Source organism: Isoptericola cucumis (assembly GCF_014635665.1).
GTDB lineage: Bacteria > Actinomycetota > Actinomycetes > Actinomycetales > Cellulomonadaceae > Isoptericola > Isoptericola cucumis.
Map to the genome: position 1 here is coordinate 1 of NZ_BMDG01000002.1, position 55,982 is coordinate 55,982.

General features: G+C 74.3%; 54 protein-coding genes, 1 rRNA gene and 1 riboswitch (1 of these 56 running past the window's edge). Of the genes, 32 read left to right on the forward strand and 23 right to left on the reverse strand.

Going from position 1 to position 55,982, the window contains the following annotated elements:
- Positions 1–183: 183 nt before the first annotated feature.
- From rrf to IEW03_RS02150, 5 genes are all read left to right on the forward strand, one after another.
- Positions 184–300: ribosomal RNA gene (gene rrf / locus IEW03_RS02130) — 5S ribosomal RNA — on the forward strand.
- A 193-nt stretch (positions 301–493) separates the two neighbouring features.
- A complete protein-coding gene (locus IEW03_RS02135; RefSeq protein WP_188522022.1) occupies positions 494–1,762 on the forward strand; it encodes an AGE family epimerase/isomerase in 1,269 nt (422 codons plus the stop codon).
- Positions 1,759–2,217: an RrF2 family transcriptional regulator gene (locus IEW03_RS02140; RefSeq protein WP_188522023.1), complete on the forward strand. Its 459-nt coding sequence runs from the start codon at positions 1,759–1,761 to the stop codon at positions 2,215–2,217. The genes IEW03_RS02135 and IEW03_RS02140 overlap by 4 nt, the downstream gene beginning before the upstream one ends.
- Before the next feature lie 208 nt (positions 2,218–2,425).
- Positions 2,426–3,352, forward strand: a complete 927-nt coding sequence (locus IEW03_RS02145) for a sulfite exporter TauE/SafE family protein (RefSeq protein ID WP_188522024.1) — start codon at positions 2,426–2,428, stop codon at positions 3,350–3,352.
- A 197-nt stretch (positions 3,353–3,549) separates the two neighbouring features.
- Entirely contained in the window at positions 3,550–4,365 is an 816-nt protein-coding gene (locus tag IEW03_RS02150; protein WP_188522025.1) for a PAS domain-containing protein, read from the forward strand.
- Between the two features lie 6 nt (positions 4,366–4,371).
- On the opposite strand, the gene IEW03_RS02155 is transcribed toward IEW03_RS02150, so the two are convergent.
- Positions 4,372–4,632, reverse strand: coding sequence for a DUF4235 domain-containing protein (locus IEW03_RS02155; protein ID WP_188522026.1), 261 nt, complete (start codon positions 4,630–4,632; stop codon positions 4,372–4,374).
- A 119-nt stretch (positions 4,633–4,751) separates the two neighbouring features.
- Positions 4,752–4,856: riboswitch (TPP riboswitch) on the forward strand.
- 79 nt (positions 4,857–4,935) lie between these two features.
- On the opposite strand from IEW03_RS02155, the gene IEW03_RS02160 reads away from it, so the two are divergent.
- Genes IEW03_RS02160 through IEW03_RS02170 form a run of 3 tightly spaced genes read left to right on the forward strand, consistent with a single transcriptional unit; the run spans position 4,936 to position 8,854 of the window.
- Complete coding sequence (locus tag IEW03_RS02160; protein ID WP_188522027.1) at positions 4,936–6,015, forward strand: thiamine ABC transporter substrate-binding protein; 1,080 nt, start codon at positions 4,936–4,938, stop codon at positions 6,013–6,015.
- Positions 6,012–7,739 (forward strand): ABC transporter permease, encoded by a 1,728-nt coding sequence (locus tag IEW03_RS02165; protein ID WP_188522028.1) that lies wholly within the window; start codon positions 6,012–6,014, stop codon positions 7,737–7,739. The genes IEW03_RS02160 and IEW03_RS02165 overlap by 4 nt, the downstream gene beginning before the upstream one ends.
- Entirely contained in the window at positions 7,739–8,854 is a 1,116-nt protein-coding gene (locus IEW03_RS02170; protein WP_188522029.1) for an ABC transporter ATP-binding protein, read from the forward strand. Before IEW03_RS02165 ends, IEW03_RS02170 begins: the two co-directional genes overlap by 1 nt.
- A 22-nt stretch (positions 8,855–8,876) precedes the next feature.
- Here the strand turns inward: IEW03_RS02170 and IEW03_RS02175 are convergent, their stop codons facing one another.
- The gene (locus tag IEW03_RS02175; protein ID WP_188522030.1) at positions 8,877–9,578 is read right to left on the reverse strand and encodes a response regulator; all 702 of its coding nucleotides are present in this window, start codon (positions 9,576–9,578) and stop codon (positions 8,877–8,879) included.
- Positions 9,575–10,825: a sensor histidine kinase gene (locus IEW03_RS02180; protein WP_188522031.1), complete on the reverse strand. Its 1,251-nt coding sequence runs from the start codon at positions 10,823–10,825 to the stop codon at positions 9,575–9,577. Before IEW03_RS02180 ends, IEW03_RS02175 begins: the two co-directional genes overlap by 4 nt.
- A 166-nt stretch (positions 10,826–10,991) precedes the next feature.
- On the opposite strand from IEW03_RS02180, the gene IEW03_RS02185 reads away from it, so the two are divergent.
- Together IEW03_RS02185 and IEW03_RS02190 are read left to right on the forward strand one after the other, a co-directional pair.
- Positions 10,992–11,450: a DUF6069 family protein gene (locus IEW03_RS02185; protein WP_188522032.1), complete on the forward strand. Its 459-nt coding sequence runs from the start codon at positions 10,992–10,994 to the stop codon at positions 11,448–11,450.
- 107 nt (positions 11,451–11,557) lie between these two features.
- Entirely contained in the window at positions 11,558–12,172 is a 615-nt protein-coding gene (locus IEW03_RS02190) for a dihydrofolate reductase family protein (RefSeq protein WP_188522033.1), read from the forward strand.
- 36 nt (positions 12,173–12,208) lie between these two features.
- Here the strand turns inward: IEW03_RS02190 and pgi are convergent, their stop codons facing one another.
- Complete coding sequence (gene pgi / locus IEW03_RS02195; RefSeq protein WP_188522034.1) at positions 12,209–13,918, reverse strand: glucose-6-phosphate isomerase; 1,710 nt, start codon at positions 13,916–13,918, stop codon at positions 12,209–12,211.
- Positions 13,919–14,148: 230 nt separating this feature from the next.
- Between pgi and IEW03_RS02200 the strand changes: the two genes are divergently transcribed.
- Positions 14,149–14,634 (forward strand): DUF1269 domain-containing protein, encoded by a 486-nt coding sequence (locus tag IEW03_RS02200; RefSeq protein WP_188522035.1) that lies wholly within the window; start codon positions 14,149–14,151, stop codon positions 14,632–14,634.
- 74 nt (positions 14,635–14,708) lie between these two features.
- Here the strand turns inward: IEW03_RS02200 and IEW03_RS02205 are convergent, their stop codons facing one another.
- Complete coding sequence (locus tag IEW03_RS02205) at positions 14,709–14,996, reverse strand: hypothetical protein (RefSeq protein ID WP_188522036.1); 288 nt, start codon at positions 14,994–14,996, stop codon at positions 14,709–14,711.
- A gap of 178 nt (positions 14,997–15,174) precedes the next feature.
- Between IEW03_RS02205 and IEW03_RS02210 the strand changes: the two genes are divergently transcribed.
- Complete coding sequence (locus IEW03_RS02210) at positions 15,175–15,939, forward strand: copper homeostasis protein CutC (protein ID WP_229737370.1); 765 nt, start codon at positions 15,175–15,177, stop codon at positions 15,937–15,939.
- Positions 15,936–16,634 (forward strand): DedA family protein, encoded by a 699-nt coding sequence (locus tag IEW03_RS02215; protein WP_229737326.1) that lies wholly within the window; start codon positions 15,936–15,938, stop codon positions 16,632–16,634. The genes IEW03_RS02210 and IEW03_RS02215 overlap by 4 nt, the downstream gene beginning before the upstream one ends.
- 35 nt (positions 16,635–16,669) lie before the next feature.
- On the opposite strand, the gene IEW03_RS02220 is transcribed toward IEW03_RS02215, so the two are convergent.
- Positions 16,670–17,722 carry a LacI family DNA-binding transcriptional regulator gene (locus IEW03_RS02220; RefSeq protein ID WP_229737327.1) on the reverse strand — a complete coding sequence of 351 codons (1,053 nt, stop codon included), beginning with the start codon at positions 17,720–17,722 and terminating at the stop codon, positions 16,670–16,672.
- Positions 17,723–17,924: 202 nt separating this feature from the next.
- Between IEW03_RS02220 and IEW03_RS02225 the strand changes: the two genes are divergently transcribed.
- From IEW03_RS02225 to IEW03_RS02240, 4 genes are all read left to right on the forward strand, one after another.
- Entirely contained in the window at positions 17,925–19,238 is a 1,314-nt protein-coding gene (locus tag IEW03_RS02225; protein WP_188522038.1) for an ABC transporter substrate-binding protein, read from the forward strand.
- Positions 19,239–19,240: 2 nt separating this feature from the next.
- Entirely contained in the window at positions 19,241–20,308 is a 1,068-nt protein-coding gene (locus IEW03_RS02230; RefSeq protein ID WP_188522039.1) for a carbohydrate ABC transporter permease, read from the forward strand.
- Positions 20,305–21,189, forward strand: coding sequence for a carbohydrate ABC transporter permease (locus IEW03_RS02235; protein WP_188522040.1), 885 nt, complete (start codon positions 20,305–20,307; stop codon positions 21,187–21,189). The genes IEW03_RS02230 and IEW03_RS02235 overlap by 4 nt, the downstream gene beginning before the upstream one ends.
- A 69-nt stretch (positions 21,190–21,258) precedes the next feature.
- Positions 21,259–23,676: a beta-xylosidase/alpha-l-arabinosidase gene (locus IEW03_RS02240; RefSeq protein WP_229737328.1), complete on the forward strand. Its 2,418-nt coding sequence runs from the start codon at positions 21,259–21,261 to the stop codon at positions 23,674–23,676.
- Between the two features lie 29 nt (positions 23,677–23,705).
- Here IEW03_RS02240 and IEW03_RS02245 read toward each other — a convergent pair whose 3' ends face one another.
- From IEW03_RS02245 to IEW03_RS02255, 3 genes are read right to left on the reverse strand one after another with little or no spacing between them, the layout of a single operon-like run.
- Positions 23,706–25,013 (reverse strand): anaerobic C4-dicarboxylate transporter, encoded by a 1,308-nt coding sequence (locus IEW03_RS02245; RefSeq protein WP_188522041.1) that lies wholly within the window; start codon positions 25,011–25,013, stop codon positions 23,706–23,708.
- On the reverse strand, positions 25,010–26,620 hold the full coding sequence (gene aspA, locus IEW03_RS02250) for an aspartate ammonia-lyase (protein ID WP_188522042.1): 1,611 nt from the start codon (positions 26,618–26,620) through the stop codon (positions 25,010–25,012). The genes IEW03_RS02245 and aspA overlap by 4 nt, the downstream gene beginning before the upstream one ends.
- Before the next feature lie 10 nt (positions 26,621–26,630).
- A complete protein-coding gene (locus IEW03_RS02255) occupies positions 26,631–27,545 on the reverse strand; it encodes an alpha/beta hydrolase (RefSeq protein WP_188522043.1) in 915 nt (304 codons plus the stop codon).
- 118 nt (positions 27,546–27,663) lie between these two features.
- On the opposite strand from IEW03_RS02255, the gene IEW03_RS02260 reads away from it, so the two are divergent.
- From IEW03_RS02260 to IEW03_RS02270, 3 genes are read left to right on the forward strand one after another with little or no spacing between them, the layout of a single operon-like run.
- Positions 27,664–28,245 (forward strand): TetR/AcrR family transcriptional regulator, encoded by a 582-nt coding sequence (locus IEW03_RS02260; protein WP_188522044.1) that lies wholly within the window; start codon positions 27,664–27,666, stop codon positions 28,243–28,245.
- A gap of 4 nt (positions 28,246–28,249) precedes the next feature.
- Positions 28,250–28,606, forward strand: coding sequence for an RNA-binding S4 domain-containing protein (locus IEW03_RS02265; protein ID WP_188522045.1), 357 nt, complete (start codon positions 28,250–28,252; stop codon positions 28,604–28,606).
- A gap of 45 nt (positions 28,607–28,651) precedes the next feature.
- The gene (locus tag IEW03_RS02270) at positions 28,652–29,839 is read left to right on the forward strand and encodes a dipeptidase (RefSeq protein ID WP_188522046.1); all 1,188 of its coding nucleotides are present in this window, start codon (positions 28,652–28,654) and stop codon (positions 29,837–29,839) included.
- 33 nt (positions 29,840–29,872) lie between these two features.
- On the opposite strand, the gene IEW03_RS02275 is transcribed toward IEW03_RS02270, so the two are convergent.
- The 3 genes from IEW03_RS02275 to IEW03_RS02285 form a co-directional block, all read right to left on the reverse strand.
- Entirely contained in the window at positions 29,873–30,112 is a 240-nt protein-coding gene (locus IEW03_RS02275) for a hypothetical protein (protein WP_229737329.1), read from the reverse strand.
- Between the two features lie 256 nt (positions 30,113–30,368).
- A complete protein-coding gene (locus IEW03_RS02280) occupies positions 30,369–30,923 on the reverse strand; it encodes a GNAT family N-acetyltransferase (RefSeq protein ID WP_188522048.1) in 555 nt (184 codons plus the stop codon).
- A gap of 74 nt (positions 30,924–30,997) precedes the next feature.
- A complete protein-coding gene (locus IEW03_RS02285; protein WP_188522049.1) occupies positions 30,998–31,579 on the reverse strand; it encodes a 1-acyl-sn-glycerol-3-phosphate acyltransferase in 582 nt (193 codons plus the stop codon).
- 69 nt (positions 31,580–31,648) lie between these two features.
- Here IEW03_RS02285 and IEW03_RS02290 point away from each other — a divergent pair, with 69 nt between their 5' ends.
- The 3 genes from IEW03_RS02290 (at position 31,649) to IEW03_RS02300 (ending at position 33,671) form a co-directional block, all read left to right on the forward strand.
- The gene (locus IEW03_RS02290; RefSeq protein WP_188522050.1) at positions 31,649–32,029 is read left to right on the forward strand and encodes a VOC family protein; all 381 of its coding nucleotides are present in this window, start codon (positions 31,649–31,651) and stop codon (positions 32,027–32,029) included.
- Positions 32,030–32,125: 96 nt separating this feature from the next.
- Positions 32,126–32,710, forward strand: a complete 585-nt coding sequence (locus IEW03_RS02295; protein ID WP_188522051.1) for a hypothetical protein — start codon at positions 32,126–32,128, stop codon at positions 32,708–32,710.
- Between the two features lie 118 nt (positions 32,711–32,828).
- Positions 32,829–33,671 carry a ferritin-like domain-containing protein gene (locus tag IEW03_RS02300; RefSeq protein WP_188522052.1) on the forward strand — a complete coding sequence of 281 codons (843 nt, stop codon included), beginning with the start codon at positions 32,829–32,831 and terminating at the stop codon, positions 33,669–33,671.
- A 36-nt stretch (positions 33,672–33,707) separates the two neighbouring features.
- Here IEW03_RS02300 and IEW03_RS02305 read toward each other — a convergent pair whose 3' ends face one another.
- From IEW03_RS02305 to IEW03_RS02320, 4 genes are read right to left on the reverse strand one after another with little or no spacing between them, the layout of a single operon-like run.
- Positions 33,708–34,142, reverse strand: coding sequence for a universal stress protein (locus IEW03_RS02305; protein WP_229737330.1), 435 nt, complete (start codon positions 34,140–34,142; stop codon positions 33,708–33,710).
- Complete coding sequence (locus tag IEW03_RS02310) at positions 34,139–35,758, reverse strand: tripartite tricarboxylate transporter permease (protein WP_188522053.1); 1,620 nt, start codon at positions 35,756–35,758, stop codon at positions 34,139–34,141. Before IEW03_RS02310 ends, IEW03_RS02305 begins: the two co-directional genes overlap by 4 nt.
- Positions 35,759–35,771: 13 nt before the next feature.
- Positions 35,772–36,296, reverse strand: a complete 525-nt coding sequence (locus IEW03_RS02315) for a tripartite tricarboxylate transporter TctB family protein (protein WP_229737331.1) — start codon at positions 36,294–36,296, stop codon at positions 35,772–35,774.
- Positions 36,293–37,330 carry a Bug family tripartite tricarboxylate transporter substrate binding protein gene (locus IEW03_RS02320; protein WP_188522054.1) on the reverse strand — a complete coding sequence of 346 codons (1,038 nt, stop codon included), beginning with the start codon at positions 37,328–37,330 and terminating at the stop codon, positions 36,293–36,295. Before IEW03_RS02320 ends, IEW03_RS02315 begins: the two co-directional genes overlap by 4 nt.
- Before the next feature lie 122 nt (positions 37,331–37,452).
- Between IEW03_RS02320 and IEW03_RS02325 the strand changes: the two genes are divergently transcribed.
- Entirely contained in the window at positions 37,453–39,180 is a 1,728-nt protein-coding gene (locus IEW03_RS02325; RefSeq protein WP_229737332.1) for a sensor histidine kinase, read from the forward strand.
- Positions 39,177–39,872: a response regulator gene (locus IEW03_RS02330; RefSeq protein WP_229737333.1), complete on the forward strand. Its 696-nt coding sequence runs from the start codon at positions 39,177–39,179 to the stop codon at positions 39,870–39,872. Before IEW03_RS02325 ends, IEW03_RS02330 begins: the two co-directional genes overlap by 4 nt.
- A 13-nt stretch (positions 39,873–39,885) precedes the next feature.
- On the opposite strand, the gene IEW03_RS02335 is transcribed toward IEW03_RS02330, so the two are convergent.
- The gene (locus IEW03_RS02335) at positions 39,886–41,151 is read right to left on the reverse strand and encodes a hypothetical protein (RefSeq protein ID WP_188522056.1); all 1,266 of its coding nucleotides are present in this window, start codon (positions 41,149–41,151) and stop codon (positions 39,886–39,888) included.
- A gap of 67 nt (positions 41,152–41,218) precedes the next feature.
- On the opposite strand from IEW03_RS02335, the gene IEW03_RS02340 reads away from it, so the two are divergent.
- Positions 41,219–41,695 carry a GNAT family N-acetyltransferase gene (locus IEW03_RS02340; RefSeq protein ID WP_188522057.1) on the forward strand — a complete coding sequence of 159 codons (477 nt, stop codon included), beginning with the start codon at positions 41,219–41,221 and terminating at the stop codon, positions 41,693–41,695.
- Positions 41,696–41,707: 12 nt separating this feature from the next.
- Here the strand turns inward: IEW03_RS02340 and IEW03_RS02345 are convergent, their stop codons facing one another.
- Together IEW03_RS02345 and IEW03_RS02350 are read right to left on the reverse strand one after the other, a co-directional pair.
- Positions 41,708–42,370 (reverse strand): DUF6226 family protein, encoded by a 663-nt coding sequence (locus IEW03_RS02345; protein WP_188522058.1) that lies wholly within the window; start codon positions 42,368–42,370, stop codon positions 41,708–41,710.
- A gap of 28 nt (positions 42,371–42,398) precedes the next feature.
- Positions 42,399–43,274: an SDR family oxidoreductase gene (locus tag IEW03_RS02350; protein WP_229737334.1), complete on the reverse strand. Its 876-nt coding sequence runs from the start codon at positions 43,272–43,274 to the stop codon at positions 42,399–42,401.
- Between the two features lie 58 nt (positions 43,275–43,332).
- Between IEW03_RS02350 and IEW03_RS02355 the strand changes: the two genes are divergently transcribed.
- Complete coding sequence (locus IEW03_RS02355; RefSeq protein ID WP_188522060.1) at positions 43,333–43,995, forward strand: histidine phosphatase family protein; 663 nt, start codon at positions 43,333–43,335, stop codon at positions 43,993–43,995.
- A 57-nt stretch (positions 43,996–44,052) separates the two neighbouring features.
- Here the strand turns inward: IEW03_RS02355 and IEW03_RS02360 are convergent, their stop codons facing one another.
- Genes IEW03_RS02360 through IEW03_RS02370 form a run of 3 tightly spaced genes read right to left on the reverse strand, consistent with a single transcriptional unit; the run spans position 44,053 to position 49,093 of the window.
- The gene (locus IEW03_RS02360) at positions 44,053–45,699 is read right to left on the reverse strand and encodes a GMC family oxidoreductase (RefSeq protein WP_188522061.1); all 1,647 of its coding nucleotides are present in this window, start codon (positions 45,697–45,699) and stop codon (positions 44,053–44,055) included.
- The gene (locus tag IEW03_RS02365) at positions 45,696–47,288 is read right to left on the reverse strand and encodes an AMP-binding protein (protein WP_188522062.1); all 1,593 of its coding nucleotides are present in this window, start codon (positions 47,286–47,288) and stop codon (positions 45,696–45,698) included. Before IEW03_RS02365 ends, IEW03_RS02360 begins: the two co-directional genes overlap by 4 nt.
- 47 nt (positions 47,289–47,335) lie before the next feature.
- Positions 47,336–49,093, reverse strand: coding sequence for an aldehyde dehydrogenase family protein (locus tag IEW03_RS02370; protein ID WP_188522063.1), 1,758 nt, complete (start codon positions 49,091–49,093; stop codon positions 47,336–47,338).
- Between the two features lie 134 nt (positions 49,094–49,227).
- On the opposite strand from IEW03_RS02370, the gene IEW03_RS02375 reads away from it, so the two are divergent.
- Positions 49,228–50,469 (forward strand): PucR family transcriptional regulator, encoded by a 1,242-nt coding sequence (locus IEW03_RS02375; protein WP_188522064.1) that lies wholly within the window; start codon positions 49,228–49,230, stop codon positions 50,467–50,469.
- 128 nt (positions 50,470–50,597) lie between these two features.
- On the opposite strand, the gene IEW03_RS02380 is transcribed toward IEW03_RS02375, so the two are convergent.
- The gene (locus IEW03_RS02380) at positions 50,598–51,035 is read right to left on the reverse strand and encodes a hypothetical protein (protein ID WP_188522065.1); all 438 of its coding nucleotides are present in this window, start codon (positions 51,033–51,035) and stop codon (positions 50,598–50,600) included.
- Positions 51,036–51,283: 248 nt separating this feature from the next.
- On the opposite strand from IEW03_RS02380, the gene IEW03_RS02385 reads away from it, so the two are divergent.
- The 4 genes from IEW03_RS02385 to IEW03_RS02400 all read left to right on the forward strand — a co-directional run.
- On the forward strand, positions 51,284–52,213 hold the full coding sequence (locus IEW03_RS02385) for a cold-shock protein (protein WP_188522066.1): 930 nt from the start codon (positions 51,284–51,286) through the stop codon (positions 52,211–52,213).
- A gap of 197 nt (positions 52,214–52,410) precedes the next feature.
- Positions 52,411–54,288, forward strand: a complete 1,878-nt coding sequence (gene dnaK / locus IEW03_RS02390; protein ID WP_188522067.1) for a molecular chaperone DnaK — start codon at positions 52,411–52,413, stop codon at positions 54,286–54,288.
- On the forward strand, positions 54,285–54,911 hold the full coding sequence (grpE, locus tag IEW03_RS02395) for a nucleotide exchange factor GrpE (protein ID WP_188522068.1): 627 nt from the start codon (positions 54,285–54,287) through the stop codon (positions 54,909–54,911). The genes dnaK and grpE overlap by 4 nt, the downstream gene beginning before the upstream one ends.
- Before the next feature lie 147 nt (positions 54,912–55,058).
- A protein-coding gene (locus tag IEW03_RS02400) for a DnaJ C-terminal domain-containing protein (RefSeq protein WP_188522069.1) crosses the window boundary here: on the forward strand, positions 55,059–55,982 show its 5' portion. 81 nt of this gene lie beyond the right edge of the window; the window shows 924 of its 1,005 coding nt (coding positions 1–924); it begins with the start codon at positions 55,059–55,061; its stop codon lies beyond the right edge, outside the window.

Here is a 55,982-nt window from a genome sequence, read left to right on the forward strand (position 1 = left end):
AGGACGAAAGACTGTCGGAGCTGACCGGTACTAATAAGCCAACAACTTCACACACACCACAACCCTTACGGTTGTGCGAATAGCATGCACGCGTCCACTGTGCGGTTCCCGAGAAACGGGCACCACCCCCCCACCACACCCACAGGTGTGGACCCACGGGGGTGCCTGACAACTCGATAAAGTTACGGCGGTCATAGCGAAGGGGAAACGCCCGGTCCCATCCCGAACCCGGAAGCTCAGCCCTTCAGCGCCGATGGTACTGCCCTCGAGAGGGGGTGGGAGAGTAGGACGCCGCCGAACACCCATTCACGAAAGGCCCACCCCCGACCCGGGGGTGGGCCTTTCGCATACCCGCACCCGCGGTGGACCACCCGCGCGGTCGGAGCCGGCCGCGGACGTACGTGGCCGGTCCCGGCAGCGATCCCCTCAACCGCTTCATACTCGACGGCGGGCCGGTGTGGGGCATGGCGGCGTCGGTCGGTAGGCTGCCGTGGTGACTCATTCGCTCGCACCCGCTGGTCCGTCCTCGGCATGGCGCCGCCGCCATTTCACGGAGCTGTCGGCCATCGCGGTCGACTCCATCCGGGACGACGGAGCCGCGTGGTGGCTCGACGACGCGGGCCGCCCGGACAGGACGCGCGCCGCGGAGACCTGGATCACCTGCCGGATGGCGCACGTGCTGGCGCTCGGCGACCTGCTCGGTCTGCCCGAGGTGGGCGCCGCCGCCGGGCGCGCGATCGGCGGGCTGCGGGACGTGCTCGGCGACAGCGAGCACGGGGGCTGGCTGACGTCTGTCGGCCCGGCCGCGGGGGAGCTCGACGGGACCAAGGGCGCGTACCCGCACGCCTTCGTGGTGCTCGCGGGCGCCACGGGAACCATCGCCGGCACGCCCGGTGCGCCGGCGCTGCTCGAGGACGCCCTGCGCACGCTCGACGAGCGCTTCTGGGAGGCCCGGCACCGTCTGCACCTCGACACCCGGTCGCGCGACTGGCTCGAGGTCGACCCGTACCGGGGCGTGAACGCGAACATGCACTCGGTCGAGGCGCTGCTGGCCGCGCACGACGCGACGGGCGACGGCGAGTGGGCGGCACGGGCCGCCGCGATCGCCGACCGTGTGATCGGGTGGGCCGGGGCCAACGCGTGGCGTATCCCGGAGCACTTCGACGCGGAGTGGAACGTCCAGCTCGAGTACAACGCCGACCGTCCGCACGACCCGTTCAAGCCGTACGGGGCGACGCCCGGTCACGGGCTGGAGTGGGCGCGCCTGCTCCTGCAGGTGGACCTCGCGACCGGGACGGAGGGGCGCCGCACCGCCGCCGCGCAGTCGCTCTTCGACCGTGCGGTCGAGGACGGGTGGGACACCGAGCGGGGCGGATTCGTCTACACCACGGACTGGGACGGCCGACCGGTGGAGGCGCGACGGTTCCACTGGGTCGCGGCCGAGGCCGTCGCTGCCGCCGACGCGCTGGGCTCGGTCACGGGCGAGGAGCGGTACGCCGGTCTCGCCGAGGTGTGGTGGGACTGGATCGACCGCTACCTTCTCGACCACGAGGGCGGGTCGTGGTTCCACGAGCTCGACACGGACAACCGCCCGTCGGGACGGACCTGGGTGGGCAAGCCGGACGTGTACCACGCGGCCCAGGCGGTCATCCTGCCCGAGCTGCCCCTGAGCGGCTCCCTCGCGGGGTCGGCCCGCACGGCGGGGCCGCTCCTGGCGCTCGCGACGGACCCTGACCCGCACCCGCAGGGCGCCGACCGATGAGGATCTCGGCGAAGGCCGACTACGCCGTCCGGGCTTCGGCGGAGCTGGCGGCCGCGACCGGGGGGCACCCGGTGCCGGCGGAGGCGCTCGCCAAGGCGCAGCAGGTCCCGCACCGGTTCCTCGAGGCGATCCTCAGCGACCTGCGTCGCGAGGGCATCGTCGCGAGCCGGCGCGGGGCCGGTGGCGGATACGTGCTCGCGCGTCCGGCGGACCGGGTGACGGTGGCCGACGTCGTCCGGGCGGTCGACGGTCCGCTCGTCTTCGTGCGCGACGCGCGCCCCTCCGACCTCGAGTACGAGGGAGCGGCGGCGTCGCTGCTGCACGTGTGGGTGGCGCTGCGCGTCAACGTGCGTGCGGTGCTGGAGCAGGTCACGCTCGCGGACCTCGCCGCGGGCTCCGTGCCCGACGTCGTGCGGCAGCTCACCTCCGACGGCGCCGCCTGGGAGAACCCCTGACCCCGGGTCGTCCCTGAGGGGGTCACTGACCGGGCGCCCTGACGCCGCCCGGACCGACGACGGCGTCGGCCCGCGCCGGCAGCTCGAGGCCTCGCACCTTTCTCTCATGCGGCCGTGATGGCTCGTAACCCTTGAATCCGATCGGACCGATGGGTTAACTTGACTGCTGCGGCAGAAGGGCTGTCGCGACGACGAAGGGACACCGCCCGTGCGGACGCTCGTGCTTCTCGCTCTCGTGGGCCTCGGAGCCCAGCTCGTCGACGGCAGCCTCGGCATGGCCTACGGCGTCACGTCCACGACCCTGCTGCTCGCCATCGGCACGAACCCGGCCGCCGCCAGCGCCACCGTGCACCTCGCGGAGATCGGCACCACCCTGGCGTCTGGCGCGTCGCACTGGCGGTTCGGCAACGTCGACTGGAAGGTCGTGCTGCGGATCGGCGTCCCCGGCGCGATCGGGGCGTTCGCCGGCGCCACGTTCCTGTCGTGGCTCTCCACCGAGATCGCGCAGCCGCTCATGTCCGTCCTGCTGCTGGCGCTCGGGCTGTACGTGCTGCTGCGCTTCACGTTCCGCGGCCTGCGCACCGACCGCCTCGGCCAGCCGCTCCGCAAGCGGTTCCTCACGCCCCTCGGCCTCGTCGCAGGCTTCATGGACGCCACCGGCGGCGGCGGGTGGGGCCCCGTCGGCACCCCGGCCATCCTGGCGAGCGGGCGGATGGAGCCGCGCAAGGTGATCGGCTCGATCGACACGAGCGAGTTCTTCGTCGCCGTGGCCGCGAGCCTCGGGTTCCTCGTGGGCCTGGGCACCGCGGGCATCGACCCCATGTGGGCGCTCGCGCTGCTGGTGGGTGGTCTCATCGCGGCTCCGATCGCCGCGTGGCTCGTGCGGCTCGTCCCGCCGCGGGTGCTGGGCTCGGCCGTCGGAGGGGTCATCGTCCTCACCAACGCGCGGACCCTCATGGGCAGCGACTTCCTCTCGGTCTCCACCGGGGTCACGAACACCGTGTACGCGCTCATCGCCCTCGGGTGGGCGTACGCCGTCTGGTACTCCTTCCGTGAGCACCGCAAGGACCAGGCGCAGGCGGCCGCCGAGGCCCGTCGGGCCGACCGGGCCGCCGCCCAGGAGGCACCTGCCTGACCCGGCATCCGACCAGGCATCCGACCCGGCATCCGCCGTCGGGGGCCCGCGACCGGCCGAAAATCACCCGCGATGACGTCGCCACCGCGGCCCCGAGGCACGGGGCCGCGGTGGCGATGTGCCGCGCTCCCGGTAGCGTGGTGGTGACACCACGCTGAGTGGGCCCGACCCTGGTGCGAGGTGCTGGGAGGGATGCCATGTCCGCATCGACGTCGTCCATGCCCGGTGGCCCGGTGCGACGGGAGCTCGTCGCGCTCGCGGAGCTCCTCGGGGCCGGGGCGCAGCTCCTCGTGGGCCGCTACCGCGTGGACGTGGGCAGCGGTGCATGGTGGTGGTCCGACGAGGTCTACCTGATCTTCGGGCGGGAGCCGGGCGCGGTCGCGCCGGGCCCCGAGGTGCTGCGGGCCCACATGCATCCCGACGACCGGGAACGGCTCTCCCGGACCGCGACCGTCGCGCTCGGCGGCGGCCGCCCGTTCGCGGGCGCGCACCGCATCGTCGACGACCACGGGCGCACGCGGACCGTCGTCGTCACCGGCCAGGGACGGGGCGGCGACGACGGGCGCACGGCCCAGCTCGTCGGGTACGTCATCGACGCCAGCCCGGTGGCGCGCGAGGCGCTCGACCGGGAGGCGCAGCGCGCGGTCTCGCGGGCATTCGTGGCGGCGGCCGCGGCGGAACGGGCCAAGGGCGCCATCATGGCGGTGTGCGGCGTCGACGAGTCGGTCGCGTCCGAGGTCCTGGCCGACGCGGGGGCGCAGGTGGGCATCTCCGGTCAGACCGCGGGCGTGCAGATGATGCAGGCGCTCGCGCGCGGCGCACCGGAGCCGGAGGAGCACGACGGGGAGCAGGGCGACGGCGCGACCATCGCCCGCTCGGTCGTCGAGTCGGCGCTGCCGGCGACGGACGCCGCCGCTCGGCTCAGCCGCGCGCTCGCCACCGTCCACCCGGTCGAGCGCCCGCACGGGCACGACGCGCAGCTGGCGCGCCGCCGCCCCCACGCGGGCCGCTGACCGGGCTCAGGCGCGGAAGCGGGCCCCGGCGCGCACGGCGCCCTGGCGTGCCAGGCGCTTGGCGAGGACGGCGACGCCGCCCGAGACGGCCGCGAACGTCACGGCCTGCACGATCGACAGCTCGTCGTCGTCCACGTTGGTGGGGGCCACGCTGCCAGTGGCCTTCTCCCAGGCGAGGCCCACGAGCTTCTGCGCCACCCATCCTGCGGCGACCGTCAGGACGACGGTGCCCACCTTGACCGCGAGCGGCTGCTCGTCGTCTCCCACGTGGCCTCCTCGGTTCGGTACGTCCTACGACTGGCTCAGGTATCGGCGCACGTCAGCGAAGTCACACCGCGTGCGCCGAAGGGCACCACCGTAGCGCGGCACGAGTGTGTAGGCTCGTGGGGAAACGACAGGGGAGCGCCCCAGGGCGCTGAGAGTGCGGGCCACCGCAGACCCTCGAACCTGACCCGGCTAGCACCGGTGGAGGAAGTCGGGCATCTCGATCCCTGCGCGTCGTCCCGCGCGCCCTGGACGGGGATCGCGGACGTCGCGCAGGACCCCCTTCTCGACGGCTGAGGAGGAACAATGACCCATGGTGCTGCGCGCCGCCGACGTCTCGCGGGCGGGGCGGCCGTCGTCGCCCTGCTGCCGCTGCTCGCGGCCTGCGGACCGAGCGGCGACCCGGCGGGCGAGGGCTCGGCGTCGGGCGGCGTCGTCACGCTCGTCACGCACGACTCGTTCGCCGTCTCCGAGGAGGTGCTGGCGGACTTCGAGGCCAGCAGCGGGCTGACGGTCGAGCAGGTGGCCCCCGGTGACGCGGGCACGCTCGTCAACCAGCTCGTGCTGACCAAGGACGCGCCGCTCGGCGACGTCGTGTTCGGGGTGGACAACACGTACGCGACGCGGGCGGTGGACGCCGGCGTCTTCGAGCCGTACGAGCCCGCCGACCTCGACCCGCAGGTGGCGGAGCTCGCGCCGGAGCCTCTGGCGGGCACGCTCACCCCGGTCGACATGGGCGACGTGTGCATGAACCTCGACGACGGCTGGTTCGCCGAGCACGACCTGCCCGCCCCGGCCACCCTCGAGGACCTCACGAAGCCCCAGTACGCCGACCTGACGGTCGTCACCAACCCTGCGACGTCGTCGCCCGGCCTGGCGTTCCTGCTGGCGACGGTCGGGGCCTTCGGCACGGACGGCTGGCAGGGCTACTGGGAGGACCTGGCCGGCAACGGCGTCAAGGTGGCGGAGAGCTGGGAGGACGCGTACTACGTCGACTTCTCGGGGGCGGGTGAGGGCGGGCAGCGCCCGATCGCGCTGTCGTACGCGACGTCGCCGGCGTTCACGCTCACGGAGGACGGGACGTCGTCCACGACGAGCGCCATGCTGGACACCTGCTTCCGGCAGGTCGAGTACGCCGGCGTGCTCGCGGGGGCCGAGAACCCCGAGGGGGCCCGGCAGCTCGTCGACTTCCTGCTCTCGGAGGCGTTCCAGGCGGACGTCCCCGGCCAGATGTACATGTACCCCGCCGACCCGGAGGTGGAGCTGCCCGCCGACTGGCAGGAGTTCGCCCCGCTGGCGGACGAGCCGTTCGACGTGCCGCCGGCCGAGGTTGACGCGCACCGCGACGAGTGGATCGAGCAGTGGACGGCCACGGTCATCGGGTGAGGCGGAGGCGCAGCGCAGGGTGGGAGCGGCCCGGGCGGGCGTGGCCGGGGAGGCTCGGCTGGGCGGCGGCCGTCGCCGTCCCGCTCGCGTTCCTCGGCGTCTTCTTCGCCTGGCCGGTGGTGGCCCTGGTCGTCCAGGGCTTCTTCGCCGACGACGGCGCGGGCGGGCGGGTGCTCGACCTGTCGGGGTTCGCGGAGGTGCTGTCGCAGCCGCGCACGTGGCGGCTCGTCGGCCAGACGCTCGGGCAGGCGGCCGCCGGCACGGTGCTGTCCGTGCTGCTGGGGCTGCCGGGGGCGTACGTGCTGTACCGGTGCCGGTTTCCGGGCCGCACGCTGGTGCGCGGGCTCGTGACGGTGCCGTTCGTGCTGCCGACGGTCGTGGTGGGCGTCGCGTTCCGGGCCCTGTTCGTTCCGGGCGGCCTGCTCGGGTGGACGGGACTCGAGGAGACGTTCGCGGCGATCGTGGTCGCCCTGGTCTTCTTCAACTACGCCGTGGTGGTGCGCACGGTGGGCGGCCTGTGGGAGCGGCTCGACCCGCGGGCCGAGCAGGCCGCGCGCGCCCTGGGGGCGACGCCGTGGCGGGCGTTCCGCACGGTGACGCTGCTCGCGCTGGGACCGGCGATCGCGTCGGCGGCCGCCGTCGTGTTCCTGTTCTGCTCGACGGCGTTCGGGGTGGTGCTGGTCCTCGGTGGCGTCGGCTACGGCACCGTCGAGACGGAGATCTGGGTGCGCACCACGCAGTTCCTCGACCTGCGCTCGGCGGCCGTGCTGTCGGTGCTGCAGCTGGTCGTGGTCGGCGCCGCGCTGGCCGTGGGGGCGCGGGCGCGGGCGCGCCGGGAGCGGGCGCTGCACCTCACGAGCGACCGGACGTCGTCGCACCCGCTGCGGCTGCGGGCCGCGGCCGACCTGGTGCCCGCGGTGGTGACCGCCGTCGTCGTGGCCGGGCTGCTCGTGCTGCCGATGGCGGGCCTGGTGGCGCGCTCGTTCCGCGGGCCGGACGGGTCGTGGGGGCTGGACAACTACGTCGCGCTGGGCACGACCGGTGGTCGCAACACGCTGTCGGTGACGGTCTGGGAGGCGCTGGGCAACTCGCTGCGCACGGCGGCTCTGGCCGCGGCGATCGCCCTCCTGGTCGGGGGCCTGGTCGCGCTCGTGGTGTCCCGGCGGCCGCGCTCGCCGGGCGCCCGGCGAGCGGTCGGGGTGCTCGACGCCGCGTTCATGCTGCCGCTCGGGGTCTCCGCGGTGACCGTCGGGTTCGGGTTCCTCATCACGCTCGACCGGCCGCTGGGGCTCGACGTCGACCTGCGCACGTCGGGGCTGCTCGTGCCGATCGCGCAGGCGGTCGTCGCGATCCCGCTCGTCGTGCGGACGGTGCTGCCGGTGCTGCGGGCGATCGACCCGAGGCTGCGGGAGGCCGCCGCCGTGCTGGGCGCGCCGCCGGGCCGGGTGCTGCGCGACGTCGACGGCGCCCTGGCCGCCCGCTCGCTCGGGCTGGCGATCGGGTTCGCGTTCGCCGTCTCGCTGGGGGAGTTCGGGGCCACGTCGTTCCTGGCCCGGCCCGACGCCGCCACGCTGCCCGTCGTGATCTTCCGGCTCATCGGGCGGCCGGGGGCCGAGAACTACGGGATGGCGCTCGCGGCGGCGGTGGTGCTGGCGGTGCTGACCGCGACGGTGATGATGCTGGCGGAGAGGCTGCGCGGTGACGCGGCCGGTGGGGAGATCTGATGGGTGCGCGGGAGCCTTCGCCGCGGCCGGCACGAGACGCCGGGGGCGGGCTGGCGGTGCGGGACGTCGTCGTGCGCTATGGCGACGCGTCTCGGGCCGGGAAGCGCGGTGGCACGACGGCGGTCGACGGCGTGTCGCTCGACGTCGCCGACGGCGAGGTGCTGGCGCTGCTCGGGCCGAGCGGGTGCGGCAAGTCGTCGCTGCTGCGGGCGGTGGCCGGTCTCGAGCCCGTCGCGGCCGGGCGGGTGCTGCTCGACGGCGCCGACCTGGCCGGTGTGCCGGTGCACCGGCGCGGGTTCGGGCTGATGTTCCAGGAGGGACAGCTGTTCCCGCACCGCGACGTCGGGCGCAACGTCGCGTACGGGCTGCAGGCCGCGCGCGTGCCGCGGGCCGAGCAGGAGGAGCGCGTGCGCGAGCTGCTCGACGTCGTCGGCCTGGCCGGGTACGCGCGCCGGGCCGTGGTGACGCTCTCGGGCGGTGAGCGGCAGCGGGTCGCGCTCGCCCGGGCGCTGGCTCCGCGCCCCCGGCTGCTGCTGCTCGACGAGCCGCTCTCCGCCCTCGACCGCGGGCTGCGCGAGCGCCTCGCCGTCGACGTGCGCGACGTGCTGCACGAGACCGGCACCACCGCCGTCTTCGTCACCCACGACCACGACGAGGCGTTCACCGTCGCCGACCGGGTCGCGGTGATGTCCGCCGGCCGGCTGCTGCAGGTGGCGCCGCCCGAGGAGCTGTGGCGCTCGCCCGCGTCCCGGCAGGTCGCCGGGTTCCTGGGCTACCAGGCGTTCGTGCCCGCCGGGGCGTTCGTGCCCGCCGGGGCGGGCGGGGCCGACGGTGCGGGCGGCGCCGACGGCGGCGAGCTCCTCGCCGTGGGGCCGACCGGGCTGCGCGTCGTGACCGAGCCGGACGGCGCCGGGGAGGGGCACGGCACGCCGTTCCACGGCGTGGTCGTGGGGTCCGTGTTCCGCCGCGGCCGCGCCGAGGTCACGGTCGACGTCGACCTCGGCGCCGGCGAGCAGCGGCTCGTGGCGATCGCCGACGGCGTCGACGTGCCCGGGGAGGGCGACAAGGCGGTCCTCGCGCTGGACCCGCGCGGCTGCGCACGCGTGCCGGGCTGAGCCGCCGTCCCGCCGGACGTCGTCAGTCGTCGCCGGCCTCATGGACCAGCAGCGCCACCTGGGTCCTGTTCTCGACGCCGAGCTTGTCCAGGACGCTCGACACGTGCGCCTTGACGGTCGGCACGCTGAGGTAGAGGTCGGCCGCGATCTCCGCGTTGCTGGCCCCGCGGCCGAGGCGGGTGGCGACGTCGCGCTCGCGTCCAGTGAGGGCGCCCAGCGCCTCCCGGGCACGCTCACGGCCGCTGCCGGCCCCGGCGACGGCGTCCATCAGCCGGCGGGCCACGTCGGGCGCCAGGACCGGCTCGCCGGCGGCCGCCGCGCGCACCGCTGCGGCGATCCGGTCGGGCGCCATGTCCTTGAGGAGGTAGCCCGCAGCGCCCGCGCGCAGCGCCCCCGACACCTCCTCGGCGGTGTCGAACGTCGTGAGGACCACGACGGCGGGCGGCATGGGCCGGGCGCGCACGCGACGCGTGGCCGCGATCCCGTCCACGCCGGGCATCCGCAGGTCCATGAGCACGACGTCGGCCGGGTGCGCGTCCAGCACGCCGGGGACCTCCGCGCCGTCGGCGGCCTCCGCCACGACCCGGATCCCGTGGGCGCCGTCGAGCATGAGCCGCAGGCCGGCGCGGACCAGCGCGTCGTCGTCCACGAGCACGATGCGCACCGGGGCGGTGCGCGGGGAGCTCGGGTCGGAGGAGGGGCCGGGCTCGGGCGTCGTCGTCACGCGTCCCACGGTAGCCACGCCTCGACCGCGAACCCGCCCGACGCGTGGGGACCGGACGCGAGCGTGCCGCCCAGCAGCGTGACCCGCTCGCGCAGCCCGACCAGCCCCGTGCCGGTCCCCACGCCCTGCGGCGCGGCGGCGCCCTCGGCGGCGCCGTCGTCGACCACGCGCGCCCGCGTCTCGCCGGGCGAGGTCGTGACGGTCACGCGCACGGCCGCGCCCGGTGCGTGCCGGCGGGCGTTGGTGAGCCCCTCCTGCACGACGCGGAACACGGCCGTCGCGACCGCGGCGGGCAGGGCGGCGCCGTCGACGCCCGCGTGCTCGTACGAGACGTCGGCTCCGGCGGCACGGGAGTCGTCCACCAGCCGCCGCACGTCGTCCAGGCCCGGGACCGGGCCCAGGTCGTCGGGGCCGGCGCGCAGCAGGCGCACGACCTGGCGCAGGTCCTCGAGCGCGTCGCTCACGCCCGCGCGCACCCGGCCCGCTGCCGCCGCGAGCTGTGCCGGGTCGGCGTCGGGCCGGTACTCCATGGCCCCGGCGGTCGCGGCCAGGAGGGACAGCCGGTGCGCGAGGGTGTCGTGCATCTCGCGGGCGATGCGGGTGCGCTCGGCCGTCCGCGCCTCGGCGACGCGCCGCTCCTGCTGGGCCTCGGCGCGGCGGGCCCGGTCGCGCAACGACCACAGCACGAGGGCACGTTCGCGGCCGTACGCGCCCCAGCCGAGGAGCGCGGCGTGCACCGCGACGTCGCACAGGAGCCACCAGCCCAGCGGCAGGCTCTCCGGCCGCCACAGCGCCTGGACGGCGTGCCCCAGCACGCCGGCCCCCGCGACCCACACGGCCGTGCGGAACGGGTACCAGCGTGCGACCTGCAGCGTCCCCACGGTCGCCGCGGGGGTGGCCGCGCCCGAGACCGCCGCGAGGACCGCGAGGGCGACCGCCGCGGCGACGGCGCGGCGGGTGAAGAGCACCGGCACGAGCGCGACGGCCGCGACCGCCACCGCGACGTCGACGGCGGCCGGCACCTGCGGCGTCGTGCCGACGACCGGTCCCAGGCCCGGGGACGAGGTGACGACGGCGGCCGTGGCGGCGGCGGTCAGGGCGGCGACGAGCGCCCACGCGGTCGCGAGGACGCCGACCGGCACCGCGGGCGGGCCGTGGTCGGGCGGCGGCCACGGGGCGTCGTCGGGCCGGCCGCCGGGGCCGGGGCAGGGTGCCGCTGCGGTCGGGGTGGTGCCGGCGGTGGTCATGACGGGGACGCTACGGCGCGCCGGCGTCGACCGGCACCGACGAAAGTCGGGGGTCGGCCCGACCGACGGCGCCCTCACGACCGACCTCGGCAGGGCGCGCGGCGGCACGGGCCCGCGGGATGGTCGTCGTGCCGGCAGGGAGCCGGCTCGAGGAGGGGACGAGGACATGGACGCGACGGAGAGCTCGACCACCGGCGGGGCCGCCCCGGGCAGCACGGCGCGACGCCCGCGGTGGACCCGCACGAGGACGGTCGTGGTGGCGGCGGTGATCACCGGGCCGCTCGTCTACCTCGTCGGCACGCTGCTGGGCGTCGACCCGCAGGTGCGGTCCGGGACCGGCACGTTCGAGGTGCCGATCTCGTTCGTGATCGGCGCGAGCCTCACGGCCGCGCTGGGCGGCTGGGGCGTGCGTGCGCTGCTGCTCCGGACCAGGAGCGGGGGCCGTGCGGCGTGGTACCTGCTGTGCGCGGCGGTGCTCCTGGTGTCGCTGGCGGGGCCGCTGGGTGCCGCGAACCCGGGTGCCGTGGCGCTCCTGACGCTCGAGCACCTGGCCGTGGGCGGCGTCATCATGTTCGGTCTCGCCGGGGCGACCGCCGGCGGGGGCCGGGCCGCGCGGCGTCCCTGAGCGGGTGGGGCGGGCCTCGGCGAGAATGGGCGGCGGGTCGCCGTCGTCCCGGCCGCGACGCGGCGGGGGCGCGCGCCCTCGCCGACCAGCCCACGGAAGGACGCCTCATGGCCTCGGTCGTCTCCACCCTGTTCATCTCGCTCGACGGCGTGGCCGAGATCGACCCGGCCTGGCACTTCCCGTACTTCGACGACCACATGGCCGGCGCCGTCGACGACGACTACCGCGACACCGACGTCCTGCTGATCGGCCGCGTCACGTACGACAGCTTCGCCGGCGCGTGGCCCGAGCGGGAGGAGGCCGGCGAGGAGGACGCCGAGTTCGCCAGGCGGCTCGGGAACATGCGCAAGGTCGTGGCCACGCGGGGGAGCCAGGACCTCGGGTGGCGCCACGTCGAGCGCCTCGAGGGCGACCTGCCGGCCGCCGTCGCCGCCCTCAAGGGCGAGGACGGCGTCGAGAAGGTGCTGGTGCCCGGCTCGCTGTCCGTGGTGCGCCAGCTGCTCGCGGCCGGCCTGCTCGACGAGCTGCGGCTGCTGGTGCACCCGGTGGCGGCGCGGCACGGCGAGCGGCTGTTCGACGAGGGAGAGCCGATCTACCCCCTGACGCTGCTGCGGTCGGAGGCGTTCCCCACCGGCGTCGTGCGGCTGATCTACGCGCCGAGCGCGCTGCCGAACGCCGACGGCTACGAGGAGGTCAAGGGCAAGGTCCCCAGCGGGGAGTGAGCGGCCCGCCCGGCGGGCCGCTCGATCGACGCGGCGTCAGCCGCGGCGGTCCCGGTAGTAGCGGATCAGGGACTGCGTCGACGCGTCCTGGGCGTCGAGCGCGGCGTCGTCGCCCGAGACGGCGGGGGCGACCTCCAGGGCCAGCTTCTTGCCGAGCTCCACGCCCCACTGGTCGAACGAGTCGATGCCCCACACGACGCCCTGCGTGAACGTCACGTGCTCGTACAGGGCGACGAGCTGGCCCAGCACCGACGGCGTGAGCGCGGGCGCCATGATCGACGTCGTCGGACGGTTGCCCGAGAACGTGCGCGCGCTGACCAGGTCCTCGGCCGTGCCCTCGGCGCGCACCTCGTCCGCCGTCTTCCCGAACGCGAGGGCCTTCGTCTGGGCGAAGAAGTTCGCCAGGAACAGCTCGTGGACGTCGGCGCCGGCGGGCACGGTCTTGCCGTCGCCCTCGGTGTCCGTCAGCGGGTAGGCCGGGTTCGCGAAGGCGATGAAGTCGGCCGGGACCAGCTGCGTCCCCTGGTGGATGAGCTGGTAGAACGCGTGCTGGCCGTTGGTGCCGGGCTCGCCCCAGAAGACCTCGCCTGTCTGCGTGGTGACGTGCGAGCCGTCCCAGCGCACCGACTTGCCGTTCGACTCCATCGTGAGCTGCTGCAGGTACGCGGGGAAGCGGTGCAGCTGCTGCGCGTACGGCAGCACGGCGTGCGTGTGCCCGCCCAGGAAGTTGACGTACCAGACGTTGAGCAGCCCCATGAGCGCCGGCACGTTCCGCTCCAGCGGGGTGCTGCGGAAGTGCTCGTCGACGGCGCGGAAGCCCGCCAGCAGCTCGCGGAAGGCGTCCGGGCCGAACGCGATCGCCAGCGACGTGCCGATCGCGGAGTCCACCGAGTAGCGACCGCCCACCCAGTCCCAGAACCCGAACGCGTTCGCGGGGTCGATGCCGAACGCCTCGACCTTGTCCAGCGCCGTCGACACGGCGACGAAGTGGGCCCGCACGGCGGCCTGCTTCGCGTCGGCGTCGTCCTCGATGGCGCCCTGCGCGATGAGCTGCTCCCACAGCCACGCGCGGGCGAGCCGGGCGTTGGTGAGGGTCTCCAGGGTGCCGAACGTCTTGGACGCGACGATGAACAGCGTCGTCTCGGGGTCCAGGCCCGCCGTCTTCTGCGCCACGTCCGTCGGGTCGATGTTGGAGACGAACCGCACCTCCAGGCCGTGGAGCAGGTACGGCCGCAGCGCCTCGTAGGCCATGACCGGCCCGAGGTCGGAGCCGCCGATGCCGATGTTGACGACCGTGCGCACCGGCTTGCCCGTGATCCCCGTCCAGCCGCCGGAGCGCACGTCGTCGGCGAAGGCGGACACCTGGTCGAGCACGGCCGCGACGTCGGCGTCCACGTCCTGACCGTCGACGACGAGGGGCGGCTGCGTGCCGGGCGCGCGGCGCAGGGCCGTGTGCAGCACCGCGCGGTCCTCGGTGACGTTGATGTGCTCGCCGGTGAACATGGCCTCGATCCGCTCCGGCAGGTGCACCTCGCGGGCCAGCCGCACCAGCAGCTCGAGGGTCTCGTCGGTGGCGAGGTTCTTCGACAGGTCGACGAACAGGTCGCCCGCGGTGTGGCTCATCCGCTCGGCGCGGCCCGGGTCGTCCGCGAACCAGCCCCGCAGGTCCCCGCGGAACTCCTGGTAGTGGCCGTAGAGCTCGCCCCACGCCGGGGTCGTGGTCGGGTCGACGGGGGAGGTGCTCATGCCTGCTCTTCCTTCGTGCGGACGGGGCGTCCCCCGCGGGGGACGACGGCGGTCCTACGGTAACCAGCCCTGGGCCCGGTCGCTGGCGGACGGCCGGTGACGGACCGGGACGGGGCAGGGTCGGACGGGGTCGGACGGACCGGGCCGGCTCCCGCGGTGGCGGCCGCCGGGGCCCGGTGCCACGATGCCGAGCAGCCGGGAACCGGTCCCGGCCCGACGGGGAGGGACGCATGGCGCGATTCATGGTCTGGAAGTTCGACGACCCGGAGGCGGCGGGACGCGCCGTCCACGTGCTCAAGGACGCCGAGGCCGAGGGCCTCGTGAAGATCATCGACCACTCGGTGGTGAGCTGGCCCGAGGGGGCGAAGAAGCCCACCGCGCACGGCCAGAACGAGGACGCGGCGAAAGCCTCCGGGTGGGGCGCCTTCTGGGGCCTGCTGCTCGGCGCGCTGTTCTTCCTGCCCGTCATCGGCGCCGTCGCCGGCGCCGCGATCGGCGGCATCACGAAGGCGCTGTCCGAGGTCGGCATCTCCGGCAAGGACATCGACGCGATGAAGGAGCAGATCGTGCCCGGCACCTCGGCGCTGTTCCTCGTGACGGAGCAGATCGACCCCGACCGCCTGGCCGAGCGCTTCCACGGCGTGCAGGCGACGCTGGTGAGCACCAACCTCACGGACGCGGAGCGTCGCACGCTGCTGGACACGTTCGGGCAGTGACGTCCCGGCCGGGCCCGTCGGAGACCGGACGACGGGCCCGGCCGCGGATCAGGCCCCGAGGGGCAGGCCGAGGGTCAGGCCGCGTACCAGCGGTTGCCCCAGCGCCGGGTGAGCCGGCCGCCGAACGTGTCGGCCAGGGCGTCGACACGGTCCTGCACGGCGTCGGCGACCCGGTGCGCCGCCGCGTCGTCGTCCGCGAGGAAGCGGACGGTGATGCGGGCCCGGCCGCGCACCACGCCCACGTCGTACGACTCGACCGTGGTGAGCTCCCGTGCGGCGTCGGCCGCGGCGGGCAGGACGTCCGCGGGGTCCACCCCGGGCTGCAGGAGACCGACGGCGAGGCTCACGCGATAGGACGGCACCCGCCGATCCTGCCACCGCTCCCGCCGACCACGATGCCGTCACATCCCGCTCCCGTGACCTGCACCCCCGCCCCGTAGACTCGCCGCCGTGACTGCCGACCCGTCGCCCGCCGTCGAGCCCGACGCCACCCCCGACCCGCGCACGCCGTCCCGTCCCGGCCGGGGCGTCGCCCTCGAGATCGCCGTGCAGGACGTCGCCGGTGCGCGCGCCGCCGCGGCCGGCGGCGCCGACCGGGTCGAGCTCTGCGCCGCCCTCGCCGGCACCGGCGGGCTGACGCCCTCCGCCGGGATGGTCGCCGCGGTGGCCGACGCGCTGCGCGGCACCGGCGTCGGGGCCCACGTGCTCGTGCGCTCGCGCGCCGGCGGCTTCGTGCCCGCGCCCGACGAGGTGGACGTGCAGGTGCGCGACGTGCGCGCCGTGCTGGAGGCCGGGGCCGACGGCGTCGTCGTCGGTGCGCTGACCGCCGACGGCCGGGTCGACGCCGCGACCCTCGCCGCCCTCGTCGCCGCCGCCGACGGGGCGGAGGTCACCTTCCACCGCGCGATCGACCAGGTGGAGCGTCCGGTCGAGATCCTGGAGACGCTCGCCGCCGCGGGGGTGCGCCGCGTGCTCACCTCGGGCGGCGCCGCCCGTGCGGGCGACGGCCTGGACGTCCTCGCGGCGCTCGCGGACCGCGGACGTGAGCTGGGTGTCGAGATCATGGCGGGCGGTGGCGTGCGCACCGAGGACGTGGCCGCGCTCGTCGCCGCCGGCGTCGACGCCGTGCACCTGTCCGCGCGGCGCACCGTGTCCGCCGACGGCGGCCCGGGCGGCGGCGGCACCGGCGGGTACGACGTCACCGACCCGGCCGCCGTCGCCGCCGCGCGCGCGGCCCTCGACGCGGCCCTCGGCGCGACGCCCGGTGCTGCGGCCCGGTCCGGCGCGGGGCGGGTCGCCCCGTGAGCGGCCTGGCAGCGTCCGCGACCGACCCGTCGCAGGGCTACGACGGCTTCATCGGCTGGGTGCTGAGCCTCATGGAGACGCTCGGCGAGGTCGGCGTGGGTGCGGCGGTGCTGATCGAGACCTTCGTGCCGCCGATCCCGTCCGAGGCCGTGCTGCCCGCGGCCGGCTTCCTCGCCTACGACGGCCGGATGAACGCGTGGCTCGCGATCCTCGCGGCGACGCTCGGCGCCGTCGTCGGTGCGTGGCTCTGGTGGTACATCGGGCGGCTGCTGGGCCGCGAGCGCACCCGCGCCATCGTGGACCGGATCCCGCTCATGGACGGCACCGACTTCGACAAGGCGGAGACGTTCTTCGCGAGGTGGGGCCGCACCGCCGTGCTGGTGGGCCGCTGCGTGCCGCTGGTGCGCAGCTTCATCTCGATCCCCGCCGGGATCGAGCGCATGCCGTTCTGGTCGTTCACGCTGTACACGGCGATCGGGTCGGGCGTGTGGAACGCCATCTGGGTGGGCCTCGGCTACGCGTTCGGCCCGGCGATCGAGCCGGTGCTGGAGCAGTGGAGCGGCATCCTCTCGGACGCGGTCCTGGTCGTCATCGGCCTGCTGGTGCTGTGGTTCGTCGTGGTGCGCCTGCGTTCCCGCTACCGCGCGCGCCGCGGCCCGCAGGAGCCCGAGCGCCGTCACCAGCGCCCGCGCTGACGACCCGTCCCGACCGGCCGTCCTGACCGCTCGCCCTACCGCGGTGCGGGGGCGGTGCTGGACCGCACGACGAGCTCGGTCGGCAGCCGCCGGTGGCGCTCGCCGGGGGTGCCGGCGAGCAGGTCGAGCAGCATCCGCAGGGCCTCGGCGCCCATGTGGTGCAACGGCTGGGCCACGGTGGTCAGGGGCGGCGTGCAGCCCCAGGACTCGGGGACGTTGTCGAACCCCACGACCGACAGGTCCTCGGGCACCCGCAGACCCAGCTCGGCGGCCACCTCGAGGACGTGGATCGCGGACAGGTCGTTCGCGGCGAAGACGGCGGTGGGCCGCGGGCCGTCGGCCGGGTCCAGCAGCTCGTGGGTGGGCTCGTCGGCGAGGTCGGGCCGGTACCCGCCCACCCGCACCAGCGCCGGGTCGACGGCGATGCCGGCGGCCTCGAGCGCCTGCCGGTAGCCGACCTCGCGCAGTCGCGCGGACTCGAGGTCCGGCCGGCCGGCCAGGTGTGCGATGCGCCGGTGGCCGAGGTCGATGAGGTGCTGCACGGCCTGCCGCGCGCCGCCGGCGTTGTCGGTGTCGACCGTGGGGGTGCCCTCCGGCCCGGTGTGGGGGTCGACGGCGACCACGGGGATCGGCACGTCCGGCGCCATGACCACGGTGGGCGTGACGACGATGGCGGCGTCGACGAGGGTGCCGGCCAGCCGGGACAGGGAGCGTCGTTCCCACCCGCCGGCGGCGCCGCCGTCGGTGCGGCCGGCGTAGGCGAGGAGCTCGTACTCCGTGCCGTCGACCGCCGCGGAGATGCCCTTGAGGAGCTCGGTGGAGAAGGGCTCGAACTCGGCGACGAGCACGCCGATGACGCCTGTCCGGCCGCTCCGCAGGCTGCGCGCCACCAGGGAGGACTCGTAGCCGAGCTCCTCGACGACGGCGAGCACGCGGGCCGACGTCGACGGCGCGACCCCGTAGCGGTTGTTCACGACCTTCGACACGGTGGCGACGGAGACGCCGGCGACGCGCGCGACGTCGGAGATGGTGACCCGGCCGGGGGGCGCGGGGCGCCCGGTGGTCGGGGGATCGGCGGCGGTGCTCACGAGTCGACAGTATGCGCCATCCCGGAGCCGGGGGCCCGGCCGTCGCCGGCGGGGCGCAGACGCCTCCGTCCACGTGTCGAAATCGTTATCGAAAACGATTGACACTCGACGACGTCCGCTGCCAGTCTGCTCGGTGAGCACAGATGCCCCATCTCGCGGCAGCGACGCTGCCGTGCCCGTCGACGAGGACAAGGGATCGATGATGACGAGGACGAGGATCATGCGCGGCGCGACCGCGGTCGCGCTCGGGACGACCGTCGCGCTCCTGGCCGCCGCCTGCGCCGGCCAGGGCACCGCCAACCAGCCGGACAGCAGCGAGGACGCGGACGCCAGCACCATCACGTGGTGGCACAACTCCAACACCGGCGACGGGAAGAAGTACTACGAGGAGGTCGCCGCCGACTTCGAGGCCGAGCACGAGGGTGTGACGGTCGAGATCAGCGCGATGGACCACGAGGACATGCTGACCAAGCTCGACGCGGCCTTCCAGGCCGGCGACTCCCCGGACGTGTTCATGGAGCGCGGCGGCGGCGAGCTGGCCGACCACGTCGAGGCGGGCCTGCTCAAGGACATCTCCGAGCCGGCGGCCGACACGATCAGCACCCTCGACGCCTACATGCCCGGCTTCCAGGTGGACGGCGCGTCGTACGCGCTGCCCTTCTCCATCGGCGTCGTCGGCTTCTGGTACAACAAGGCGCTCTTCTCCGAGGCGGGGATCGAGAAGACCCCCACCACGATGGAGGACCTGTACGCCGCGTTCGACAAGCTCGACAAGGCGGGCATCGTGCCGGTCTCCGTGGGCGCCGGTGACAAGTGGCCGGCGGCGCACTACTGGTACTACAACGTGATCCGCGAGTGCTCGGCGGAGACGCTCGACGCCGCGATCGCCGACGTGGACTACTCCGACCCGTGCTTCGTCAAGGCGGGCGAGGACCTGGAGGAGCTCATCGCCACGGAGCCCTTCAACAAGGGCTTCCTCACCACCCCGTCCCAGTCCGGTGCGACGTCCGCGTCCGGCCTGCTCGCCACCGGCAAGGTGGCCATGGAGCTCGCCGGCCACTGGGAGCCCGGCGTCATGCAGGGCCTCACGGAGGACGGCTCGGGCCTCGGCGACGACACCGGCTGGTTCCCGTACCCCTCCATCCCCGGCCAGCAGGGCACCGAGTTCGCGCAGATGGGCGGCGGCGACGCCTGGGCCGTGTCGCAGGGCGCGCCCGACGTCGCGGTCGAGTTCGCCCAGTACCTGCTGAGCGACGAGGTCCAGAAGGGCTTCGCGGAGCTCGACATGGGCCTGCCCACCAACCCGACCGCGTCGAGCGCGGTCTCCGACCCCGCCCTGGCCGAGCTGCTCGAGGTGCGTGACGGCGCGCCGGAGATCCAGCTCTACCTCGACACGCTGCTCGGCACGTCCGTCGGCGGCGCGATGAACGACGAGATCGCCCTGCTGTTCGCCGGCGAGGCCACGCCGCAGGACGTCGTCGACGCGGTGCAGTCGGCAGCGGACGCGGAGCAGTGAGCGTGGCGGACGACGTGACCGCGCCCGCGGCCGCCTCGTCCGCGACGTCCACGGTCGCCCGGTCCGCCGGTCGTGCGAAGGCACGGCCGGCGGACCGGCGCCCGGGTGGGGGTCGGGACGAGCGGGGCGCGGCCCGTGGCAGGGCAGGCGTCTGGCGCAAGCGCGCCGAGATCGCCCTCTTCGTGACGCCGGCGCTCGCGCTGCTGGTCGCGTTCGTGGTGGTCCCGGTGGCCACCGCGGCGCAGATGTCGCTGTACCGGTGGAAGGGCTTCGGCCCCATGGTCGACTTCGTCGGCCTGCGCAACTACGTGTCGGTGCTGACGAACGAGGTGTTCACCGACGCCCTCGTGCACAACCTGATCATCGTGGTCGGCTCGATCCTGCTGCAGCTGCCGCTGGGCCTGGCGATCGCGCTGCTGCTCAACCGCCGCATGTGGGGCCAGGGGCTGCTGCGCACGATCATCTTCGTGCCGTACGTGCTCGCCGAGGTCATCGCCGGTGTCGTGTGGTTCCAGCTGCTGCAGCCGCAGTACGGCGTCATCGACACGATGCTCGAGGCGGTCGGGCTGCAGGGCCCGGACCAGGGCTTCCTCGGCACGCCCGAGTACGCCCTGTGGACCGTGCTCGTCGTGCTGACGTGGAAGTACCTGGGCCTGGCGGTCATCCTGTTCCTCGCCGGCCTGCAGGGCGTGCCCGAGGAGCTCTACGAGGCCGCGCAGCTCGACGGCGCGAGCTGGTGGCAGGTGCAGCGCCGGATCACCGTCCCCCTGCTGGGGCCGACCATGCGCACCTGGGGCTTCCTGTCGATGATCGGCTCGCTCCAGCTCTTCGACATGGTCTGGATCCTCACCGGCGGCGGGCCCGCCAACGCCACCACCACCATGGCCACGTTCCTGGTCAACGAGGGCACCAAGCGGCAGAACTTCGGCATCGCGGGCGCCGCGTCCGTCGTGCTGTTCGTCGTGGCCCTGATCCTCGCCGTCGCCTACCAGCAGTTCGTGCTGCGCCGCGACAACGACGACGCCCCCCGCCGCAGGGCGCGCCGGGCCCCGAAGGAGGTCGAGCGATGAGCGTCGCCACCACGTCAGCCCCCGCCCGCGGCACGGCGGCGCCCGCACGGCGCGGCCGCCGCACGTCGGGCAGCAACGTCCTCGTGTACGCGATCGCCCTCGTGGTGGTCGCCGTGACCCTCGGGCCCGTGCTGTACGGGGTGCTCGGCGGGTTCCGCACCAACGCGCAGATCGCGGAGGACCCGTCGGGCCTGCCGAGCCCGTGGGTGTTCAGCAACTACGCGAACGTCCTGTCCTTCGACTCGCCGTTCTGGGGCTACTTCCTCAACTCGACGGTCATCGCGGTGCTGACCACGGCCGTGGTCGTCGTCTTCGGCGTCATGGCCGCCTACCCGCTGGCCCGCTACCGGTTCCGCGGCCGCGAGGCGCTGTTCATGGTGTTCGTCATCGGCCTGCTGTTCCCGGCCACGGTCGCGATCATCCCGCTGTTCATCCTCATCACGCAGAACTACCAGCTGGGCAACACCTGGTGGGGCGTGGCGCTGCCGCAGGCGGCGTTCGCGCTGCCGATGACGGTCGTCATCCTGCGCCCGTTCCTCATGGCGCTGCCCACGGAGCTCGAGGAGGCGGCCCAGCTCGACGGCGCCAGCCGGATCGGGTTCTTCTGGCGGATCCTGCTGCCCCTGTCCGGTCCGGGCATGGTGACGGTCGGCGTGCTCGCGTTCGTCGGCTCGTGGAACGCCTACCTGCTGCCGCTGCTCCTGCTGCGGGGTGACATGCGCACCCTGCCGCTCGGCGTCGCGGACTTCTCCTCGGAGCACTCCGCGGACACCGCCGGCGTCTTCGCGTTCACGACGCTGGCGATGATCCCTGCGCTGGTGTTCTTCCTCGCCATGCAGAAGCGCATCGTCAACGGCCTGCAGGGCGCCGTGAAGGGCTGAGCCCTCGCCCCGCCCCTCCCGCCCGTCCACCCCGCTCGTCCCGTACGTCGCGTACGAAGGAGATCCACCGTGACGCAAGTCCCCCCTGCGGTGCCGCAGGTGTCCGAGCGCGTGGCCGCGCTGCACTCGGCGATGACGCTCGACGAGAAGCTCGCGCAGCTCGTCGGCTACTGGCTCGACAAGGGTGGCGAGGTCGTCGCGCCCATGCAGGGCGAGATGGCGACCGACGACGGCGGGCGCCTCGAGGAGGTCACCCGGCACGGGATCGGGCACTACACGCGGGTGTACGGCACACGCCCCGTGGACCCGGTCGACCGGGCCCGCTGGCTGTGGGACGAGCAGCGCCGCCTGCGGACGCAGACGCGCCTGGGCATCCCCGCGCTCGTGCACGAGGAGTGCCTCACCGGCCTGGCCGCCTGGAAGGCGGCGACGTTCCCGACGCCGCTCGCCTGGGGGGCGTCGTTCGACCCCGAGCTGGTGGCCGAGATGGGCCGGCTCATCGGCGGCTCGATGCGCGAGCTCGGCATCCACCAGGGCCTCGCGCCCGTGCTCGACGTGGTGCGCGACCCGCGCTGGGGCCGCGTCGACGAGTGCATCGCCGAGGACCCGTACCTGGTGGGGACCGTCGGCACCGCCTACGTGCGCGGGATGCAGGAGGCCGGGGTGCACGCCACCCTCAAGCACTTCGTGGGCTACTCCGCGTCGCGCGCCGGGCGCAACCACGCGCCCGTGTCCGCGGGGCCCCGGGAGATCGCCGACGTCTTCCTCCCGCCGTTCGAGATGGCGGTGCTCGACGGCGGCGCCCGGTCCGTCATGGCCACGTACGTGGACGTCGACGGGGTGCCGATGCATGCCAGCGGCGAGTACCTCACGGGTGTCCTGCGCGAGCAGTGGGGCTTCGACGGCACCGTCGTGGCGGACTACTTCGGCGTCGCGTTCCTCGAGGTCATGCACCGGGTGGCGGCCGACCGCCGGCAGGCGGCCGCCGCGGCGCTCGAGGCCGGCCTCGACGTCGAGCTGCCCAGCGGCGACGCGTTCCTCGAGCCGCTGGCCGCCGCCGTGCGGGCCGGGGACGTGGACGAGGCGCTGGTCGACCGGGCCGTGCTCCGCACGCTGGCGCAGAAGGAGCAGCTCGGGCTGCTCGACGAGGACGCCTTCGCGGGCGACGCCCCGGCGAGCGTCGACCTCGACCCGCCGGAGCACCGGGCCGTCGCGCGCCGGCTCGCGGAGGAGTCGGTCGTGCTGCTGACCAACGACGGCCTGCTGCCGCTGGCGGGCTGGTCCGCCACGCCGGCGCGCGTCGCGGTCGTGGGCCCGAACGCGCACCGCAGCGACGCGCTGATGGGGTGCTACTCGTTCGCCAACCACGTGCTCGCGCACCACCCCGACGTGCCCAAGGGCTTCGAGATCCCCACCGTCCTCGAGTCGCTGGGCGAGGCGTTCGAGCAGGCCGGCCTGGAGCGCCCGGAGCTCGTGCACGCCCCCGGCTGCGACGTCGAGGGGGAGGACACCTCCGGGTTCGCGGCCGCCGTCGAGGCGGCGTCCGGCGCCGACCTCGCGGTCGTCGTCGTCGGCGACCACGCGGGCCTGTTCGGCCGCGGGACCGTCGGGGAGGGCAACGACGCGGAGTCGCTGGAGCTGCCCGGCGTGCAGCGCGCGCTCGTCGAGGCGGTCGTGGCGACGGGGACCCCCGTGGCGATGGTCGTGGTCAGCGGCCGGCCGTACGCGATCGGCTGGGCGCTCGACGGCGACCGCGCGCCCGCGGCCGTGCTGCAGGCGTTCTTCCCGGGCGAGGAGGGCGGGCCGGCGCTCGCCGGCGTCCTCGCGGGGACGGTCAACCCCTCCGGCCGGCTGCCGGTCTCGCTGCCGCGGTCGGCGGGCGCCCAGCCCTACTCCTACCTGCACCCCGTGCTCGGCGGGCCGTCCGACGTGACGTCGACCGACTCCACGCCGCTGCGCCCTTTCGGGTTCGGCCTGTCGTACACGTCGTTCGCGTACACGGACCTGCAGGTGGACGACGACGTCGCCGCGGGCGGCACGTTCACGGCCGCCGTCCGGGTGACCAACGTCGGCACCCGCGCGGGCGCCGACGTCGTGCAGCTCTACGCCCGCGACCTGGTCGGCTCGCTGCCGCGCCCCGTGGTCCAGCTGCTCGCCTACCGGCGCGTTGAGCTCGCGGCGGGAGAGTCCGTCGTCGTGACCTTCCAGGTCCCGACCGCGCGGCTGGCGTTCACCGACCGCCGCATGGCGCGGGTCGTCGAGGCGGGGGACGTCGAGGTGTGGGCGGGCTCGCACGCCGCGGCCACCGCCGCCGTCGCCCCCGACGACGTCCAGGAGACCACCGGCGGGGCGATCACCAGCGCGCGGCCGGCGGAGAAGCGGCAGGTGCCGGGCACGGCGACCCCGCGGGCGACCCTCGTCGTCACGGGCGACACCTACGCGGTGACGCCCGCCGACCCGCGGGTCGTGGGGTCGACGGTCGGCTAGCGCCGGTCGCCCCGGACGGCCGCCGCCGCTCAGATCAGCAGCGGCGCCAGGCCGAACCCGATCGCGACGGCGGCGGCCACCGACACCAGCCCCGGGACCATGAACGAGTGGTTGAACACGTACTTGCCGATGCGCGTGGTGCCGGTGTCGTCGAGCTCGATCGCGGCGACGACGGTGGTGTACGTGGGCAGCAGGAAGAGCCCGGTGACGGCCGGGAACGAGGCGACGAGGGTGGTGGCGCCGACCCCCATCCCGGCGGCCACGGGCATCAGCGCGATGGTCGTGGCCGCCTGCGAGTACAGCAGCGCCGACGCGAGGAGCAGCACCACGGCGAGCATCCACGGGTAGTCGCGGATGATGTCGCCGCCGAGCCGCTCGATCGTGTCGGTGTGGCCCTGCACGAACGTGTTCCCGAGCCACGCGACGCCGATGATGCAGACCGCGGCGCTCATGCCGCTGCGGAACGTCTGCTGCGTGATGACGGTGCTCACGTCGATCTTGCACAGGACGGCGATGAGCAGCCCCGCCAGCAGCATGAACGTCATGATGGCGCCGCTGCGGGTGATCGTCGGGGCCTCGATGAGGGCCACGGAGTCGGAGACCGCGGTGGAGTAGAGCACGACGACGAGCAGCGCGACCGCGAAGACGACCAACGACAGCAGCGCCCGCGGGCGGGCGACGAACTCGGTGCGCTCGCGCCGTTTGACCAGGCCCTTGGCGAGCCGCTCCTGGTACACCGGGTCGTCCTGCAGCTCCACGCCCTGCCGGGACGCGACGACCGCGCCCAGCATGCAGCCCACGAGCGTCGAGACGCCCGCCACCGTGAGCATCGTGATGTAGTCGACGCCGAGCGGCTCCACGACCGCGGCCATCGCGACCACGGCCGCGGAGATGGGCGACGCCGCGATCGCCATCTGCGACGCCACCACCGCGATCGACAGCGGCCGCGACGGCCGGACGTTCGACTCCTTCGCCACCTCCGCGATCACCGGGAGGGTGGAGAAGGCGACCTGGCCGGTGCCCGCGAAGACCGTCATGAAGTAGGTGACGAGGGGTGCGAGGAAGGTGATGTTGCGCGGCCGCGCGCGCAGCAGCACCTCCGTCTTCGCCACGAGGTAGTCCAGACCGCCGGCGGCCTGCATCGCCGCGATCGCCGCGATGACGCACATGATGATGCCCAGCACGTCCCAGGGGACGCCCGTCGCCGGGTCGACCTCCAGGCCGAGCAGGCCGAGGACGATCACGCCGGCGCCGCCCGCCAGCCCGATCCCGATCCCGCCGAGCCGTGCCCCGATGAAGACGAAGACCAGGACGACGGCGAACTGGACGACGATCACCGCATCGTCCCGCCGGGCTCCTCACCGTGCTCGCCGGCCAGCGCCCGGTCGGGCGCCGGCGGCGGTACCTCCCCGGAGGGTTCGTCCGGTGCGGGGTCGGGCACCGACGGCGCACCGGTGGCGTCGTCGGACTCCACGACCCGGGTCGACTCGCCCTGCTCGTCCAGCGGCGGGATGCCGCGCTCGTCGGGCGCGTAGAAGCGCCCGGTGTAGCGCGGGTGCAGGAAGTTCTCGGTGGTGAGGATGGCGTCCACCTCGGCCTCGCTGAGCAGGCCGCGCGCCACGACGACGTCGCGCACGCCCCGTCCGGTGGCCGCGGCCTCCTTGCCGACCAGGTCGCCGTGGTGGTGCCCGATCACCTCGTTGAGGTAGGTGACGATCCCGATCGAGCCCAGCACGTGCGCGCGGGTCACGTCGGCGTTGGCGGTGATGCCGGCGACGCACTTGGTGCGCAGGGCGTCGCACGCGTTGGTCAGCAGCCGGATCGACTCGAACATGGACTGCGCCAGCACCGGCTCCATGACGTTGAGCTGGAGCTGGCCGGCCTCGGCGGCGTGCGTGATGGTCACGTCGTTGCCCATGACCTTGAAGCACACCTGGTTGACGACCTCGGGGATCACCGGGTTCACCTTGGCCGGCATGATCGACGAGCCCGCCTGCAGCTCGGGCAGGTTGATCTCGTTCAGGCCCGCGCGCGGCCCCGAGGACAGCAGGCGCAGGTCGTTGCAGATCTTCGAGAGCTTGGCCGCGAGCCGCTTCACCGCGGAGTGCACGGCGAGGTAGGCGCCGTTGTCGTACGTGGCCTCGACGAGGTTCTCGGCCGGCACGGTGGCCAGCCCGCTCACCTCGGCGAGCCGCCGGGCCGCGACCTTCGGGTAGCCGGGCGGGGTGTTGAGCCCCGTGCCGATGGCGGTGGCGCCGAGGTTGACCTCCAGGAGCAGCTCGGCGGCGACGCTCAGGCGCTTGACCTCCTCGGCGACGTTCACCGAGAAGCCCGCGAACTCCTGCCCCAGGCTCATGGGCACCGCGTCCTGCAGCTGCGTGCGCCCCATCTTCACGACGTCCGCGAACTCCGACGCCTTCTCGTCGAACGCCCGGGACAGGCGACGCACCGAGACGGTCAGCGCGTCGACGAGGGCGTACACCGCGAGGCGGAACCCGGTGGGGTAGGCGTCGTTGGTGGACTGCGACTTGTTGACGTGGTCGTTCGGGTTGATGACGTCGTACCGGCCGAGGGGGAACCCGGCCCGCTCGAGCGCGAGGTTCGCGATCACCTCGTTGGTGTTCATGTTGACGCTGGTGCCGGCGCCGCCCTGGAACACGTCGATCGGGAACTGGTCGAGGCACCGACCGTTCACGAGGATCTCGTCGCAGGCGTCCACGATGGCGTCCGCGACGTCGCGCTGCACGGCCCGCAGCTCGCGGTTCGCGAGCGCCGCCGCCTTCTTCACCATCACCATCCCGCGGATCATCTCGGGCACGTCGTTGACGGTGGTCCCGGAGATGGGGAAGTTCTCGACCGCCCGGACGGTGTGGATCCCGTAGTACGCCTCGGCGGGCACCTCACGGGTCCCCAGCAGGTCTTCTTCGACGCGTACCTCGCTCATGGGGCAGACGCTAGCAACCGGGACGGACCCCCGCCCGGAGGAGGAAGTCGGTCTGGTCCTGGAGCAGCCGGGCGCGGACCTCCGGTCGGTAGACGTCGAAGTGGGTGACCGGATAGGTGCGGAGGGTCCCGCGTGGTGCCGTGTCGGCGAGGTGCGCGTTGGTCGAGGCCCCGGTCTCGCGGTCGCCCTCCGCGAGGCAGACGAGCAGCGGGGCGCGGATCCGCCCGACGCCGTCCCCGGGGCGGTACCGCATCATGCTGAGCAGGCTGCGCGCCGCGACCTCGTTGCGCCAGGTGTGGCTCGTGAGGACCTCGATCGTCCGCTCCGCCTCGGGCGAGACCATGACGGCGAGCTCGTCGGGCCTGCCGACGGCCTTCGCGTAGACCGGGGGCCGGCCGAGCCTGCCCCGGGCCGCGTCGAGGAGGATGGCCCCGAGCAGGCGGGCGGTGTGCCGGGCCGACCGCCCCTCCACCCGCCGGGGGAACCCGTTGAACGGCACCTGCGCGACGACGGCGGCGACGCCCGGGTCCTCGGCCGCGATGGTCAGCACGTGGCCGCCGCCCAGCGAGCTGCCCCAGAGGGCGACCCGGTCGGCGGCGACGTCCGGCCGCGCGCGGACGTGGGCGACGACGGCGCGGATGTCCCGGAGCTGCCCGGGCACGGTCACCACCTGCCGGGGCGTGCCGCCGCTCGTGCCGAAGGAGCGGTAGTCGAAGGTCGTGGCCACGAAGCCCGCGCGCGCGAAGGCCTCGGCCGCCGCCACGATGGAGGGGGTGTCCTGCGTGCCGCTGAAGCCGGTGCAGAGCACGACAGCGGGTCGCGGCCCGGACCCGGGGTCGGGCGGGGTGGTGTACACGTGCCCCGTCACGGGGGTGTCGTCCACGGTGAGCTCGACGAGCTCGTCCGCGACCGCGATCTCGCGCATGGTTCCTCCTGGTGGCTCGGTGCCGGAGCACCGCCGTACTGACCTACCGGTAAGTAAACATTCGGCGTCGAGCGAGCGCAAGACTTACCGACCGGTAGGTCGACGCTAGGCTGCTCCCGTGCCGCGTACCCCAGCCAGCCACACCCGCGAGCGGATCCAGTCGGCAGCCCTCGAGCTCTTCGCCGCGCAGGGGCTCCAGCAGACGAGCATGCGCCAGATCGCCGACCGGCTCGGGCTGACCAAGCCCGCCCTCTACTACCACTTCGCCTCGCGCGAGGAGCTGGTCCGCAGCCTCGTCCAGCCGCTCGTCGACGACGTCGAGGAGCTCCTGGCCCGGGTCGAGGCCCAGGACGCCGACGACGCCGCAGGCCCCCGGCCGGTCCTGGAGGCGTTCTTCGACATCACGTACCGGCACCGCGCGATCAACCAGCTCGCGGTGCGGGAGCTCAGCGCGCTGGCCTACCTCGACCTCGGCACGCGCGTGGTCGGCTGGCGGCACCGGCTCACGACCCTCCTCGTCGGGGCCGACGCCGACCTCGCGGCCCGGACGCGCGCCGTCGTCGCGGCCGGAGGCCTCGCCGACTGCATCGTCATGTTCCCGGAGGTGTCGCTCGACGACCTGCGCACCCCCGCGATCGACGCCGCCTGCGCGGCTCTCGTCGGGGACCCGACACCTCCGCGAGACACCGTGAGAGGCTGACGGCGTGCGCGTGGACGTGTGGCTGTGGGCGGTCCGGCTCTTCAAGAGCCGGTCCGCGTCGGCCGCGCTGCTGCGCGCCGGCCGGGTCCGGGTGAACGACGTCGTGGCCAAGCCGTCGACGTCGGTCGCCGTCGGCGACACGATCACCTGGCGCGACCCGCTGCGCGACCGCAAGGTCGTCGTCGTGGAGCTGCTGCCCAAGCGGGTGGGCGCCCCGCTCGCCGTCAAGGCGTACCGCGACGAGAGCCCGCCCGTGCCGACGCGCGAGGAGCGTGCCGCCGTCGGCCTGCGCGACCGCGGTGCCGGCCGTCCGACCAAGCGCGAGCGCCGCGAGATCGACAGGCTGCGCGGGCGTCGCTGACCCCGTGCGGTCGCCGGGACGCCCGACGGCGGTAGCGTGCGGCCCATGAGCGCTACCGCCGACCGCATCGCCGCCCTCCTGCGTCAGCACCCCGTCTGGGACGGGCACAACGACCTGCCGTGGGAGGCGCGCGACCAGGTCGGGTACGACTGGGAGCGGCTCGACATCGGGGGCGACACGTCCGACCGCACCCACACCGACATCGCCCGGCTGCGCGCCGGGGGAGTGGGCGCCCAGTTCTGGTCCGTCTACGTGCCGTCGAACCTGCCCGGCAGCGCCGCCGTCACGGCCACGCTCGAGCAGGTGGACGCCGTGCGCCGCATGGTCGCGCGCTGGCCGGAGCACCTCGCGCTCGCCCTGACCGCCGACGACGTCGAGGACGCGTGGGCCCACGGCCGCATCGCCTCGCTCATGGGCGCCGAGGGCGGGCAGTCGATCGACTCGTCGATGGGCACGCTGCGCGCGCTCTACGAGCTGGGCGTGCGGTACATGACCCTCACGCACAACCACAACAACCCGTGGGCGGAGTCGGCCACCGACGCCCCCGCCCCGCACGGCGGGCTGTCCGCCTTCGGGCGCGAGGTCGTGCGCGAGATGAACCGGCTCGGCATGCTCGTGGACCTCTCGCACGTCTCGGCGGGCACGATGCGCGCGGCGCTCGACGTCTCCGAGGCGCCGGTCATCTTCTCGCACAGCTCCGCGCGGGCCGTGTGCGACGTGCCCCGCAACGTGCCCGACGACGTCCTCGCGCGCCTCGCCGACAACGGCGGCGTGTGCATGGTGACCTTCGTGCCCAGCTTCGTCACGCCCGCGATCGGCCAGTGGCGTGCCGCAGCCGGCGAGGCTGCCCGGGCCGCCGGCGTCGCGCCCAACGACGTCGCCGAGTTCGACCGGTTCGCGACCGCCTGGGGCGAGACGCACCCGAAGCCCGCCACGACGCTCGACGACGTCGTCGCGCACGTCGAGCACGTGCGCGAGGTCGCCGGCCCCCGGCACGTCGGCCTCGGCGGGGACTACGACGGCGCCGGAGGCTTCGCGGACGAGCTGCGCGACGTCACCGGCTACCCCCGCCTCCTCGCGGCGCTCGCCGACCGCGGCTGGTCGGACCCCGACCTCGCCGGGCTCGCCAGCGGCAACGTGCGGCGGGTGCTGCGGGACGCCGAGGGCGTCGCACAGCGGCTGCAGGGCGAGCGCGCCCCGAGCGTCGCGCGGATCGAGGACCTCGACGCCTGACCCGTCACGCCGGGGACGTGCCGCGGCGGAGGGTCAGGCGCTCAGGGTGCGCTGCGACCAGCTCGCGCCCAGCGTGCGCAGCACGTCCTGCGGGTCGCGCCGGGTCGCGTCGGAGTAGGCGTGCAACGACATCACCGACGCCGTGAGCATCGTCGTGATGACCTCGCGGGCCAGCCGGGGGTCGGTGCTGGCCTCGTCCAGGAGCTCCTGCACGACCCGCGCCCGGATGCCGAGCTCAGGCTCCGAGCAGGCCGTGAGCAGTGCGATCGTCATCGACCCCGCGTCAGCGTTCATGACTTCCCCCGTCCGCGTGCCGCCCCCCGATGGTCCTGGTCTATCGCACGTGGACCCGAGGCGCATGCGGAGCGGTGCCTAGCCTGGCCTGCACCTCCGCCTCAGTCGTGTCTTGTGACGCCTGCACCCTGCGCTGCACCTCCGCCTCAGTCGTGTCTTGTGACGCCTGAGTCTGCGGCTCCGCTGCGGGCGGGTGCCTCGTCCCTCGGCCCCCACCCTCCGCTGCACCTCCGCCTCAGTCGTGCAGGATGCGCTGGTAGAGCGCGTGGTCCTGCCACCGCCCGGCGATCTGCAGGTAGCGCGGAGCCGTGCCGATCCGTTCGAAGCCGGTGCGCGTGAGCACCTGCTGCGACGCGCCGTTGTGCAGCAGCGTCGCCGCCTGCACCCGGTGCAGCCCGAGCTGGTCGCGCGCGAGATCGCAGGCGGCGCCGGCTGCGGCGGTCATGACGCCCCGGCCCGTGAGCCGGACGTCGACCCAGTAGCCGAGGTGGGCGTTGCGGAACGAGCCGAGCACGATGTCGGAGAGGTTCACCCGGCCGACGAGCTCGCCGTCGCGCTCCAGCACGAGCGGGACCCCGCGCCCCGAGCCGCGCTCCAGCAGCTGCACCGGCACCTGCCGCGAGTGGTACTCCGCCGTGTAGAAGGCCAGCGGCCGTGCCGGCTCCCACTGTTCGAGGTGGTCGCGGTTGCGGTCGTACGCGGCCGCGAGCTCCGGGCCGTCGTCGCGGCGCAGCGACCGCAGGACGACGTCGTGGGGCAGGGGGATCTCGATCTCGGGGGCGTCGGGCACGAGCGCGACAGTATCGGCTCGCGGCCCGGGGCGGGCTCCGCGGACGGCGGCGACGGCGCTTCGGCGCGCGCCCGTCAGGCCGCGGTGTCCTCGTCGCGCAGTCGCGGCTCGGTGCGCAGCTCCGGCCGCAGGCCGGACTTGTCGGCGTAGAACGCGCGGATCTCGTCCATGTCGGCGCGCACGTCGCCGGTGAGGCGCAGCGTGGGACCCAGCCCGGTGGTCATGGTGGTGCGGTCCACGTACCCGAGCGTCACGGGCAGGTCGGCGGCCCGGGCGATGCGGTAGAAGCCGGACTTCCAGCCGTCACCCGACCGGGTGCCCTCCGGGGTGACGACGAGGTGGAAGACCTCCCCGCGGCTCACGCGCGCGAGGACGTCGTCGACGACGCTGCTCGGGTCGCGCCGGTCGACGGGGATGCCGCCCAGTGCGCGCATCAGTGGCCCCCGCCAGCCGGCGAAGAGCGTGTGCTTGCCCAGCCACCGCACGTCGATGCCGAGCCGCCACGCGATGGCGAGCATGATCAGGAAGTCCCAGTTGGACGTGTGCGGCGCGCCGACGAGGATGCTCGCCTGGCGCGGCACGGCCTCGACGCGCAGCGTCCACCGGCTGAGGCGCCAGTACGCGCGGGCGAGGGTCCGCCGGAGGTTCCTGAGCATCGTGCGACTCTACCGGCCCGGCAGGCCGGAGCCGGACGTGTTGTCGGAGGGCGGGAGCATGCTGCCGGGATGAGCCAGCACACGCACGGCATCCATCACACGGTCGACTACCTCGAGCTCCCGGCGACCGACCTCGCGGCGGCGCAGGCGTTCTACGCCGCCGCGTTCGGCTGGGAGTTCGTCCCGTACGGCCCGGCGTACGCGGGCATCCGCACCGCCGCGGAGCAGGCGCCCGCCGAGGCGGGCGGGCTGCGCCTCGCCGAGGAGGCCGAGATCGCCCGGGGCGGGCCGTTCGTCCTGCTGTACTCCGACGACCTCGACGCCACGCTCGCCGCGGTGACCTCCGCGGGCGGGCAGGTGGTGAACGGCCCCTACGAGTTCCCCGGCGGGCGCCGCTTCCACTTCCTCGACCCGAGCGGCAACGAGCTGGGCGTGTGGTCGACGTCCTGACCGGGGCTCCGGGCGCGCCACCGACCGGTTGAGCGCGCGGCCGACCGACTTGTCGGCCGCGGGTAGTGATCGCCGCCCTGCCGGCAATGAACGGGTATGAGCCATCGTCACGCCGGGCAAGTGTCCGCGGCGCTCCTCTACGGCCTCGTCGCCGCCGGTGGCGTCATGGTGTGGGTCGCCGGCGCCGGCCTGCTCATGACGTTCGACCCGACGGGCGACCACGTCCTCGGCTGGGCATGCGTCGTCGTGGGGGCCGTCGGCCTGCTCGCGGCCACGGCGACCGTGGTCTCGCTGCTGCGCACGCCCCGGATCGTCGCGCACGACCCGTCGGGCGGGCGGTGGTCGATACGGGCCACGCCCGTGCCGCTGCGGATCGCCGACTCCGCTCGCCTGGCCGAGGGCTCCCACGGGGAGGCGCTGGCCGCCCAGGTGGTGCGCGCCGCCACCCGGCGCCACGGCGCCCGCTCCGACACCACGCAGGCGGTGATGCTGCTGCGCCAGGTCCTCGCGCTGGCCGAGCGCTCGACGGACGGCGCGTCGTCGTCCGCCGAGCCCGTGGCGGAGGCCGAGTGGCGACAGGTGCGCGCGGCCGTGATCGACTTCGCCCTCCGGGCGTCGGACCACCCGCCGCAGCCCGTCTCTCCCACGCCGCCGCCCCAGCGCGCCCCGGCGCCCTGGTGACGCGCGGCCGGGGAGGTGCACCCCGTTGGTGCATCCTTGCCGGACCCCGTGTGTGAAGCGTCGTCGGATCGTGTGGACGCACGGTCGGGCGGGTGCTCACGACGCTACGTTCCCGACCATGACCAGCAACGACGCATCGGACACGACCGGCACCTCAGACGCAGGTCCGGCACCCGCCGGGTTCACCGTCTGGGTGGAGCACTTCGTCGCGAACCGGGCCACCCAGCTCGCGATGGAGCGGGAGGTCGACTGGGGCGCCCCCTGCACGGTGGCTCCTGCGGCCCGGGCGGCTCTCGTCCGGTCGTTCCAGCGCTTCGAGCTCGGTGAGGACGGCGACGGCGCCCGGCTCCTCGCCAAGGCGCGCCGGGCCGGGGACCCGGTGTACGTCGAGGCGCTGCAGCGACTCGTCGTCGAGGAGCAGCGGCACTCGGCGCTCTTCCGGCGGGGGCTGGAGCACCTCGGGGCGCCGCGGCTCGACGAGCACTGGTCGGACGCGGTGTTCACCCGGCTGCGGCGGCTGCTCGGCCTGCGCACCGAGCTCGCGCTCTTCCTCGTCGCGGAGTCCGTGGCCATGGACTACTTCACGGCCCTCGCGACCCGCGCCCCGGACCCGGTGCTGCGGGGGATCGGCCGCCGCGTGGCCTCGGACGAGGTGCACCACCTGAGGTTCCAGGCCGACCGCCTGCGCCAGGGGTTCGCGGGCGTGCCGCGCGTCGTCCGGGCGGGGGTGGGTGTGCTCTGGACGGTCGTCGCGGCGGGTGCGGCGACCGTCCTCGTCGTCGACCACGGCGGTGCGCTGCGCGCCTGCGGGCTCCGGCGAGGGCGGGTGTGGCTCGACGGGACGCGACGCTTCGCCGCCCAGGCGCGCCTGGTGCTCGGCACCCCCGAGGCCGGGATGCTCGGCCCGGCCCCGGCAGAGGCCGTGGTGGCGGCCACCGGAGCCGGCGGCCGTCGGGGGTGAGACTCGGGCCCGGTGCCGGAAGACCGGCCCGGGCCGTCAGGCCGGCTGCGACCCCGGCTTGACCGCGAGCACCGGGCACGTGGCGGTGAGCAGGATCCGCTGCGCCACGCTGCCCATGAGCAGCTTGCCCACCGGGCTGCGGTGCCGCAGGCCCACGACGACGAGCCGGGCGTCCAGCTCGGCGGCGACGTCGAGCACCTGCTCGGCGACGTCGCGGCCCATCTCCTGGCGCACCACGTGCGGCAGGCCGGTGGCCCGCAGCCGCTCGGTGACGTCGGCGAGGCGGTCGGGTGCCGCGTAGCGCTCGTCGACGTACGCGTCGCCCCGGGTGCCGTTGACGACGGCGACCCCGCGCCCCTTCTCGCCCGCGGCGGCGACGGCATGCTCGAGCGCCGCCTGCCCGAACTCGTCCGGCGTCCACGCCACGACGACCCACCCGGCCGCCGGCTGCTGCTCCACCTCGTGGGTCACCGCTGGTCCCCTTCCGTCCCGGCGGCGGCGCGCTCGCCGTCGCCGTCCGCTCGTCCGTCGGTGTCGTCGTCGGTCCCGTCGACCGTCTGCGCCTCCGCCCGCGCCCGCCACCGGGACAGCAGCGGCCGGCTCGCCAGCACCAGCAGCAGGACGGCGTAGATCGCGATCGCGAGCGGCTCGCTCCACAGGATCGCGGGGTCGCCGCCGGAGATGGTGAGCGCCTCGCGCAGCTTCGTCTCCATGAGCGGGCCCAGGATGACGCCGAGGATGAGCGGCAGCACCGGCAGCCCGAAGCGCCGCATCGCCAGGCCGAGCAGGCCGAACAGCAGCAGCAGCCCGATGTCGAACGGGTCGAGGTTGGTGGCGTACGCGCCGAGGCAGGCGAAGAAGATGATGCCGGCGTACAGCTGCGGCCGCGGGATGCGCAGCAGCTTGGCCCACAGCGGGGCCAGCGGCAGGTTGAGCACCAGCAGCAGCAGGTTGCCGACGAGCAGGCTCGCCAGGAGCGTCCACACCATGTCCGCGTGGTCGGTCATGAGCTGCGGGCCCGGCTGGATGCCGTACCCCTGCAGCGCGGACAGCATCACCGACGCCGTCGCGGTGACGGGCAGGCCGAGCGCCAGCATCGGCACCAGCATCCCCGCGGCGGACGCGTTGTTCGCGGCCTCCGGGCCGGCGACGCCCTCGATGGCGCCCTTGCCGAACTCGTCCGTACGCAGCGCCGCCTCGCGGCCCTTCGCGCCGCGCCTCGTGCGCCTCGCGAGCCTGCGCTCGGTGACGTACGACAGGAACGTCGGCAGCTCGGCGCCGCCCGCGGGCAGCGCGCCGAACGGGAAGCCGTACGCGGTGCCGCGCAGCCAGGGCTTCCAGGAGCGGCGCCAGTCGTCGCGGCCCAGCCACGGCTGGCCCACCGGCACCACCCGGGCGGGCTTGCGACGCAGGTGGGCCGCGACCCACAGCGCCTCGCCGAGGGCGAAGATGCCGACCGCGACCACGACGATGTCGAGCCGGTCGGTGAGCTGCGTCACGCCGAACGTCAGGCGCGGCTGGCCCGTGTTGAGGTCGAGCCCGACCAGGCCGATCGTCAGGCCGACGAACAGCGACAGGAAGCCGCGCAACGGGCTCGCGCCCAGCACCGTCGTCGTCATCACCAGCGCCAGCACCATGAGCGCGAAGTACGACGGTGCGCCGATCTCCACGGCGACGTCCGCCAGGGCCGGCGCGAACATCGCGACCAGCAGCGTGCCGATGGTGCCGGCGACGAACGACCCGATGGCGGCGGTCGCGAGCGCCTGCGCGCCCCGCCCGGCGCGGGCCATGAGGTTGCCCTCGAGCGCCGTCATCACCGACGCCGACTCGCCGGGGGTGTTGAGCAGGATCGACGTCGTCGACCCGCCGTACATGCCGCCGTAGTACAGGCCGGCGAACATGATGAACGCCTGCGTGGGCTCCAGCCCGAAGGTCACGGGCAGCAGCAGCGCGATCGCCATCGCCGGCCCGATGCCGGGCAGCACGCCGACGAAGGTGCCGAGCAGCACGCCGACGGCGGCGTACAGCAGGTTGACGGGGGTCAGGGCGGCGGCGAGGCCGTCGGCCAGCAGTCCGAGGTTCTCCATCAGTCCCGCCTCCTCACAGGATCCCGTCGAGGACGCCGGGGGTGAGCGGGATGCCCAGCCCGACGACGAAGCCGTACCAGCTGCCCACCGCGAGCACGAGGCCCACGAGGACGTCGCGGATCAGGGTCCGGCTGCCCAGCGCCCACGCGGCGCCGGCGAAGAGCAGGGCGCCCGCGAGCGCCCACCCGAGCCAGCTCACCGTGGCGATCGTGAGCAGGACGACCGCGACGAGCTTCAGCACCGTCGTGCGGTCCGTGGGGCTGGTGAGGTCGACGTCCTCGCCGGCCTCCGGCTCGGGGCGCGAGCCGCGCGCCGTCGCGACCGCCAGCCACACGGCGGTCACGACCAGCCCCGTGCCGATGACGACGGGGAAGACGCGCGGGCCCACGGGGTCGGCGAACCCGACCTCGAGCGTCATGGCGTCGTACACGGTGTACGCGCCCACGACCAGCAGCACGGCGGCCAGGCCGTACTGCGCGCGGTCCACGCGCGGCGTGCTCTGCGGCCCCGCGACCGGGGGCTCCACCTGGGTGCTCACAGCAGGTCCAGCTCCTTCAGGGTGGTCGAGACCCGCTCGTCCTCGTCGCGCAGGAACTGCTCGAAGTCGTCGCCGGTGACGAACGCGTCGGTCCAGCCGTTGTCGGTCAGCGCATGCTGCCACTCCGGCGAGTCGTGCATACGGGTGAGCTGCTCGATGAGCTCGGCGCGCCGTTCCTCGCTGATGCCGGGCGGCGCGATCACGCCGCGCCAGTTGGTGAAGACGAGGTCGATGCCGCTCTCCGTGAGGGTCGGGACGTCGGCGAGCACGTCCTCCGCGACGCGCTCCTCGCCCGAGACGGCGAGCACGCGCAGCTCGCCCGCGGCGATCTGCCCCTCGAACTCGGCGAGCCCGGAGAACCCGACCTGGATCTTGTTGCCGAGCAGCGCGCTGGTCAGCGGGCCGCCGCCGTCGTACGACACGTACCGCACCTGCTTCGGGTCGACGCCCGTCGCCTTGGCGAGCTGCATGGGGAACAGGTGGTCGGGGCCGCCGGGTGACGACCCGCCGCCCACCACGACCGAGCCCGGGTCCTTCTCCCACGCGGCGACCAGGTCGTCGATGGTGCGGAACGGCGAGTCGGCGGGCACGAGCACGCCCTCCTGCTCCTCGATGAGCTGGGCGAGCGGCGTCGCGTCGTGCGGGCGGGCGTCCACCCCGAAGGAGTACGTCGACCCGACGACGCCGAGGCCGAGCGTCATCATGAGCCGCTCGTTGCCCTCCTCGCCCATGAGGCGTGACATCGCGACCGAGCCGCCCGCGCCGAGGATGTTGGTCACCTGCAGGTCGCCGCCGGTGATGTCGCCACGGTCGAGGACGCCGACGGCCGCGCGGCCCGTCTGGTCGTACCCGCCGCCGGGGCTGTTGGGGATCCACATGTCCATGTCGGCGGAGTCGTCGCCGCGCGTCACCCCGCACGCCGCGGTCACGGCGACGAGCGCCGTCACCAGGGCTGCGGCCAGCGCGGCGCGCGCGCCCCGCCGTCCTGCCCCGCCCCCGTCCGGGGTCCATGGGCCGGATGTCGTCGTCGACATCGGTCTGCCTCCACGTCGAGTTCATACTGGGTCGTCCTGGCGGGGCGGCTGCGCCCCGCGACCGATCGTCACAGGCCCGACGGCGCACGTCACCCTTGGGCAACCAATGGAGGTTGTGGAACTTGCGGTCACGCGGTGCGGGCGGCGGCGGCCGCCGCTGGCGACTCACGCTCGGCGGACAGGTGCTGGTGCTGCAGCTCGCCGTCCTGCTCGTGGTCGTGGCCGCGGCCGCCGTCGTCTTCCTCGGGCAGGTGGACGCCGCCTTCCGCGACGACCGAGCCGACCGGCTGGAGGTCGCGGCGGAGGGGCTGGCCGGCATCCCCGCCGTGCAGGAGTCGCTCGCCGCCGAGGTGCCGGACCGGCGCGCGCTCGGCTTCTACCTGCAGACCCGCGCCGCGTACGTCGACGCGACCAACGCCTACCTCACGGACCTCGACGGGCGGATCCTGGTCGCGACCGACCCCACGCGGGCCGGCGAGCACCTCACCCTGCCCGCCGGCGCGACCACCCGGGCGGGCAGCGGCGACGTCGAGGACGTCGGCGGCCGGGCGATCGCGGCCTGGGTGCCGGTCTACGGCAGCGCCGGGCAGGGGCCGGACGCGGCGCCGCGCCCGGTGGCCGTCGCCGTCCTCGCCGACCCGTACCCGCCGCTGCGCGAGCGGCTGTCCCGCGCGGGCGGCGACGTGCTGGTGGTCGTGGGGATCGGGCTGGCGGTCGCGGCCGCCGGGTCGTGGCTGCTGTCCCGGCTGGTGAAGCGCCGTACGCGCGGCCTCGAGCCCGCGCAGATCGCGGCGCTCGCGGACCACCGCGAGGGGGTGCTGCGCTCCATCCGCGAGGGCGTGGTCGTCGTGGGCGACGACGGCCGCGTGAGCCTCATGAGCGACAGCGCCCGCGAGCTGCTCGGCCTCGCGGGAGTCCCCGCCGACCCGGCGGGCCGGCGTCTCGACGACCTGGGTCTCGACCCGGCCGTGCACGACCTGCTGCGCGGCACGGACGAGGTGCGCGACGCCGTGCTCGTGTCCGGGGCCACCGTGCTGGTGCTCAACCGGCGGCGCGTGCTGCACGACGGCCGGCCGGCCGGGACCGTGACGACCCTGCGCGACCGCACCGAGCTGCTGGCGCTGCAGAGCGAGCTGCACGCCCGCGAGTCCGTCACCGAGACGCTGCGCGCCCAGACGCACGAGTTCAGCAACCAGCTGCACACCGTGTCGGGGCTGCTGGAGCTGGGCGAGTACGAGGAGGTGGGCCGGTTCGTCGACCGGCTCACCCGGCGTCGGGCCGACGTGAGCGAGGACGTGACCGCGCGGGTGGCCGACCCGGCCGTGGCGGCCCTGCTGATCGCGAAGGCGACGCTCGCCGACGAGCGGCACGTCGCCCTGGCGGTGGCCCCGGGCAGCGCCCTGCCGCGCCTCGACCCGGACCTGTCGGCCGACGTCGGCACCGTGCTCGGCAACCTCGTCGACAACGCCGTCGACGCCGCGGCGGCGGGCGGCGACCGGCGCCCGCCGCGGGTAGAGGTGCGGCTGACGACGGAGGCGGACGGCGCGGTCGTCGTCGAGGTCGCGGACAGCGGACCGGGCGTGCCGCCCGAGCAGTCGGACACGATCTTCCGGCGCGGGTGGAGCACCAAGCCCGCCGGGGCGGCGGGCCGGGGCGTCGGGCTGGCGCTGGTGCACGTGCTCGCGCAGCGCCGCGGCGGCGAGGTGACGGTGCACAATGATCCCGCCGTGGGCGGCGCCGTCTTCATCGCCCGCCTGCCCCGGTCGGGGGCGAACCCGGCCGAGCCACCGACCGAGCCACCGACCGACCTGCCGACCGACCTGCCGACAGACGAGGAGCGACCCGCGTGAGCCTCGACGTGCTCGTGGTGGACGACGACTTCATGGTCGCGTCCATCCACCGACGCTTCGTGGAGCGCGTGCCGGGGTTCCGGGTGGTCGCCGAGGCGCACACCGGGGCCGACGCGCTCGCCGCCGTGGAGCGGCTGCACCCCGACCTGGTGCTGCTCGACGTGCACCTGCCGGACATCGGCGGCATCGAGGTGCTGCGGCGGCTGCGCGCGGCCGGGCACGACCTCGGGGTCGTCGTCATCACCGCGGCCCGCGAGGCCGACACCGTGCGCGCCGCCGCGGCGGGCGGCGCGGCGCACTACCTCGTGAAGCCGTTCGCGTCCGAGGACCTGACCGCCCGGCTCACCGAGTTCCGGCGCTCCCGCGAGGCGCTCGCGGGTCTGGGCGACGCGGACCCCGCGGGGCAGGCGGACGTGCAGGCCGGCATCGACGCCGTCTTCGCCCGGACACCGCAAGCCTCCGGCCCGCGGCCGCCCCTGCCCAAGGGGCTGAGCCAGGAGACGGCCGACGCGGTGCTGGCGGCGCTGGCCGCCGGCGACGAGCTCAGCGCCGCCGAGTGCGCCGACGCCGTCGGCGTCAGCCGCGTCAGCGCCAGGCGGTACCTCGAGCACTTCGCCGCGACCGACCGCGCGGCGGTGCGGCTGAACTACGGCACCGCCGGGCGCCCGGAGCGTCGCTACCGCCTGCGCTGAGCCGCCCGCCCGCTCACTCGAAGAGCGGGCGGGTGCCGAGCTCGGAGCCGTCGGCGTCGTACCAGGTGAGCGTGGCGCCGTCCCACGGGCCTGCGTCGCGCTCGGCCTGGGTCCCTTCCGATCGGGCGAGGTCGGCGCCCCATGCGACCCAGTACCCGTCGACGAGGTCGGCCTCGATCCGGACGTCGGCGGTGGTCGTGACCGCGACCCGGGCGACGTCCTCGCCGGCCGCGCCGACCACCACCGCAGCCCGGCCGCCACCGCTGCCGGTGGCCGCCCGCACCGCGCCGGGTGCCGGATCGTCCGGTGGCAGCTCGCCGCTCAGCTCGACGAACGGTGTGTACGGCGCGTCGGCCTCCTGCACGCACATCGTGAACGAGCCACGTCCCGGGTCCGTGATCATCGTGACGCCGTGGTCGTCGCGCCGGGACTCGAGCACAGGTCGGTTGCCCTGGCCTCGCCATCCGGCGCTGCAGGCGTCGCGCCGGGCGTCGGCGAGCGCCCTGGAGTCCGAGTCGGTCTCCGTCGCGGCGTCGTCCCACGCGGCCTCGAGCGGCACCGAGCGCGGGATCCCGTTCGTGAGGTGCGAGACGAGCGTGAGCTCGGCGTCCTCGGGGAGCTCGCCGGGGCCGAAGAACGCGGACCAGTAGCCGTCGTCGGTCATCCGGGCCTCGACCTTGAGGCCGGACTCGCTGCTGTGCGGCCCGGGGCCGCCCTCGTCGGTCCACTCCGCCTCGACGTCGACCGCCTCGACGTCCTCGCCCGCCACGCCCCACAGCACCGGCCACCCGCCGAGCCCGGTGCCGCGGGGGAGGACCTCGTCCGGGCCGGGCGTGGCGGAGGTGTCCGTCCAGACCGTGGTGGTGTCCGGTCCGTCGCCGACGGCGCAGAACCCGGAGAGCCCGCCGTCCTCGGTGACGAGGAGCGTGAGGTCGGCCGTCGGCCACGACTCGTGCGCGATCGTGCGCCACGACAGGTCGGCGCCGAACCCCTCGGGTACCACCTCGTCCGTCAGCCGGTCCTCGCACGCCTCGGCCGGCGACGGGGGAAAGAACCGGGGCCCTTCCCGCGAGACCAGGAGCGCGCCGGCGGCGACCACGACGACCCCGGCGGCCGCCGCGGCGAGCGTGACCCGGCGGCGTCGGGAGCGCGGCCGCGGCGTGGTCGGGTCGCCGCCGTCCGCGCGCACCCGGTCGTCCACGAGCTCGATGACGTGCACACCGTCCCGGGGCCGGTCGCTCGGGCGGTCGGAGGAGACGTCGTCGTCGGGGGCGCTCACACCACACAGTGTCCGGCAGGCCGCAAATCCTGCGGTGCTGGACCGGTCACGGTGCCAGAGTGCACCCATGACGACGGTGACGCTGCGCCCGATGACCCCCGCCGAGTTCGAGGAGTGGCAGGAGCAGCTGGCGCAGGACTACGCACAGGAGCAGGTCGCGGCCGGCCGGTGGCCGCGCGAGGGCGCGGTGCAGCGCGCCCTCGACGAGAGCGCGGGCCTGCTGCCCCAGGGCCTGGACACGCCGCGCATGCTCGTCCTGCGGGGCCACGACGCCGACGGCGAGCCCGTCGGCCGTGCGTGGGTGGCTCTCGACAGCCCCCGCGGCATCCCGGGCGCCGCGTTCCTCTACGACATCGAGGTCGTCGAGGAGCGCCGGGGGCGCGGGTTCGGGCGGGCGCTCCTGGTGGCCGTGGAGGACGCCGCCCGGCAGGCGGGTGCGACCACGCTGGAGCTGAACGTCTTCGGGCAGAACCGCACCGCCGTCGCCCTCTACGACTCGGCGGGCTACGACGTCGTCACGCAGCAGATGCGCAAGACGCTCTGACGTCGCGGGAGGTCAGGCCAGCCAGCCGTGGCCGACCAGTGCCTCGCAAGCGCGGGGGAGCCGCGCCTGCTCGCCCGCGGCGAGCCGCCGGCCCAGCCGCATGAGGGAGCTGAAGTCGGGGCCGGCGGTGCCGTCGGCCGACATCTCGCCGCCGTCGGGGTACCAGACGGCCGACCAGCGGCGCGCCCGCAGCAGCACGATCGGGCCGCCCACGACGTGGCCGATCGCCTCGTCGACGGCGTCGAGCAGCTCGGCGGAGCCGAAGTCGCAGGCGTCGCAGCCGCAGTCGGGCCGGTCGTCCAGCACCACGTCCGGGCGCTCGACGGCGACCCGCAGCGTCGCGGGGACGTCCTCACCGTCGATGCGGCGCCGGTCCGACTCCAGGAGCAGCAGCGCCAGCGTGCCGGGTCGTGACGACGCGAGCCGCACCCCGCGGTCGGCCGTGCCGAGGGACGCCGCGTCGACGTCGTCGACCGTCACGTCCGGGAGCGCGCCGAGCACCTGCGCCCACGCCCGCGCCCGGGCGTGCAGGACGTCGTACCGTTCCACGTCCGTGACGCGCGAGTACTCCTCGTCCCGCGGCTCCGCGTCGTCCGGGTGCGGGTTCGGCCACGTCGGCAGGCCGAGGGCGTCGTAGGCCGCGACGGTCCGCGCGGTCAGCTCGTCGAGTCTCACCTGCGCGACCGTAGCGCCGCGGACGGCGTCACCGCAGGGAGAATCCGCCGTCGGTCGTGAGCACGCGCCCGACCGTCCAGGAGCCCTCCGGCCCGACGAGCCAGCCGATGAGCCGCGCGGGGTCGGCAGGCTCGCCCCAGCGCCCGAAGGGCAGGGCGTCGCGGATCTCGTCGAGCTCGGCGAGCGAGCGGTCGGTGGTCTCCGGGTCGAGGTAGCCGGTGTTGACCGGTCCGGGGTTGACCGTGTTGAGGACGACGCCGAGCTCGAGGAGCTCGGCGGCGACCGTCGCCGTGACGCCCGCCAGCGCCGCCTTCGAGGTGGCGTAGGCGACCTCGCCGCGCATGGGCCCGCCCTCCTGGCCGGACGTCATCCACACGACCTTCGGCGCCGTGGCGGCGTCGTGCGGCCCGGTGCGCCGCAGCCGGTCGCCGGGCCGGGCCGCGGCCTCGGGCTCCTGCCGGAACTGCTCGGCGAACCGCCGCGTGAGCAGCAGCGTGGACCGCGTGTTCGTCTCCCAGAACGCGTCCAGCGCGGCGGCGGACATGTCGAGGATCGACCCGTCGCCGCCGCTGCGGGCGTGGTTGCACACCAGGACGTCGACGCTCCCGGTCAGCGCGCGGGCCGCGTCGAAGAGGCCGTCGAGCTGCGCCGGGTCCCGCAGGTCCGCGCTGGCGTCCCCGGCGACGGCGCCGGGCCCCAGCGACGCCCGGACGCCGGCGCGCACGGCGTCGAGGTCGTCGGCGCCCCACGGCCGGTCGGCGTCGTGCGGGGCGTAGTGGTGGGTGAAGACGCTCGCGCCCCGCGACGCCAGCTCGCACGCCACGGCGTAGCCGATGCCGCGGCGTCGTGAGACGCCCGTGACGAGCGCGGTGCGGCCGGCGAGCGGAAGGTCGTCGTGGGACACGGTGGGCACGATACCGATCGCCGGCCGGAGCACGCGGGATCTCTGGAACCCTGGGGGCATGCGACTCCTCCTGCTGCGACACGGTCAGACCCCGGCGAACGTGGCGGGCCTGCTCGACACCGGCGCACCCGGACCCGTGCTGACGGACTTCGGGGAGCGTCAGGCCCGGGCCGTCCCGCTCGCGCTGCAGGACCGGCGGATCGGCGCGCTGGCGGTCTCGTCCCTCGTCCGGACGTCGCTCACCGTCGCGCCGCTGGCGCTGGACCGCGACCTCGAGCCGATCGTGCTCGGCGGACTGCGCGAGGTCGAGGCCGGCGACCTGGAGAAGTCGGCCGCGCACGCCGACCACCACGTCTACCTGGAGACGGTGTTCGGCTGGGCGCGCGGCGACCGCGACCGCCGCCTGCCCGGCGGCCCGGACGGGCACGAGTTCCTGACCCGCTTCGACCGGTCCGTCGCGCGCCTCGCCGCGCTCGGGGAGGACACCGTCCTGGCGGTGTCCCACGGCGCCGCGATCCGCTCGTGGGCAAGCGCGCACGTCCAAGGCCTCGACGTCGACGAGGTCGAGCACACCCCCCTGGCCAACACCGGGCTCATCGAGATCGACGGCGACCCCGCCTCCGGCTGGCACCTGGTCGACTGGGTGCACGAGCCGGTCGGCGGGCTGCACCTCGAGCCCGTCGCCGCGAACGACCCCACCGGCGAGCCCGTGGACGAGTAGGGCCTCGTCCATGGGCTCGGCCGGCGGTCCGTCACCGCTGGGTCCTTCGCGACGACGCTACGTCTCGGCCGCCACGCGGTGGCGGGGGACGTCGGCCCCGACGAGCAGGTCGGCGGCCTTCTCCCCGATGACGATGGAAGGGGCGTTGGTGTGGCCGCGGATGATCGTCGGCATGATCGAGGCGTCGGCCACGCGCAGGCCGGAGACGCCGCGCACGCGCAGCTCCTCGTCGACCACCGAGCCGGCGTCGGAGCCCATGCGCGCCGTCCCCACCGGGTGGTAGAGCGTGTGCGCGTGGTCGACGAGGGCGATCTCGTCGCGTCGCGCGCGCGTCAGCTGCTCGCCGCCCGCAGGCTGCACGAACGTCCCCTTCGTCACGGCCCGCAGCGCGGGCGCCACCAGCATCTCCTCGCAGACGGCCAGGCCGGCCAGGAGCGCGGCGCGGTCCTTCCCCTCCGGGTCGCTCAGGTAGCGCGGGTCGATGAGCGGCTTCTCGAGCGGGTCCGCGCTCGCGAGCGAGATCGTGCCCGTGCTCTCGGGCTGCACGAGGATCGCACCGAGCGTGAGCGCGTGCCCGTCGTGGGAGATCAGGCCCTCGCCGATGAACCCGACCGGCGCGAAGATCAGCTCGAGGTCGGGCAGCCCGACGGACGGGTCGGACGACACGAACCCGTACGCCTCGCCGACGTTGGACGTCAGCAGCCCGCGCTTGCGGGCGAGGTACTGCACGAGCTGGCGCGGCTTCTCGGCACCGAACAGCGTGCCGTCGTCCGCCTCGATCGCCAGCACCGCCATGAGATGGTCACGCAGGTTCTTGCCGACCTCGGGGCTGTGCGCGACGACGGGGATACCGAGGTCGGCGAGCTCGTCGTGGTCGCCGATACCCGACAGCAGGAGCAGCTGCGGCGTGTTGACGGCACCGCCCGACAGGACGACCTCCCGGCGCGCGTGCGCCGTCCTCGTCACCCCGCGCTGCACGTACTCGACACCGGTCGCCGTCCTGCCGTCGAACACGACTCGCGTGGCCTGGGCGTCGGTCACGACCGTGAGGTTGGCGCGCTTGCGGGCCGGCTTGAGGTACGCGTCGGCGGTGCTGAACCGCGAGCCGCCGTGCTGACTGACCTGCGTGCGGCTGAATCCGCGCTGGTCACGGCCGTTGCCGGGCACCACCGGCATCCCGATCTGCTCGGCCGCCTTCAGGTACGCCTGCGTGTGCGGGCTCGGGCTGCGCTGGTCGTTCACGTGACAGGTGCCCCCGCGCCACGTCTCGTCGTCGTTGTCCCGCACGACGGCGGGCGCGACGCGCTCGACCCGCTCGAAGTAGGGCCGCAGCCCTGCCCACGACCAGCTCGCCCCCGCTGCCTCGCCCCACGCGTCGTAGTCCTCGGGGAACCCGCGCACCCACATCATCGCGTTGATCGACGAGCTGCCGCCGAGCACCCGGCCGCGCGGCCAGAAGACGCGCCGCCCGCCGAGATGCTCCTGCGGCTCGGTGTCGTAGTCCCAGTCGACGTCGGAGCGGAAGAGCTTCGAGAACGCCGCCGGGACGTGGATCTCCGTCTTCGTGTCGCGCGGGCCGGCCTCCAGGAGAAGGACGCTCACCGTCGGGTCGGCGCTGAGCCGGCCCGCGAGCGCCGCACCGGCGGACCCGGCGCCGACGACGACATAGTCGTGGGTCTGCGCGGACCGGTCCTGCCGGCTCATGCCTGCACCCCGGTCAGGTCGCGCAGGTCCTTGCGCAGGATCTTGCCGCTCGCGGACTTCGGCACGACGTCGATGAACACGACCTCGCGCACCTTCTTGTACGGGGCGACGTGCTCGGCGACGAACACGACGACGTCGTCGGCCGTCAGGTCGACGCCCTCCTGCGTCACGACGAAGGCCTTGGGCACCTCCTCGCCCTCGGCGTCGCGGGATGCGACGACCGCGGTGTCGGCGATGCCGGGGTGGGTGAGCAGCAGCGACTCGAGCTCCGCCGGGGCGACCTGGTAGCCCTTGTACTTGATGAGCTCCTTGAGCCGGTCGACGACGGTGACGACGCCGTCCGGCGTCGCGGTGACGATGTCGCCCGTGTGCAGCCAGCCGTCGGCGTCGAGGGTGTCCGCCGTCGCCTCGGGGTTCGCGAGGTAGCCGACCATGACGTTCGGTCCCCGGACGAGGAGCTCCCCGGGGTCGCTGACGCCGGACGCGGGCAGCGGGACCTCCGCGCCCGTGGCGGGGTCGACGATCATGCACTCGACGTTCGGGACCGGGAAGCCGACGCTCGACAGCGGCACGTCGTCGGCGGTCACCGGGATGAGGAGCGCGACCGGGCTGGTCTCCGTCATCCCGTAGCCCTGCCGCACCACGCAGCCGAGCCGGCGGGCGACGGCACCGCCGATCTCGCCGTCGAGAGGGGCGGCGCCCGAGATGACGACGCGGACGCTCGACAGGTCGTACCGGTCGACGAGCGGGTGCTTCGCGAGCGCGACGGCGATCGGCGGGGCGATGAACAGGTGCGTGCACCTCTCGTCCTGCGTGATGCGCAGGAACTCGCCGAGGTCGAAGCGGGGCATCGTGACGAGCGCCGCCCGGTTGTACATCGCGAGGTTGAGCAGCACGGTCATGCCGTAGATGTGGAAGAACGGCAGCACCGCGAGGACGCGGTCCTGCGGGGAGACGCCGATCATCCCGTCGGACTGGACCACGTTGGCCACGAGGTTGCGGTGCGTCAGCATGACGCCCTTGGAGCGACCGGTCGTGCCCGACGAGTACGGCAGCACCGCGAGGTGGGTCGCGGGGTAGATCGTGACGTCCGGCGCGGGGAGCCCTTCGGCGAGCAGGTCGTGCAGCGACTCGTGCCCGTCGGCGCCGTCGAGCACGACGACGCGGTCTGCGGGCAGGCCGGCCGCGTCGGCACCCGCCGTGGCCGCCGCCAGGAGCGGTGACACCGTGACGAGCAGTGTCGCGCCGGAGTCGGCGAGCTGGCGGGCGACGTCCTCGCCCGTCGCGAGCGCGTTGACGGTCGTCGCGGTCGCGCCGGCGCGCAGGATGCCGTGGAAAGCCGCGGCGAACGCGGGCACGTTCGGCGAGTGCAGCGCGACGACGTCGCCCGGCCGGACGCCGCGGGCCGCGAGCGCCCCGGCGACGGCGTCGACCTGGCCACGCAGGGCGCCGTAGGTCGTGACGGCCCCGGACGGGCCGTCGACCGTCGCGGGACGCTCCAGCTCGGCGCCGGAAAGGCCGGCGAACAGAAGGTCGTAGAGCGTGACGTCGGGGATCTCGACGTCGGGCAGCGGGCTGCGGAAGGGCATGGCGTCTCCTTTGACGATGGCCGTGCGGGACGGGCTGGCGGATGGAGTCAGGCGCGGAACGCCGCTGCGAAGACGGACGGCATCCGGAGCCAGCCGGGCCTCGCCGCGAACGCCGTCAGACGACGGCCGGTCGTCGCCGCGCTGCGGGCCGTCACGAACCACGGCGGCTTCGGGAACAGGGCGAGCTCGCCGTGGGCGACCGACCGCGGGAACGGCCGGAACGGGCCGGTCACGACGGTGCGCTCGGCGGCGTCGATCAGCAACGCGTTGTGCACGACGCCGCGGCCGCTCTGGATGTCGTCGAGCGGGTGACCGGGGAACGCGCCCCACGGGGCGGTCGCGGTCAGATAGCCGACCCCGGTCCACGCGTTGATGCCGATGGTGCCGTAGCGCAGGGCCGCGACCGCCTTCCGGAAGCCGGCTCCGAGGGCCTTGCGGTCCTTCGGGGCGACGACGACGTTCGCGCCGAGCGTGCCGACCAGGTCGCGGTTGGCCTTCTCAACCGCGGCGTCGAGGAACGCCTGGCCGGTACCGGGGAGCTCGACGACGCCGAGGACGGGGGCGAAGTACTCCGTGCGCTCGAGGGCGGTCGCGTCCCCGCCGTCGGCGAGCTCGACGAGCACCCGGCAGCCGTCGTCGCCCAGCCGGACGGCGTCGGGGTAGGACTCGGTCGCCGAGGCGATCCGGCCGTCGCTGCCGGGGTACCACGCCGGCCTGGCGGGGGCGCGGTCGAGAGCCTCGCGCAGCGCGGCGAGGAACGCGTCCTTGTGCTTCCAGTCCGAGCTGACCATGACGACCTGGCCGGCGATGCAGTTGTACCCGCCGTTGTGCAGTCGCATGGTCGCGACGTGCTCGGCCTGGTAGCGCAGGTCCCGCTCGGACCAGTCACCGGGGACCACGATGACCGGCGCGACGCCGCCGAGCTCGCTCGTGATCTCCTTGTCGAGGAGCGGGCTGTTCTCGGCCTTGCGTGCGCGGCCGTCGTCACCAGGTCCGTAGACGACGGCGTCGTGCGTGACCGCGCTGCCGGTGATGTGCACGTGCGCGATCCCGGGGTGGTGCGCGAGGTAGGCGCCCGCCTCGGCACCGCCGCGCACGATGCGCAGGACGCCTGCCTCGATCAGCGGGGCGAGCGCCGCCGCCAGGACGGGCTCGAGGTCGTCCGTCGTCGGGTTGAGCTTGAGCAGGACGACCCGGTTGTGCGCCACGAGCTCGTAGGCGACGTCGAGCGGCGCGATCGAGGTGATGTTGCCCGCGCCGAGCACGAGCGCGACGCCCTTCGTCCTGCTCGGGTGGTGCTGGGCGAGCCCGGCGTGTGAGGTCGCCGTCGACGCCGCGACGCCCGGTCGCAGCCACACCTCCGCGCGGAAGCCGTGCAGCAGGATCGACTCGTGGGCGCTGTGCGGCAGCACACGCACCGTCGCCCGCCCGCCGGGCGCGGTGCCGAACCTGGCACCGTCGAGCGGGCTCGTGCCGGCGGCGAGCGCCGCGAGCGAGCGGGCGAGCTGCCCGAAGCCCGTCAGCGCCGGGTACGGGCCCGAGATCCACTCCTCGCCCATGAGGGGCGAGCCCGGGTCGAGGCCCTTGATCCTGCCGGCGGTCGTCGCCCACCGCTCCGCGGACGCGGCGATCGCCGCGTGCGTGCGTTCGAGGAGGGCGGCCCGCCCGGCGAGGGGCGTCGCTGCCCAGCGCCGCTCGCCCGCCGTCAGCTCCTCGATCGTCGCGTCGAGGGCGGCGCGCTCGACGCTGCTCAGGGTCGTGTGGTCGGCCGCGGCCGACGGCGATGCGCTCGCGATGGTGGTCATGGATCTCCTTCGATCGTGTACCGAGTCTCTGCTCTCGAAGGGCTGGACCTCCATGGGCGGGCGCCCGCAGTTGCCGGGTGATGTTTGTGCAGCAGCACAAGTCGCTGGGGTGGTCGGCGTGTAGCCTGGCGAGCATGACGATCCACGAGGACGTGGCCGTGGCGGGAGCCGCCCCCCACCCGCCCGTCGCCGTCCTGTTCCACGAGCTCCTCGGGTCCGTGCACAAGGTCACCGATCAGGTCGTCGCCCAGATCCTGGCGGGCGAGCACGCGTACGTCGAGGCCGCGATCCCCGACGGTGCACTCCACCGCATCGTCGAGGTCAACATCGAGGCGCTGCTCCGCAGCATGAGCGGCGAACCGGACGACCTCGAGCCCGCGCACGACGCCGGCCGTCTCAAGGCCGGGTACGGCGTCCCCCTCGCGAGCCTGCTGCACGCCTACCGCCTGGCCGGGCTGGCCCTGTGGGACGAGATGGTCACGCGCGCCGCGTCCCGGCACCGCTCGGAGGAGCTGCTGCTCGTCTCGTCCGAGGTCTGGGGCATCATCGACCGCTTCTCGAACGTCGCCGCGGACGCCTACCGCGAGGTCGTCGACGAGCGTGACCGCCGCAGTGAGCACGCACGCAGTCTGATGCTCGTGGCGCTCCTGGACGCCGACACCCCGCAGCGCGAGGCCTCGGGGATCCTGCGCACGCTCGGGCTCGCCGAGCAGGGCCGGTACCTCGTCGTGTCCGCCGAGCTCGACGCGTCCGGCGACGACCCGCTGCCCGGCGTGGACGCACGTCTGCGCCACCGCGGGGTCCGGTCCACCTGGTCGGCCTGGGGGGCCGAGCGCGTGGGGGTGGTCGCGTGCCGCGACGACCAGGAGGTCGCCGGCGCCGTGCGGTCCGTGGAGGCGTCCGCGACCGCGCGGGTCGGGATCTCCGGCGAGATCCGGTCCGTCGCCGACATCTCGCGCGGCCTGCGCGAGGCGCGTCTGGCGCTGGAGTGCGTCGCCAGGGGCAGTACCGGAGCGCATGCGTACGGCACGGCGCCCATGGACGTCCTCCTGGTCACGCAGCCGGAACAGGCCGCCGAGCTGCGATCGACCGTGCTCGGCGCCCTGGCCGGCTCCTCCGACGGCGATCACCTGCTCGACACGCTCGAGGCGTGGTTCCGTGCCGACGGGTCGACGGCCGAGGCCGCCCGGATGCTCCACTGCCACCGCAACACCGTCGGCTACCGCCTCGGGCGGGTCGAAGCCCTGACCGGACGCTCCGTCGCCCGCCCCGCCCAGGCTGCCGAGCTGTACGCCGCGCTGCGGACCACCCGGCTCGTCGCCGACGGCGCGGCGCGGGTCCTCGCGCGACCGTCGGCGTCCGCCGCCGTGCCGTAGTCCGGGCCGCGTCACGCAGCCGGGCTTGTCGGTGGCCGCCTCCAGCCCACGGTCAGGTCGCCCACGGTCCGGTCATGGTGTTGCGGTGATGTCTCGCGGGACGCCCTCCGGGGCGCCACGGCAGACCGTCACTTCTTGGCCGAGCGTGACTCGGAGACCACCACGACGATGGGCACGGTCACCAGGAGAACGACAAGGAGCACGGGTGACAGCACCAGCACGACGACCCCTGCGGCCACGATGGCGACCTTGACCGGGGTGCTGCTGCCGGCCCACGCGCCCTTGACTGCGGCCCAGACCGGGTTGCTGCCCTCGATGCCTGCCTGCACGCCCCGTACACCGGCCTGTTGCTTGGCGTCGCCGCCCTCGGCGACGTCGTCGGCGACCTTCTCCACCGCGTCCGGCCGAGCTGTCGAGCCGCCTGCGGCGACATCGTCGAGCTTGTTGCTCCAGTCGTCAACCTTTGCCGCCACGACACCGAGGGCGGCGTTGACGACGTCGCTGAACGCGCCGCCGAGGCTGGTCGGTGGGGTGGCGGCGGCCCGGACCCCGTTGCTGGTCGTCATCTTGCGGTCCCTCCTGCTCGGTCCAACCGTGCCCCGTGGCACGGCCCCCATGCTCGAGGATCCCCCCGAGGTGGGGTGCTCGCTCTGGTGGGCCGGCGCCATCTCCTGACCGCGCAGCGGGCCAGGTCGGGCGGATGCCGGTCGCTCCCGCCGAGGTCGAGCGTGTGTATGAGACGCCGGAGACGGCTGGACCCACCCGTCTGCGGGACACTGGGGGTAGCAATGTCTGCAGATTTGAGGAGTCCTAGGTGCCCCAGGGAACTGTCCGATGGTTCGACGCCGACCGAGGGTTCGGCTTCATCGACCTCGGGAACGATGCCGAGGACCTGTTCGTGCACGCGTCCGAGATCGTCGGCGACGACGGGCCGAAGCAGCTCCGCGAGGGGCAGGCCGTCGAGTTCGAGGTGGGCGAGGGCGACCGCGGCCCGCAGGCGCGCCGCGTCCGCGTCACGGGCGACCGGGCCGCCGACGCGCCCGTGGGCGTGCTCGGCACCGTGGCCTGGTACGAGCCGGCCAAGGGCTACGGCTTCGTCACGCCCGACGACGGTCGCGCCGAGATCTTCGTGCACAGCTCGGCCGTCGTCACCGGCGGGGTGATCGTGGAGGGCCAGCGCGTGGCGTTCCTCGTCGTGCCCGGGGAGAAGGGGCCGCAGGCGGACCACCTGCTGCCGCTCGGCGCGGAGGCCGCGCAGTCGGCGTCGGACGGCGCGGACGGCACGGTGTCCTGGTACGACGACACCAAGGGCTTCGGGTTCATCGCCCCGGACGGTGGCGGCGACGACGTCTTCGTCCACGTCAAGGCGCTCGCCGGGGGACTGACCGAGCTCGCCGAGGGCGCACGCGTGACGTACGACGTCGTCGACGGCGACAAGGGGCCGAACGCCCGCCACGTGCAGCTCGTGCGCGGCTCCGGCAGTGCGCGCGCCGCCACGGACCGCGGCCGGTCGAGCCGCCCCGCGGCGTCCGGCGGGCCCGTGCGCGGGGGTGAGGGCACCGTCGCGCGCTACGACGCCGACCGCGGCTTCGGCTTCATCACGCCCGACGCCGGGGGCGCGGACCTGTTCGTGCACGTGTCGGTCGTGCGGGGCGCCGAGGTCCTCGAGGAGGGCGACCGGGTCCGCTTCAAGGTGCGTCAGAGCGACCGCGGGCCGCAGGCCGACGGCGTCGAGCTGGTGTGAGGGACGCTGTTCGCTCAGGGCGAACAGGGTCGCTGCCCAGCAGGAATATCCGTGCCCCGAGCAAGGTTGAGTGAGACAGACTCAACTTTGGCCGCTGCGGTTTGCGTGCACCGACCGAGCGACCTACCTTGAGTGCAGACGACTCAACCTCTGCTCCCACCCGGGAGCGGGACGCACACGTACGGAGGCAAGCACACATGGCTCGAGCAGTCGGTATCGACCTCGGAACCACCAACTCGGTGGTCACCGTCCTGGAGGGCGGGGAGCCCACCGTCATCGCGAACGCGGAGGGCTCGCGCACCACGCCGTCCGTCGTCGCGTTCAGCAAGACCGGCGAGGTGCTCGTCGGTGAGGTGGCCAAGCGCCAGGCCGTCACCAACGTCGACCGCACCATCAGCTCCGTCAAGCGCCACATGGGCACGGACTGGTCGGTCGAGATCGACGACAAGAAGTACACCGCGCAGGAGATCTCGGCGCGCATCCTGGGCAAGCTGAAGCGCGACGCCGAGGAGTACCTGGGCGAGCCCGTCACCGACGCGGTCATCACCGTCCCGGCGTACTTCAACGACGCCGAGCGCCAGGCGACCAAGGATGCCGGCCAGATCGCCGGTCTGAAGGTCTCCCGCATCGTCAACGAGCCCACCGCGGCGGCCCTGGCCTACGGCCTGGAGAAGGGCAAGGAGGACGAGCTGATCCTCGTCTTCGACCTCGGTGGCGGCACGTTCGACGTCTCCCTGCTCGAGGTGGGCAAGGACGAGGACGACTTCTCCACGATCCAGGTGCGCGCGACGTCCGGCGACAACCGCCTCGGCGGTGACGACTGGGACCAGCGCATCGTCGAGCACCTCATCAAGCAGGTGAAGAACAACGAGGGCGTCGACCTGTCCAAGGACAAGATCGCGCTGCAGCGTCTGCGCGAGGCCGCGGAGCAGGCCAAGAAGGAGCTCTCGTCCGCGACGAGCACCAACGTCTCGATGCAGTACCTGTCGATGAGCGAGAACGGCCCCATCCACCTGGACGAGAAGCTCACGCGGGCGCAGTTCCAGCAGATGACGCAGGACCTCATCGACCGCACCAAGGAGCCCTTCCACGCCGTCATCCGTGACGCCGGCATCTCCGTGTCGGACATCGACCACGTCGTGCTCGTGGGTGGTTCCACCCGCATGCCGGCCGTGACCGAGGTCGTCAAGGAGCTCACCGGTGGCAAGGAGCCCAACAAGGGCGTCAACCCGGACGAGGTCGTCGCCGTCGGCGCGGCCCTGCAGGCCGGTGTCATCGGCGGTGAGCGCAAGGACATCCTGCTCATCGACGTCACCCCGCTGTCCCTCGGCATCGAGACCAAGGGCGGCGTGATGACCAAGCTCATCGAGCGCAACACGGCCATCCCGACCAAGCGCAGCGAGATCTTCTCCACGGCGGAGGACAACCAGCCGTCCGTGGCGATCCAGGTCTTCCAGGGCGAGCGCGAGTTCACCCGCGACAACAAGCCGCTGGGCACGTTCGAGCTCACCGGTATCGCCCCGGCGCCGCGCGGCATGCCGCAGATCGAGGTCACGTTCGACATCGACGCGAACGGCATCGTGCACGTGTCCGCCAAGGACCGTGGCACGGGCACCGAGCAGTCGATGAAGATCACCGGCGGCTCCGCCCTTCCCAAGGAGGACATCGACCGCATGGTCAAGGACGCCGAGGAGCACGCGGCCGAGGACAAGCAGCGCCGTGAGGAGGCCGAGACCCGCAACCAGGCGGAGGCCTTCGCCTACTCGATGGAGAAGCAGATCGCGGACAACCGCGACAAGCTCCCCGCCGAGGTCGTGACCGAGGTCGAGGCCGACATCGCCGGCGTCAAGACCGCCCTGGAGGGCGAGGACGCCGACGCCGTGAAGACCGCGTACGAGAAGCTCGGCGCGTCCTCGCAGAAGATCGGCGAGGCGCTGTACGCGTCCGAGCAGGCGGGTGCCGGCGCCGCCGGCGAGGCCCCGCAGGGCGACGCCGGTGCTGCGGGCGGCTCCTCGTCCGCCGACGAGGACGTCGTCGACGCCGAGATCGTCGACGACGAGGACGAGCGCAAGTGACGGGCCAGGACCCGCAGGCCCCCGAGCCCGACGAGGGCTCGGGGGGCGCCCCGTTCGAGTTCCGGGACAAGCGCAAGGTCGACCCGGCGACGGGCGAGGCTCGCCCGGCCGAGGACGCGCAGGACGCCGCCGCCGGCGGTGACCCGCTGGACGCGCTCGACTTCGAGCCGACCGGTGAGGCCGCCGAGAGCGCGGAGGTCCTCGCGGCCAAGGCCGAGGCGGCCCAGCACCTGGACGCCCTGCAGCGGGAGCGTGCGTCGTTCACGAACTACCGCAACCGGTCGCTGCGTGACCAGGAGGTCGCGCGGACCCAGGGCATGCAGGACGTCCTCGTCGGCCTGCTGCCGGTGCTCGACGACGTCGAGCGCGCCAAGCAGCACGGCGAGCTGGGCGGCCCGATGGCGGCCATCGCGGAGAAGCTCGACGCGACGCTCGCCAAGTTCGGCATCGAGCGGTTCGGCCAGGTCGGGGAGGAGTTCGACCCGACCGTGCACGACGCGCTCATGCACTCCACGGAGGCGGACGCCACGGCCACGACGGTGAACCTCGTCGTCGAGCCCGGCTACCGCATCGGTGAGAAGGTGGTCCGCGCCGCCCGGGTGGGCGTCGTCGGCCCCGAGTAGCACCCGCTCCACCCGCCCTCGAGAACGGGATCCCTCGCGTCATCGGCATCGTTGCCGCGGGGGATCCCGTTCTCGAAGGGCAGGTGCAGGGCGGCCTGACGACGACGAGGATGATGAGATCACGAGCATGACCAGGAAGGGGGCGTCGTGACCGGTCAGGACTGGATCGAGAAGGACTTCTACGCCGCGCTCGGTGTCCCCAAGGACGCGGACGACGCGGCCGTCAAGAAGGCCTACCGCAAGCTCGCCCGCAAGTACCACCCGGACCAGAACCCGGGCGACGCGGCGGCCGAGGCGAAGTTCAAGGAGATCGGCGAGGCCTACGCGGTGCTCTCCGACCCCGAGCAGCGCCAGCAGTACGACGCCGTGCGGACGATGGCCGGCGGGGGCGCGCGGTTCGCCGCGGGCCCCGGTGGCGGCGGCAACGGCTTCGAGGACGTGTTCGGCTCGATGTTCGGCGGCGGCGCCGGCCCCAACGTGCGCTACAGCCAGGCGGGCTACGGCGGTGCGGGCGGCGGCTTCGAGGACATCCTCAGCCAGATGCTCGGCGGCCAGGGCGGGGCGCGCACCGGCCGCCCCGCGGGCTTCGGCGCACCGCCCCAGCAGCGCGGTGCCGACGTCGCGGCGCGCGCCTCGCTGCCGTTCCGGACGGCGGTCGAGGGCTCGACGGTCGACCTCACGGTCGACGGTCGCAAGCTCACCGTGCGCATCCCCGCGGGCGTGAACGACGGCCAGAAGATCAAGATCCCCGGCCGCGGGCGCCCGGGGGTCGGCGGCGGCCCGGCCGGCGACCTCGTCGTGACGGTCCACGTCGAGCCGCACCCCGTGTACACGCTCGACGGCGCCGACCTGCGGATGACCGTGCCGGTGACGTTCGGCGAGGCGGCGCTGGGCACCACGATCGAGGTGCCCACGATCGACGGCAAGCACGTGCGGGTCAAGGTGCCGTCGGGCACGCCGTCCGGGCGGGTGCTGCGGGTCAAGGGCCGGGGCATCGCGACCAAGAAGGGCGCCGGCGACCTGCTCGTCACCGTGCAGGTGGTCGTGCCGCAGAAGCTGACCAAGCAGGCG

Coding starts and splice junctions, on each gene's coding strand:
- IEW03_RS02190 (WP_188522033.1), top strand. CDS start 11,558: ATGGCCTCGGTCGTCTCCACCCTGTTCATCTCGCTCGACGGCGTGGCC.
- IEW03_RS02150 (WP_188522025.1), top strand. CDS start 3,550: ATGTCCGCATCGACGTCGTCCATGCCCGGTGGCCCGGTGCGACGGGAG.
- IEW03_RS02370 (WP_188522063.1), bottom strand. CDS start 49,093: ATGACCACCATCGCGAGCGCATCGCCGTCGGCCGCGGCCGACCACACG.
- IEW03_RS02200 (WP_188522035.1), top strand. CDS start 14,149: ATGGCGCGATTCATGGTCTGGAAGTTCGACGACCCGGAGGCGGCGGGA.
- IEW03_RS02275 (WP_229737329.1), bottom strand. CDS start 30,112: ATGACGATCGCACTGCTCACGGCCTGCTCGGAGCCTGAGCTCGGCATC.
- dnaK (WP_188522067.1), top strand. CDS start 52,411: ATGGCTCGAGCAGTCGGTATCGACCTCGGAACCACCAACTCGGTGGTC.
- IEW03_RS02360 (WP_188522061.1), bottom strand. CDS start 45,699: ATGAGCCGGCAGGACCGGTCCGCGCAGACCCACGACTATGTCGTCGTC.
- IEW03_RS02160 (WP_188522027.1), top strand. CDS start 4,936: ATGACCCATGGTGCTGCGCGCCGCCGACGTCTCGCGGGCGGGGCGGCC.
- IEW03_RS02300 (WP_188522052.1), top strand. CDS start 32,829: ATGACCAGCAACGACGCATCGGACACGACCGGCACCTCAGACGCAGGT.
- IEW03_RS02285 (WP_188522049.1), bottom strand. CDS start 31,579: ATGCTCAGGAACCTCCGGCGGACCCTCGCCCGCGCGTACTGGCGCCTC.
- IEW03_RS02255 (WP_188522043.1), bottom strand. CDS start 27,545: ATGCGCGAGATCGCGGTCGCGGACGAGCTCGTCGAGCTCACCGTGGAC.
- IEW03_RS02380 (WP_188522065.1), bottom strand. CDS start 51,035: ATGACGACCAGCAACGGGGTCCGGGCCGCCGCCACCCCACCGACCAGC.
- pgi (WP_188522034.1), bottom strand. CDS start 13,918: ATGAGCACCTCCCCCGTCGACCCGACCACGACCCCGGCGTGGGGCGAG.
- IEW03_RS02140 (WP_188522023.1), top strand. CDS start 1,759: ATGAGGATCTCGGCGAAGGCCGACTACGCCGTCCGGGCTTCGGCGGAG.
- IEW03_RS02365 (WP_188522062.1), bottom strand. CDS start 47,288: ATGCCCTTCCGCAGCCCGCTGCCCGACGTCGAGATCCCCGACGTCACG.
- IEW03_RS02375 (WP_188522064.1), top strand. CDS start 49,228: ATGACGATCCACGAGGACGTGGCCGTGGCGGGAGCCGCCCCCCACCCG.
- aspA (WP_188522042.1), bottom strand. CDS start 26,620: ATGAGCGAGGTACGCGTCGAAGAAGACCTGCTGGGGACCCGTGAGGTG.
- IEW03_RS02295 (WP_188522051.1), top strand. CDS start 32,126: ATGAGCCATCGTCACGCCGGGCAAGTGTCCGCGGCGCTCCTCTACGGC.
- IEW03_RS02290 (WP_188522050.1), top strand. CDS start 31,649: ATGAGCCAGCACACGCACGGCATCCATCACACGGTCGACTACCTCGAG.
- IEW03_RS02340 (WP_188522057.1), top strand. CDS start 41,219: ATGACGACGGTGACGCTGCGCCCGATGACCCCCGCCGAGTTCGAGGAG.
- IEW03_RS02170 (WP_188522029.1), top strand. CDS start 7,739: ATGGGTGCGCGGGAGCCTTCGCCGCGGCCGGCACGAGACGCCGGGGGC.
- IEW03_RS02355 (WP_188522060.1), top strand. CDS start 43,333: ATGCGACTCCTCCTGCTGCGACACGGTCAGACCCCGGCGAACGTGGCG.
- IEW03_RS02270 (WP_188522046.1), top strand. CDS start 28,652: ATGAGCGCTACCGCCGACCGCATCGCCGCCCTCCTGCGTCAGCACCCC.
- IEW03_RS02235 (WP_188522040.1), top strand. CDS start 20,305: ATGAGCGTCGCCACCACGTCAGCCCCCGCCCGCGGCACGGCGGCGCCC.
- IEW03_RS02185 (WP_188522032.1), top strand. CDS start 10,992: ATGGACGCGACGGAGAGCTCGACCACCGGCGGGGCCGCCCCGGGCAGC.
- IEW03_RS02225 (WP_188522038.1), top strand. CDS start 17,925: ATGACGAGGACGAGGATCATGCGCGGCGCGACCGCGGTCGCGCTCGGG.
- IEW03_RS02310 (WP_188522053.1), bottom strand. CDS start 35,758: ATGGAGAACCTCGGACTGCTGGCCGACGGCCTCGCCGCCGCCCTGACC.
- IEW03_RS02320 (WP_188522054.1), bottom strand. CDS start 37,330: ATGTCGACGACGACATCCGGCCCATGGACCCCGGACGGGGGCGGGGCA.
- IEW03_RS02180 (WP_188522031.1), bottom strand. CDS start 10,825: ATGACCACCGCCGGCACCACCCCGACCGCAGCGGCACCCTGCCCCGGC.